The sequence below is a fragment of the uncultured Roseobacter sp. genome (assembly GCF_947496515.1).
GTDB lineage: Bacteria > Pseudomonadota > Alphaproteobacteria > Rhodobacterales > Rhodobacteraceae > Roseobacter.
Map to the genome: position 1 here is coordinate 169942 of NZ_CANMDB010000010.1, position 50052 is coordinate 219993.

The window sequence follows — 50052 nt, forward strand, 5'->3', positions numbered from 1 at the left end:
AGCTCGGACCAGTCCATCCGGTCCGGCTCACTGTCGGAGTTGAGCGGCGCAAGATCCTGTGCCTGTGCGGCGCCAACCGTCAGTGCCAGCGCGCTCACCGTCAGAAACGTCTTGATAGAGTTAGTCATGGTTTCCTCCCTTAGAATTCTTGATTTGGATCGCTACGTGCCTTCGAGGGCCGCATTGACGATCTGCTGTGCCGTCACCGCGTCCTGCCGGCTCGTTGCCTCGCTCAGCCGGTTATCCGCGGACAACCGCCCCGCTGCGCGCAGCAACCGCTCCACGGTCTCGATATTCGCTTCGCACTCCGCGACCGGGTCGAGCCCGCTGGCATCGGGGAAGGTGTCGAAATAGATCGCCCCGTCATAGCCGTCGCGCTGGATCTGGACGAGCAGTTCCAGCGTTGCCTTGGTATTGACGGACCCCACCATCAGACCGTCATCGCGCTTGCCGTAGCCATCGTTGAGATGGACGCCCAGCAGCCTGGAATGGCGGTGAATCATCGCGGCGGCAAAGGCGGGCACCTCATCCGCATAGAGCACATGGGCGAAATCGAGCGTGACACCCAGATTGGGCGATCCCGCCTCCTTGATGGCCAGCAGCGTCGTGGCCATGTCCGGCAGCAGGCTGAAGGCGCGGGGCTCATTGGGTTTGTATTCAATGCTGATCTGGCAGTCGGGATCGTGCTCCGCCACCTCGCGGATCGCCGCCACCTCATCTGCCCACATGCGGTTGTAGTCAGCCTGAAAGCTGTAGTCGAACCCATCCTGCCCGAGCCATATGGTCATCAGATCAGACCCGGTCTCGCGCGCGGCATCGATCCCTTTCTTGGTCAGGTCAATGGCCTCCTGCCGCACCGCGGGATCGGGATGCGTAAACGCGCCCAGCTTGAAGTTGGGGTTGGTATAGTACCGCATGGCAAGACCGTTCACCCCCAGCCCCAGATCCGCCAGACGCCGGGTCTGTGCTGCCATGTCATCGCCTGCGTGATCGGGATAGTTGAGATCAAGGTCCGTGAGACCCCGAACCGTGGCCGCCCGCTCCGCCATCTGCATGGGCGTCGGTTTGCCCGTCAGATCGGGCCAGTAGGACTGCGCATTAGACGCAAAAGAGTTCAACCGGGTCGCATATCTGTATGATGTCATCAGATTCTCCGCTTAATTCACAGCTTCATGTTTTTTTGTAAAGTTTGCAATAGTCACTTTCGCCACCACAAATAGTGTACTGTTTCCAGACCGTTGATGAGCCCAATATGGCCATCAGAAGCGCGGTGAGCACCGACAGTGGCATTGCGCACCCGAGCCGCGCCACGCCGCCCATGCGCCGCGACCGAACGGACGCCGCCCATCGTCACGGGCAGCGGTCCAGTTCTCCCGAATACAAAAAAGCCGCCCCACCGGGACGGCCTTTCAATCGGTTCAGGGTGCGCTTACGCGAGATGCGAGCGCAGGAACCAGGCGAATTTCTCGTGGGTCTGGCCACGTGCGATGCACAGATCCTCGGTGAGCGTATCGCCGTGCTCCGCCGCCAGCGCGCCGCACCCGGCCAATGTCGCGGCCAGTGTTTCCTGCGCCGTCTGCATCACCTTGATCATCTCCTGATCACTGGCGTGACCGTCGTGTTCCTTGACCTTCGAGCGGGCGAGCATACCGGCCAGTGTACCTTCCGCATGCGCATCGAGCGACTTGACCCGCTCGGCCAGATCATCCTGCGCCACGAAGTGATCCTCGTAAATCTTTTGAAACAGGTCGTGCAGCGGCCCAAAGGCCATTCCTGTCACGTTCCAATGAAAATTCTGTGCCAACATGGTGGCAACCGCGGTTTCGGCGACCGATTGATTCAACGCATCCGCAATCGCGGTCCGCGCGTCCGTTGACAGTGCTACAGCTGTTTGGGTCATACCAAGCTCCCTCTAATTCAGTTCGCTGGCTCGCATCAGGCTGGCTGGCTTACGAAGCAATATCTAGGAAGCCAACCCATCCGAGGCAAGAAGTTTTTTAGAATTATTCTAAACCAGAGAGAAAGACTCGACTACGCGCGTCAACAGGAACCGGATCAGACGGCGATGTTCGGCCCGGACCCGCGACCTCAGAAGGAAGGAAATGCTGGCATCATCGCCACGCGACATGGCCCGGCCCAGTTGCACCAGCCAGCTTTCATCGAACGTCATCTCGGCCGTGCCGGGGGCATGCAGACGCGCCGCCTTGCCCAGAGCCTCGTCCAGGCACCGCATCAACGCCTCCATATGCGCCGCCTGCGACGCCGATCGGCTGACATGCAGCAGCGCGCAGGCCTCGAAAAGATCCGCGCGCGGTTTGGCCCGGCAGGACATGGACATGACCCGCAGGCTGTCGATAAACGAATAGCCGCTCGCAGGCAGGGGCCGCGCGGGGCGGTGCTCTTTACCGAAATCCAGTTGCAGGGGCCGCATGTCGCAGGTCTCTCCGATCATAAGAGGCAGGAATCGCCTCGCCTTTCTATAATCCTGAGTATATTTATAAGTTATGAGACAGATCGCAAGAATAATGCCGACACTACTTGTCGGAATACTGTCAATTCCAGTTGACGCTGTGGCGGAATTGCCAGATTTACACCTGTCGGTGGTCCCCAGAACCGCCGCAGAGGCCGCGCGCATCGCGGAGGCGACCCGACCCACCACCGATTTCTCCGAACCGGAAAGGTTTGAGGGCAACCCCGCGGGGGCGGCGACGGTCCGGCCCAGCAGCACCACAAACGCCTTCAGCCAACCCTCCGGCAACATCAGCTTTGAGAAGGAGCTGGACTTCAAGGTCGGCAACGGGCTCTTCAAAAAACTCTGGGTCTCCTCTCCCTCCTCCACACTGGCATCAGACGGCCTTGGCCCGCTTTACAACGCCCGTTCCTGCCAACGCTGCCACCTGAAAGACGGGCGCGGCCACCCGCCGGAGGATCCCGGCGACAGTGCCACATCGTTGCTGATGCGCGTCTCCATCCCCGGTGGCACCGGACCTGCGGAGATCGAAGGCTACCTCGCGACGCTGCCCGATCCGATATACGGCAGACAGATCCAGGATTTTTCGGTCGCCGGGATTGCAGCCGAAGCCAGGGTCGAGATCACCTATACCGAGGAGGTGATCGCTCTCTCCGGTGGCGAGACAGCCTCCCTGCGCAGCCCCCGGTACAGCCTCGCAAACCTGGGCTACGGCCCTTTGCACCCGGATATCATGATCAGCCCCCGCGTCGCGCCACAGATGATCGGGCTTGGCCTGCTAGACGCGATTCCGGCGGCTGACATCCTCGCGAGGGTAGATCCGGATGATGCGGACGGAGACGGGATCTCCGGCCGTGCGCAGATCGTGATGTCCAGCGAACACGGTGTTCCGATGCTCGGGCGCTTCGGGCTCAAGGCCGGTCAGCCATCGGTCAAGGAGCAATCGGCTTCGGCTTTCGCGGGGGACATTGGCATCTCGTCGACACTGCACCCCGATGGTTTCGGCGAATGCACCGCAGCGCAGACCGCCTGCCGCAGTGCCGCCCACGGCAATACCGATGCGCATGACGGTGCGGAGATCGGCACCGAAGGCCTTGATCTGGTCACGTTCTATTCGTCGAACCTCGGCGTGCCCGCGCGCCGCGATGTGGACGATACGCAGGTGCTGCACGGCAAGCGGGTGTTTTATGAAACCGGCTGCATCGCCTGCCACACGCCCAAGCATGTCACCCACCGCCTGACCGACCAGCCGGAACAAAGCTTTCAGCTGATCTGGCCCTATACGGACATGCTGCTGCACGACATGGGCCCCGGTCTCGCCGACAATCGGCCCGAAGCCCGCGCAACCGGGCGCGAATGGCGCACGCCGCCGCTCTGGGGCATCGGGCTGACCGAACAGGTCTCGGGGCATACGTATTTTCTGCACGATGGCCGCGCCCGCAGCCTGCTTGAGGCGGTGCTTTGGCACGGTGGCGAGGCCGAGGCGCAACGGCAATCGGTCATCGACATGCCCCCACCCGACCGCGCCGCCCTGATCCGCTTTCTGGAAAGTCTCTGACATGCGCCTTGCCCTGATCTTCTGCGTCCTCGCCCTGCCAGCCCTGGCGGATGTCGAAACCGTGCTGGAGGATCACATCCTGCCCGGCCACCAAAGACTGGTGGAGGAAACGGCGACACTGGCGGAAACCGCCCGCGCCGATTGCACCGCAGAGACCCTGCGCCCCGCTTTCCACGAGGCCTATGACGCCTGGATTTCCGTCAGTCATATCCAGTTCGGCCCGATCGAAGACCGCGCCCTGACCATCGCCATGACCTTCTGGCCGGATCCCAAGGACAGCACGGGCAAAGCGCTCACGCGCCTTGTCGCAGCCGCTGATCCCATCGTGGATCAACCCGAGGCCTTTCGCGATGTCTCCGCGGCGGCACAGGGATTTACCGCGCTGGAGCGGCTGCTCTACGACCCGCAGCCCGACGCGGACTACGGGTGTCGCCTGACCCGGGCCATCACCACAGAGCTGGCGCGAAAATCCACGATCCTGGCTGAGGACTGGCCTGATTTCGCCGCGCAGATGCGGACCGCCGGTCAGCCCAACAACACCCGCTTTCAAAGCGACCGGGAGGTGCAACGGGCGCTATACACGGCCCTCTCCACGGGTCTGGAATTCCTGCACGACCAGCGCCTTGGCCGACCGTTGGGCACCTTTGACCGCCCCCGCCCCCGCCGTGCAGAGGCCCGGCGCTCCGAAAGATCGCTGCGCCATGTGGCACTGTCTCTTGCGGCCCTCGAAGAGCTTGCGCTCATGATGTCCGATGCCGCGCTGCCGGACACCCGCAACACCTTCACCATCGCCCGCAGCCGCGCGGCTGATCTTGATGATCCGTCCCTTCAAGGTGTCGCCGACCCCGGCGGGCGTTTCCGTGTGGAGCTGATCCAGCAAGCGGTCAGGGATGTGCAAGTTGCCGTGATCCGTGAGATCGGCACACCGCTCGGCATCACGGCGGGCTTCAATTCGCTCGACGGTGACTGATGTCAGCCCCACGCTGCCGGACAGATCACCCGCGCCGAAAACCATGTCTCATCCAAGGTCATGACACCCGCTCTCACCGCCATCTACCCCACCACGAAAGGACACCCCATGTTCATCGCGATGAACCGTTTCACCGTCGCCAAAGAGAATGAAGACGCTTTCGAGGCCTTGTGGCTCGGGCGGGACAGCCATCTGAAAACCATGGACGGGTTCGTCGAATTTCACATGCTGAAGGGCCCCGAGGCCGGGGATGGCACGCGGCTCTACGCCTCTCACACCATCTGGTCGTCCGAAGAGACCTTTCGCGCCTGGACCCGGTCCGGCGCATTCCGCGCGGCGCACAAGGACGCGGGCAGCACCGCCAAACTGCATGTGGGCAGCCCCACCTTTGAAGGGTTCTCCGTGATCCAGGAAATCGCCGCGGACTGACGCATAGGCCCGCGGGGATCGCGGAGCGGACGACCCGTGTCCGAGGCTGGATGACAGTTGCGGGGTGTCGTTTCGGGACCGGATCACGGCACGAACAAGGGCGACCAAAACGCCCTTATCTCACCCGTCGCGCGGATCCTTGGGCTTACCCGGACCAAAGCGCCGCAGAAAGGTGACATAGGAAAAGCCCAGATCCGCCGTGTTGCACAGTTTGTGACCGCTGGTCTCCGTATGCAGCGACAACCCGCCCCAGGCGATTCTCAGAAAATACCCGTGCCGACGCAGGCGCACATCCAGATCGTCCCAGCCGGTAGCCTCCGCCATGTCGCGAAACAGCAGCTTTTGCAGGGCAAAGACCAGCCGCGGATCGACCGCCTCCTTTTTCTTCTTGGCGCTCTTGTGTGCCGCGAGATGGGCAACCAGCAAATCCTCAACGATCTTTGCGACAGTGCCTTCCTGCTCCGTCGCCAGATCATGGACCGCCAGCGCCAGATCTGCTGGCAGTTGAATCGAAACAGTACGACTATTCATGCCGCCGACATTTCCTTAATTCTGGTTTATAAAGAGTTAAAAACGCTCGGCCCGTAACACATCACAGTCAACAATTGTCACCACACCGATGTGTCGCTCCACAACGGCAAAGGCCGCATCCAGCAAACGGTCGAGCTTCTCGGGGCGCACGATGCAGATCACCTGGACCATGCCGCTGGCACGCCCGATCTCACCAGCGCGGGTCCAGGCACCGGACCGCCCCGAGCCGCCCAGCACCGGCAGGATCGTAAACCCCGTCACCTCCGCCTCTTCCAACGCTGCGGTCAGTCGGGATTGCATGATGGCCTCAATGGTGATCTCGACCCGTTTGGCGCTGTGCGTCTTCATAGGATCAGGCTCCTGTCATGGCTGTGGCCACCGCCACATAAAGCGGAATGCCCAGCGTGAGGTTGAATGGAAAGGTCACCCCCAGCGACAGGGTGAGGTAGATCGCCGGGTTGGCTTCGGGCAGGGCCACGCGCATGGCGGCGGGCACCGCGATGTAGGAGGCCGAGGCCGACAGCACCATGAAGAGCGCAACCCCGCCGGTGGACAGCCCCAGCAGCAGCCCCGCGACCAGCCCAAAGCCACTGCCGATCACCGGCATCAGCAGGCCAAAAGCCAGCGCACCGGGTCGCAACGCACCGCTGCGCCCGCGCAGCCCCCGGCCCGCCACCAGCCCCATATCCAGCAGAAAGAGGCACAGCACACCTTTGAAAGGCGCGACCACAAAGCTGGAGATTTCGGCCAGCCCTTCCTCGCCGGTGGCCCAGCCAATGAAGAAGGCGCCCACGAGCAGCACGATGGACCCGTTCAGCAGGATCTCCCGCCACAAATCGCTGTCCATCCGCTGCCCGTCGCCACTGCGCGAAATCAGCCAGAGGGCGGAGAGGATCGCGGGCGCTTCCATGGCGGCGGCGACCGCGACCATATAGCCTTCGGCGGCGATCCCGCTGCTCTCCAGCACGGAGGTCGCGGCCACGAAGGTCACGATGGAGATCGACCCGTAGTGCGCCGCCACCGCCGCCGCATCGAGCCGGCTCAGCCCGGTCATCACATTCAACAGCGCAAAGGCCACCAGCGGCAAGGCTGCCGAAAGGATCACGCCTGCCAGAAGCGACAACCCAAGCGTTGCGTCGATCCCGTGCGAGGACACGCTGACCCCGCCTTTGAACCCGATGGCAAAGAGCAGATAGATCGACAGCGCCTTGGCCGCCGCCTCCGGAACACTCAGATCAGACCGCGCGAGCGCCGCCGCCACCCCAAGGGCAAAGGACAGGATGATGGGTGACACCAGGTTCGCCGCTGCAAGAGAAAGGATCTGCTCCAAAGTATACGCTCCTGCTGTGCCTCAAGGATCTGACCGGGGTCAGACCGGCTGGAATGCCTGTTTTGCGGGGTTGAAATATTCCAGCCCACCGGCCCCGATGTCCGTCCAGAGCCCGTGCAGTGTCAAGGTGCCCTCCGCAAGCCGCGTCGCGATAAAGGGAAAGCTGGCCAGATTTTCGAGGCTGACGAGAACGGCGTGCTTTTCCAGTTGCTGGGCCTGTTTGACCGGATCGTTTTCCTCTGCAACGCGCTCATACCGCGGCTTGAGAATATCCATCCAGCGCCCGATGAAGCTTTCCTTTTCCTCCAGCTCCGGCGCCTGGCCGCGGCACATGTCGATGCACCCCTGCACACCGCCACAGCCCGAATGCCCCATCACGATCAGATGCGTCACGCGCAGCATGTTCACCGCGTATTCCACCGCTGCCGAGGTCCCGTGATGATCGCCATCGGGCTGATAGGGCGGCACCAGATTGGCGATATTGCGGTGAATGAAGAATTCGCCCTGATCGGCGCCAAAAAGCGTTGTCGCGTTCACCCGGCTGTCACAACAGCAGATGACCATCGCCCGCGGGTGCTGACCTTCGCTTGCCAGATGCCGGTACCATGCTTCGTTGTCCGCGTAGCCGGTGGCCTTCCAGCCATGATAGCGTTGCGCCAGGTATCCCGGCAACGGTTTCGCCTGATCCATATACCGCCCGTTCTCTTTCGTGTTGCGCAGTTAAACCCATTTTGAAACGAATTCGAGCGGAAAGATGACGTCGCCTAAACTCTTTGGAGAGGTTTTTTCTTCATAAGATGACGTCTGCGGGGGCAGATGAGGGTGAGTGTAATGGACCAGGTCCTGAAAAGCGGGCTGAAGGAAACGGTGCGCGTCGATCAAGACCGCCTCGCGGCGCTCTACGCCGAGATGGGTGATCTCGGTGCAGAAGACGTGGTATGCCGCGCGATGGAAGAGCTGGCGCACCGCCTGTCCCTGTGCAGCCGTCTTTATGCCGCCGGGGAACTCACTGAACTGAGAAAATGCGCCCGCTCCCTGATCGCGATCGGTGACCAGATTGGCATGCACATGCTGATCCGGGTCGCGGGCCACGTGACAGACGCCATCGACGCCGGTGACGGGCCGGCCATCGCGGCGACGCTGGCGCGGCTCATCCGCATCGGGGAGCAATCGCTCAGCGCAATCTGGGACCTGCAGGACATCACCATCTGATCCCTTGCACCGCGACCGCAAGAGACTACGCTACCCCGCAGCAGTCTCCTGAAAGGTCCAGCCATGCCCCTGCCCCTCTTTGCCGATGCCTCCGAGCCTGCACGTGATCTGCATGTCATCGATCAGGACGGTTTTGACACATGGCTGGCGGAGCAATCCGCTGACGTGAAAACATGGGTCACCGCCGCCGGGTTCGACGGCGGTCAGGGACAGGCCCTGTTGTTACCCATGGGTAACGAAACGCCTTCCGTGGCCCTGGCGGGCTACGGCACGGAGAAAAGCCGCGCGCGGACCCGTTTCGCGCTGGCTGCCGCCGCCGCCAAGCTGCCCAAAGGGACCTACCGCATCGCCTCCGGCCTCACGGGCCGCGCGTTGGAGGTGGAGACGCTGGGCTGGCTTCTGTCAGGCTACCGCTTTGACCGCTACAAGAGCCAGCCCGGGATGGGCGCCCGGCTGATCGCACCCGACGGGCTTAACGCCGGCGCGATCAGCGCCGTTGTCACCGGCGAGGCGCTGACCCGCGATCTGATCAACACGCCTGCCTCCGACATGGGTCCCGACGATCTGGAGGAGGCAGCCCGCGATCTTGCTGCCGCACAGAATGCGCAGATCTCGGTCATCCTTGGCGATGCGCTGCTGGCGGAGAACTTCCCGATGATCCACACTGTCGGCCGCGCGGCTCACCGGGCACCGCGGCTCATTGACATGCGGTGGGGGGATACCGGGCCACAGATCACGCTGGTGGGCAAGGGCGTGTGTTTTGACACGGGCGGGCTCAATCTGAAACCGGGTGCCTCAATGGGGTTGATGAAAAAGGACATGGGCGGGGCCGCCGCGGTGCTGGGGCTGGCGCAGATGATCATGGCCAGCGGTCTGGCCGTCCGACTGCGCGTGCTGATCCCGGCGGTGGAAAACGCCGTCTCCGGCAACGCCTTCCGCCCCGGTGACATCCTCACGGCGCGCAACGGCCTGACGGTGGAAATCAACAACACCGACGCAGAAGGCCGCCTGGTGCTGGCCGATGCGCTGAGCCTCGCGCAAGAGGAAGATCCCGATCTTGTCGTGTCCATGGCAACGCTGACCGGTGCCGCGCGGGTGGCCGTGGGCCCGGATCTCGCGCCCTACTATTGTGACGATGACACCTTTGCGTCCCTGCTCGAAGACGCGGCCCGCAACCAGGCCGACCCGGTCTGGCGCATGCCCTTCCACACGCCCTACGAGGCGATGATCGAACCGGGCATCGCCGATCTCGACAACGCGCCCAAAGGCGGGTTCGCAGGCTCCATCACCGCAGCACTGTTCCTGCGCCGTTTCGTGGGCAAGGCCAGATACGCGCATTTCGACATCTACGGCTGGCAGCCCACCGATGCCCCCGCCCGACCCAAGGGCGGCATCGGTCAAGCCACCCGTGCGTTGCTGGATGCTCTCGGGCGCTTCCCCCAATGAGCCGCGACCGTCGCGAAACACCCGATCCCGCGGAAATCACCGAGGAGACGCCAGCACAGATCTGCCAGCCGGTGGCCGATCTGTGCCGGAGCCCGGGCGGCCCCCGCGACCGTCAGGTGCTGCTGGGCGATGCCGTCACCCTCCTCGGGCAGACGTCGGGCGTATCGCTCATCCGCGCGGTCAAGGACGGCTATTGCGGCTACGTGAAATCCGACGCGCTCTGCCCGCCCAGCGCAGCCACCCACAGCATCATCGCGCGCGCAACCCACGCCTACAGCGCGCCAGACATCAAATCACCCGAGCGCTGCAGCCTCACCTTCGGCAGCCGGGTCACCGCGCTGTCCGAAACGCCCGGGTTCATCGAGACAGCGCAGGGGTTTCTGCCACGTCAACATCTGGCCCCAGTGGATCAGGTCGAGACGGATCCTGCAGGCATCGCGTTGCGCTTTCTCGGCACCCCCTACCTGTGGGGCGGCAATACGGGCTGGGGGATCGACTGCTCGGGGCTTGTGCAGGCCGCCTGCCACGCCTGCCACATTCCCTGTCCAGGTGACAGCGACCAGCAATGCGCGCGGCTGGGCAGGACGCTCCCTCCAGGCACGCCCTACCAGCGCAACGATCTGCTCTTCTGGAAGGGCCACGTGGCCTGGGTCACTGATCCGGCGACCCTGCTCCACGCCAACGCGTGCCATATGGCCGTGGCGCAGGAGCCCATCGACAGCGCCATCGCCCGCATCACCGCGCAGGGCGACGGCCCGGTAACCGCGCACAAAAGGCTGGCATGACGCAGACCGACTGACCCGGTCGCCAGGACGCAAGCGCCGGAGGCGGTTGCAAACATCACGTGGCCCGGAACGGGCCGCCGGTTAGCAAAGGCTCAGTCGCCCACGGCCCGGATCAGCTTGCGCTCCAGTACGCGCAGCACGGTCTTGAGGTCATGCCCCCGGCGCAGGATCTGGCCGTCCAGCCCCACCACCGCGTACATCCCTTGCTTGTCGCGCAGCTTGGGCCGCTTCTCGATCCGGTAGAGCGGGGTCTCCGCGGTCCGCCGGAACACCGAGAAAATCGCCACCTCGCGCAGGCAGGAAATGCCGTAATCGCGCCACTCCCCGGCCGCCACGAAACGACCGTAAAGCGACAGGATCAGGGAGAGTTCCTTGCGGTGAAACGCGACCTGGGCGGGCGGCAACTGATGCAGGTTCGCGGGCTGCGACACGGGGCTATTCATGGGAGCAGAGTTGCGCCCTTGGCCGCACAAATCAAGCCCCGAGGTTTGGATATACAGGCGCGCCGCTTTCGTGTTACGGATTTTCACAAGAGGGGGGATTTTGGAAACATGACATTGTGACCGGTGAAAGCCCGCAATCGCGCGCGGAGAAATGCGCGGCCATCCTGATGGAACGGGACGCCGCCAGCCGCGCTCTCGGTATCGAGATCGCGCAGATCGCGCCGGGACAGGCCACGCTGACCCTTCAGGTGCGCGACGACATGCTGAACGGCCACGGCATCTGCCACGGCGGCATGATCTTCACCCTGGCAGACAGCGCCTTTGCCTTTGCCTGCAACAGCTACAATGAGCGCACGGTCGCCCAGCAAAACCAGATCACCTACCTCGCCCCCGCCCGCTACGGCGACAGGCTGACGGCCACCGCCACGGAGGTGGCAAGGGCCGGGCGCTCGGGCACCTATGACGTCACCGTCACGGATCAGGCAGGGATCACCATCGCGCTGATGCGGGGTCTCGCGCGCTCTGTCAAAGGCCAGCATTTTGAGGAAAGCAGCGACCCGTCATGAAGGATCTGACCCCCGCCCCCGCCACGTTGGAGCCCATCGAGACCGCCAGCCGCGACGAAATCGCAGCACTTCAGACCGACCGTTTGCGCTGGTCGCTGAGGCATGCCTACGACAACGTGCCTTTCTACTGCCAGAGCTTCGATGCCGCTGGCGTGCATCCGGATGATCTGACCGGGCTGGAGGATCTCGCCCGTTTTCCCTTCACGCTCAAGACCGACCTGCGCGCCAGCTACCCCTTTGGCATGTTCGCCGTCCCGCGTAACCAAGTGGCGCGGATCCATGCCTCCTCCGGCACCACGGGTCAGCCCACCGTCGTGGGATATACCGAAAACGACCTCGCGACCTGGGGCCATGTGGTCGCGCGCTCCCTGCGGGCGGCGGGGCTGAGGCAGGGGGATCTTTTGCACAACGCCTATGGCTACGGGCTCTTTACCGGCGGGCTGGGGATCCAGCTGGGCGCGGATGCCCTGGGGCTCAGCACCGTGCCGGTCTCGGGCGGGATGACACCGCGGCAGGTGCGGCTGATCACGGATTTCCAGCCCAAGGGGATCACTGTCACCCCGTCCTACGCGCTCTCGATCCTCGATGAATGTGCGGCTCAGGGGATCGACCCGCGCGGCACGTCGCTCCAGGTTGGCATCTTTGGCGCCGAACCCTGGACCAACGCCATGCGGTCAGAGATCGAGGCTGCCTTCGACATGCACGCGCTCGACATCTACGGCCTGTCGGAAGTCATGGGCCCCGGCGTCTCCATGGAATGTGTCGAGGCCAAGGATGGGCTGCACATCTGGGAGGATCATTTCTACCCGGAGGTCATCGACCCTGAGACAGGCATCCCCGTGGCCGATGGGGAACGGGGCGAGCTGGTCTTTACTTCCCTGACAAAGGAAGCCTTTCCCATCATCCGCTACCGCACCCGCGATCTGACCCGGCTGCTGCCCGGGACCGCGCGCAGCATGCGCCGGATGGAAAAGGTCACGGGCCGGTCGGACGATATGATCATCCTGCGCGGCGTGAACGTCTTTCCCACCCAGATCGAGGAAGCGTTGATGGCCACTCCCGGCCTCGCCCCGCATTTCCAGATCGAACTGACGCGCCCCGACCGGATGGACCGGATGCGGGTGCTGTGCGAGATGGCCGCGGGCGCGACCGATACCGACACCGGCGCGGCGCTGGCAGCGAAGATCAAGCAGACGGTCGGGGTCACCGTTGACGTGACAGTGGGCGCGCCGGGATCGGTCGCCCGGTCCGAGGGCAAGGCCCTGCGCATCCTCGACCGGCGCACCGGCTGAGCCGCCGTGCCCCGCCTCGCACAGCCGCCAAAATAGGCGCGGCATGGGTTACACCAGCAACTTCTTGCCAAACCTCTTAGGGCACGGCGGGCCTGCCCCTCGGGGCACCCGTTCAGATCGCTTGGCCCCCGCGGCACCGCTCATATCCCGAAAAACACCCTCGTTTCATAATCCAAACGGACACCAGCGCCGCTCCCGCCACAGGGCCAGCGGAGGGAGCCTGCCGATCTCCGCGCCGCGCGGCCAAATGCCGCCGCTCACTTTCCCGTTTATACCGATTTTCCACTTCTCAGCGGAGAGGCCGCGTGGTTTTCTTAACCAAACCAAACAATTCGGGTGGATCCATTCATGACGTCTCTTTTCTCCAACACGACTTCCCGCCGCCGGTTTCTTCAGGTCGGCGGGGCAGCCCTGGCCGCCGGAACCCTGCCCGCCTGGCGGGCCGGTGCGGCAGATCCGGTGACCTTTCAGCTGTCCTGGCTGCATTCGGTGCAATTCGGCGGCAGCTATATCGCGGCGGAGCGCGGCTACTGGCAGGAGGAGGGCATCGACGTGAGCCTCGCGCCCGGCGGACCCAACGCACCCGTGGAGCCGCCCGTCGTCACCGGCACAGCGCTCATGGGCATCTCCGCCGCGGACTACACGGCAGCCGCGGTCGAGAATGGCGCGCCTTTCAAGATCCTCGCCGTCGCGATGCAGCGCAACCCCTTCGCCATCTCCTCTCTGCCGGACAATCCGGTGAACACACCCGCGGATCTCGAAGGCAAATCCATCGGTATGGCGACGGCGAATACGCCCGTGCTCAAGGCGCTCTGCGATATGAACGGCGTGGATATGAACGCCATCGAGGTCGTGCCCACGCAGTATGACGGGGCGCCACTTCTGTCGGGTCAGGTGGATTGCCTGCTCTCCTGGTCCACCGATCTGCCCGTTGCGATGGTGATGCAGGGGGCCGAGCCTGCGGTCATGCTGCTGGCGGATCATGGCTACTCCGTCCACTCGCAGACCTACATCGCGACAGAGGACGCCATCGCCAACCGCCGCGCCGATCTTGTGGCCCTGCTCAAGGGTGAGGTGCGCGGCTGGAACGACTACCTTGCCGACACCGATGCCGCAGCCGAGCTGACCGTCGCGCGCTATCCCGATGCGGGACTGGATCTGGCCACGCAGAAGCTGCAGGCCGAACGGCAGGTGCCCTTGATGTTCTCCGATCTGACGGAGGAGAGCGGCTTTGGCTGGTTCACGGACGAGACCGTCGCCGCCAATGTGGAGACGCTGGGCTTGCTGGGCCGCAACGTGACGCCGGATCTCTGGGATCGCTCCATTCTGGAAGAGGTGCATGGGGCCTGAGCCAAGCGCACCCGTGCCAGTAGAGATCCGCCTGACGGGCGTTTCCAAGACCTTCACCGGCGCGCGCGGCCATGTGCCCGTGTTGTCGCCCATGGACCTGACCGTCGCGGGTGGCAGCACCCTCGCGCTGGTCGGTCCCTCGGGTTGCGGGAAATCCACCCTGCTGCGCATCGCCGCCGGGTTGGAGAGCAGCGACACCGGCACCGTGGCCTTGGGCGGGGACAGCCCCGACATCTTGCGCGCACGCGGGGCGCTGGCCGTCGCCTTTCAGGAGGACGCGCTGCTGCCCTGGCGGACGCTGCAGGGCAATGTGGCACTCGGGCGGCGTCTTGCGCGGTTGCCGGGAGATACGGGGCTGGTCCGGGATCTGATCGCCCGCGTGGGGCTCGCCGGGTTCGAAGGGCACCGGCCCGGCGCGCTCTCGGGGGGGATGCGCCAGCGCGCCGCCATCGCGCGCTGTCTTGCAACGGGCCCGCAGGTGCTGCTGCTGGATGAGCCTTTCGGTGCGGTGGACGAGTTGACGCGGCGACGGCTCAACCTAGATCTGCCGCCACTCTGGCAGCAGACCAACGCCACGGTGCTGATGGTCACGCACTCGGTCTCGGAGGCCGTGCTGCTCTCCGATAGGGTGGTGGTGCTGTCCAACCGCCCTGCTTCCGTCGTTGCGGACATTAGCGTGGCGCTCGACCGTCCCCGAACGGCGAAGATGCTCAGCACAGCCGACTTCCGCAGTACGATTGCCCGGGTCGAACAGGCGCTGGCACAGGCGGAGACAAGCGCGCTGGCCGCGCAATGATCGCCCTGCGCGCAGGCTTGGTCCTTGCGGGATTTCTGCTCGTCTGGGAAGGGGCCGCAGCAGCACTCGATGGTCGGTTCCTGCTGGCAGGCCCGCGCGATATCCTCGCCTACGGCCAGACCCACGCCGCCTTGCTGGGGCGCGCGCTGGCAGAGACATCGCGCGCGGCGGCCCTCGGTTATCTCTGGGGCAATCTCGCGGCCCTCGCACTCGCCGCCATCGCGTTGCTGATGCCGATGTCAGAGCGGCTCGTCCGCACGCTGGCGCTGGTGGTGTTCTGCCTGCCCCTGGTCGCGACCGGACCCATCCTTCGCGTACTCTACGGCCCGGGCGCCGGGCCGCAAATCACCCTCTCCGCGCTGAGCGTTTTCTACACGACCCTCATTCCGTTGTTGGCGGGGCTGCGGGCGACGCCACGGGTCTGGCTCGATCTGGTGGCGAGCTACGGCCGCGGACGGTGGAGCGCGCTGACCAACGTCAGAGCCATGGCCGCCACGCCCTACCTCGTCGCGGGTCTGCAGATCGCGGCCCCTGCGGCCTTTCTGGGGGCCATGATCGGCGAGTTCACCGGGGCGGAGCGCGGCATGGGTGTGCTCACCCTGCGTGCCATGCGCAGCATTGATGTGGACGCGACCTGGACCCTCGCCACCCTGGCAGCCGCCGTCTCGATGTTGGCCTATGCGGCGGCAGGACAACTCGGGCGGCTCTTGTGGCCCGGCGCGCCGCCGGTGCTGCTCGTGGCGCCCGCGGCACCGAGATCCGCGCCGCTCTGGCAGCGCGCGCTGCAGCCGCTGGCGATGGCGGGGATCACACTGGCGCTCTGGCACGGGGTGATGGCCGCGTTTGACCTCAACCGGTTCTTTGCCAAACGCCCCGCGGATGTATGGCAGTTCCTGACCACCCGCGAGGACGCGCGCGACACCCTGCTGAGCGCGCTGGCGGAGACCGCATCAACCGTCGGCCCCGGTTACCTCGCCGGGCTGGCCGCGGGCGCGGGGCTCGCCGGGCTCTGCGTGCTGCTGCCGCGCGCCGCGGCTGTCGTGCTGCCCGTCGCCGTCACCTTGCGCGCGGTCCCCATCGTGACAACCGCACCGCTGATCGTGCTGGCGGCAGGGCGGGGCGCAGGCGGGCTGGTGGCGATCGTCGCCGTGATGATCTTCTTCCCGACGCTGATCGCCTGTCTGCACGGGCTGCAACGGGTGCCAGCGGCCATCGTCGGCGTCTTCGACAGCTACGCCGCGGGCCGCTGGCGAATGCTGCTGGATGCGCGGATCCCTTCGGCCCTGCCCGCCTTCTTCGCCTCCGCCCGCATGGCGGTGCCTGCCGCGGTGCTTGCCGTGACGGTGGCGGAGTGGCTGGCCACGGGCACCGGCACCGGCAACCTGATGGCGCTGGCCGCCTCCACATCGGATTACAACATGCTGTGGAGTGCGGTCGCCGCCCTCACGCTGCTGGCGGTTGCGGGTCACGCGCTGGTCGCCTGGGCGGAGGTTGCGGTCTTTGCCCGCTATGCGCCGGAGCAACTGGTGCGCTGATCACAGGCGCGACAGTACCGCCGCCACCGTCGCCGCGGTATCGTCCCACAAGGGCTGCGCCCGGCCATGTCGCGCGGCAGCCTTGGCCAGCGCTGCGGCATGACCCGCATCGCTGAGCACCGCCCGCAAGGCGGCGGCGAAGGCATCCGCGTCCCCCGGCGGCACCAGATGGCCCGCGTCTTCCGGGACGGTGTCAGGCACGGCCCCCGCCCGGCAGGTCACGATGGGCAGCCCGTAGGACAGCGCCTCGGCAAAGACCATGCCGTAGCCCTCATAATGCGTCGGCAGCGCAAAGAGGCTGGCCTGTGCGTAGTGCGCTGCCAGTGCCTCGGGCGGGACAGCCCCGGTAAAGCTGACGCGCGCACCGAGGCCGAGAGCCCCGACCTGAGCGCGCAGGCGCTCCGCATAGGCGGTGTCCGCCGTGCCGCCGACGAGCCGCGCGTGCCAGGGCAGATCCACCAGCTGCGCAAGCGCCGCCAGCAGCACATCCTGACCCTTGCGCGGCACCAACTGACCCACGCAGAGGATCTCCGGCGGGTCCGCAGGCGGGCCCTGCCGCGCGACGGGTGGATGAATACCGGGGCGCGCGATGGTGATCCGCTCCGCCGCGATGTCAAAATCAGAGGTCAGCACCGCTGCCGTGTGCGGGCTGGGCACCACCACATGCGCAGCGCGCGCCAGATTGGCCCGCTCGACCGCGACCAGATGGGCGGCCCGCGCGGGTGGCAAGCCGGTCTCATATCCCAGCGGATGATGGGTGATCGCCACAAAAGGCGCCCGCAGCGCGCGCAACCGCTCAGGCGGCATCGACCCGGGCAGGAACCCGTCGAGCAGCACGGGATCGTCAGGCGGCAAAGCGGCCAGCGCTGCCTCCGTCACGCTGAGATCAGCCTCTGTCGGGTCGGGGAAACTGCCGGGCAAGGCCAGATGATCCACCTCCCATCCGGCGCGGCGCAAGCCCATCAACACCTGCTTTTCGTAGATGTAGCCGCCCGTCAGCGCGTTCAGATCGCCCGGCACCGCAAAGGTTGCCCGCATCCTCACCACCGGCACCCCATCCATCGGAGGGTTTCCGCCGAAACAGCGACTGTAATGATTAAAAACGGAAAAGTCATTGGACCTCAAAAGTTAACGCGCCAATTTTGTCCGGCAGTAAACGCAGGATAGTCCAAGTGTCTCAACAAGTATCTGACCGCAGCGCGGCCGACCCCACCACATCTCCCCCCGCACAACTGCACCCCGACCGCCACCGGCGCACCGCGGAACGCGCCCGCCTTGTGGTAAGGCGACGGCTGGTGCTGGCCCTGAACCTTCTGACAATCGCAGCCTTGACTGCGGGCATGGTCGCGATCTTGTCGACGGGTGGATGGGTCTGGACGGAAACGGTGATGCTGGTGGCCTACATGGTCACGCTGCCATGGCTGTCCATCGGGCTCTGGAACAGCCTGATCGGCTTCGCGCTGGACCGAAGATACGGCGAAGCCGCTGCCAGCTATGTCACGCCCGCGCTGGACCGTGTGAGGCCGGACGCGCCGGTCACCACACGCACGGCCATCGTGATGCCCTTGCGCAATGAAGACCCGCAAGCCTCGCTGACCCGGTTGCGCGCAGTGCAACAGGAGCTGGCGCGCACGCCCTGGTCCGCGTTCTTCGAGTTCCACGTGCTCAGCGATACGGACCGCCCCGCGATTGCACTGCGCGAGGAAACCGGCATCGCCGCCTGGCGCAAGCAGGTACCGGGCGTGCAGCTCAGCTACCATCGCCGGGACAAGAACACCGGGTACAAAGCCGGGAACATCGCGGAGTTTCTGGACCGGCACGGGGCGCGGTACGATTTCTTTCTGCCACTGGATGCGGACAGCGTGATGGACGCCGAGACCGTGCTGCGCATGGTCCGCGTGATGCAGGCAGCGCCGGAGATCGGCATCCTGCAAAGCCTTGTCACCGGGCTGCCCGCACGCACGCTTTTCACCCGCGCGTTTCAGTTCGGGATGCGCCACGGGATGCGCGCCTACACGCTGGGCTCGGCCTGGTGGCAGGGCGATTGCGGACCCAACTGGGGCCATAACGTGCTGATCCGCACCGCCCCCTTTCACGAACACTGCATGCTGCCGACCCTGCCCGGGCGCGGCCCGCTGTCAGGCGATATCCTCAGCCACGATCAGGTGGAGGCGACGCTGATGCGCCGCGCGGGCTATGAGGTCCGCGTCATTGCCGAGGAAACCGGCAGCCACGAGGAAAACCCCCCGAGCCTCGCGGATTTCATCCGGCGGGAGCTGCGCTGGTGTAATGGCAATATGCAGTACCTGCATCTGCTGCGCACGCCCGGTCTCAAGCCGGTCAGCCGGATCCAGCTTTACCTCGCCATTCAGATGTATCTGGCCGCCCCCGCCTGGATGCTGTTCATCGGTATGGGCGCGCTGCTGGCGGCGCAGCCTGCGCAGATCGAGGGGGTGCCGCTCTGGGTTGGCCTCGCCTTCTTCGGGCTGCTGATGACCCTCAACCTGATGCCCAAGCTGATGGGGCTCGCGCAGATCCTCGCCTCATCAGAGCGGGCGGAAGCCTACGGGGGTCGCGCCCGCGTCGCGGTCAGCGGTCTGGCGGAAATCCTGCTGTCCATGCTGACGGCCCCGATTGTCGCCTTTGGCCTGACGCTCTTCACCATCGGGCTGCTCATGGGCAAACGGGTGGGATGGGATGCGCAGCAACGCAGCCGCGCGCGGCTGGGTTGGGGCGAGGCGGCACGGGTCTTGTGGCCGCAGACCCTTGTCGGGCTGGGGCTGCTGGTCTGGCTCGGCCTCCATGCCCCCTGGGCGGTGGCCTTCGGCGCGCCGGTTCTGCTGGCGCTCATCGCGGCGATCCCCATTGCGGTGCTGACCACCTTGCCCAGATTGAGCGCCGCCAGCATCAACAACGGCCTTTTCGATGTGCCGGAAGAACGGCATGCTGGCAGTCAGGACCCCAAATTCACCCTGCACGTAGATATCGCCTGACCTGAGAGGATTTTACCCCATGCCATTGATCCGACCGCGCGCTGCCGCCCTCGCCATGACTGCCGCCCTTGCCCTGCCTACCGCCGCACTGGCCGACAGCGCCACCTACACTATTGACCCCGATCACCAGTGGGTCGGCTTTTCGATCATGCACGCAGGCTATGCCAACACCCTCGGCCGCTTTGCCGAGGTGCAGGGCAGCTTTGTCTACGACGAAGAGACCCAGACGTTGTCAGATGTGTCGGTGAGCATCGGTACGGCCAGCGTTCAGACCTTCCATGAGGCGCGCGATACCCACGTCAAATCCGACGATTTCCTCGCAGCCGAGGCCCATCCGCAGATCACCTTCACCGCTGACAGCGGCACGGCCACATCCGAGACCACGGGCACCGTCACGGGTGATCTGACGATCCGCGGCGTGACGCAGCCGGTGACGCTCGACGTGACGATGAACCAGCTGGCCGACTACCCGTGCTGCCACGGCAAGGAGACCATCGGCATCTCTGCCACCACCACCATCCTGCGCAGCGACTTCGGCAGCACCTATGCCCTCCCGGTCTTCGTGGGCGACGAAGTGGACATCGTGCTGGAGTTCGAAGCGATCCGGGAGTGAGGCCAGCCCGGTGAGGCGCCACCCGTGACCATCTGCCACTGACCTGCCCGCAAGGCGCAGCCACCGGTGCGCCAGATCATCCGTGCCGTCACGGCGCGTGCCCGTCCGCCACCCGTCAACCACACACGCGGCACCCTTCCCGGTACAGTCAGTGCCACTCCAAGCGAGGGGAGGCCGGGCCCAGACGCGGTCCAACCGGACACCCTGTCTGCTCTGGTAGAGCGGCGTTCATTCTGCCAAGAGGGATCCGACACAGAACAAGACCAACCGCCGCCCATGATCCGCGACATCTCCCTCCCCGCCATCTACATGGGCGTGCTCGCTGCCTTTGTGGGGTATGCGGCCTCCTTTGCCATCGTCCTGGCAGGGCTGACCGCCGTGGGGGCCTCGGATACCCAGGCCGCCACGGGGTTGTTCTTTGCGACGCTCGGCATGGGTCTCTGCAGCATCTGGTTGCCCGCGGTGACCCGGATCCCCGCGGCGGTGGCATGGTCGACCCCGGGGGCGGCTTTCCTGGCTGCCACTGCCGTCTTGCCCGGTGGTTTCAGCGAAGCCGTGGGCGCGATGATCCTGTGTGCCGCGCTGATCATCCTGACGGGCTTCGTGCCGGTGCTCGGCCGTCTGGTCGCGGCAATCCCGAAACCCATTGCCAATGCCTTGCTGGCGGGGGTGCTGCTGAAACTCTGCCTGGCGCCCGCCATGGCACTCGGGAGCATCCCGCTATTGGTCCTGCCGGTTCTTGGCGCGTGGCTGATCGGGCTCAGCTGGAACAGACTGGCTGCCATGCCCTTTGCGGTCATCGCCTTTCTGGCGGTGCTGGGGGTTGTCATCGAGCCCTCCGCCCAGCCAACCGAAGGTCCTCAGCGCTGGCTACCCGCCTTTGCCGCCATCCTGCCGACCTTCACCGCCCAGTCCTTTGTGTCCGTCTCCCTGCCCCTCTATCTGGTGACCATGGCAGGTCAGAACATCCCGGGGTTCACCGTGCTGGAGCTGAACAACTACACGGTCAACCGCCAGCCAATGCTGCAGAAAACCGGTCTTGTCAGCCTTGCCTTTGCACCTTTCGGATCCATCCCGGTCAACATGTCGGCCATCACCGCCGCGATGATGGCAGGGGAGGACGCAGGGGCGAACCCCGCGACGCGCTACTGGGCCGCGATCACCTCCGGCGTTGTCTACGTGGCGTTGGCCTTTGCCGCGGCACTTGTCACATCGCTGGCCCGGCTGGCGCCCGTGGATCTGATCACGGCGGTGGCCGGGCTGGCGCTGATACCGGCACTGGTCGGCGCCATCTCTGCCGCCTTCAGCGACCCGGTGCAGAAGGAGGCGCCCGCGCTGACATTTCTTGTCGCAGCCAGCGGCATGACGCTTTTGGGTATCAGCGGTGCCTTCTGGGGTGTGGTGCTGGGCGTGATCGTCTGGACGTCCAAATCTCTCAGGACTTAAGCCGCGAAGAGCCGCCCGGAACCACAAGGATACCTGCGTCCAAGGCGAGAGCCCTAGACGCGGGGCTGCAACACCTTTGCCCAGCCATGCAATTCCTGCTGTGACACCGGTCCGACAAGCAGGAACCCGTGCGTCGCGGAGCCCCAGCTGACGGTGTTGAGCCCGGAGAACGCCGCCTGCGTGAACCCTGCCTCCGACCCACCGGCCATGAGGCAGAGTGCTATGGGTCGCCCCTGCGCATCGGCAAACACGATTTGACCCAAGGGCGCCCCCTCAAACCCCAAAAGCTGGGCCCTCAACAGATCCAGCCCCTCGATATCCGAGAGGGCATCAACCCCGAACCCGGTCGATAGGGCCTGATTGAGGGCGGCAAACTGTTCGGCCAGTCCCGCCTCCGTCGGCTCGATCATGGCAATCGTCTGGGGCGTGTAGAGAACCTGATACGCGCTGACCTGACGGTGCCATGCCTCCCCGGGCGGCGGCAGAAAACTCCAGATCATCACAGCCGCGGCGCCGATGCTGGCGGCGACAGCGCAGACCCTCCACAGACCGGTGCGTGCAGGGGGCATAATGCGCGCACTGTCCGGCACCGCGATCCGGGCAAAGGCATCCTGCACGATTGGCGCTGCCGGATCGGCGGCCATCAGACGGCGTGCCAGCGTCTCGTCACGCTCCAAATCGCGCAGAAGCGCCTTGGCCCGTTCCGGGTCAAGCGTTCCTTCGTGAAAGGCCGTCAGCTCCGCGTCATCGTACTTCATGTCTGAGATCCTTCGCATTGCTCCAGGTCAGCAGCTTGCTCCGCGCAGCGGCAAGGCGGCTCATCACGGTCCCGATGGGCACGCCGAGGATTTTTGCAGCCTCCGCATAGGTAAAACCCGAGACATACACCAGCGCGACAGTCTCGCGCTGCGCCTCGGGCAAACTCATTACCTTGGTAAACACCTCCCGGGCGAATAAATTCGTTTCGGCTTGCGAAAAAACCTGCATGATATCGGCGTCATCGGTCAGCGAGATGGCCGCCCGGTCGCGCACCGCCCGCGCGCGGACCTCGTTCAGCCAGATGGACCGGCAAATGGTGATGCACCAGGCCTCCACCGACCCCGTCTTGAATTGTGCTATCCGCTCCAGCGCGCGCAGCATCGTGCTTTGCGCCAGATCCTCTGCGATGTCGCGCCGTCCGGTCATCGCAAGCGCGAACCGCCAGACCGCCGGATGGGCACCGGCGATGGCGATCTGGATTTTTTTTCTGCCGTGCATCGAATAAAATCCGTGGCTGCCGTGTTTGCCTCTCAATGACAGACGCCCGTCTGCCATATCAGAAATCAGGGAGACCTTTCATGAAATTCACGGCACTGGCTACTCTAATCGCCTGCGGGATCGCGGCACACGCCCATGCGGGCAACTGGACACTCGACGGTGATGCCTCGCATCTGGCCTTTGGTTCCATCAAGAACGACTACACCGCAGAGGTCCACAGCTTTGCCGGGTTGAGCGGTCAGGCCACGGACGAGGCCGTGTCGGTCACCATCGACCTGTCTACCGTTCAGACAAACATCGACATCCGCGACGAACGTATGCAGGAACACGTCTTCGCCGGGCTTGTCACGGCAGAGCTGAGCGCGGCGATTGATCTGGCGCAGTTCGACGCGCTGGCCGCGGGCGAGAGTGCCACGACCGAGTTCGATGGCACCCTCTCCTTTCTGGGCGAGGACGTCTCCGTCTACACCAATGTGGTGGTGTTCCGCCTGGGCGACGACAGCGTGATGGTCACCACGAATGACATGGTGTTCCTGGCCACGGATGAGCTGGGCATCGACAGCGGCATCGACACGCTGCAGGAGCTCGCCTCGCTCGACGGGATCACGCGGGCAACACCGGTCACCGCGCGTCTGGTTTTCACGCGCGAGGACTGACACCGCACCCCCTCAGGCGCGAGTGTTGCCGCCGGTGCGAGATCCGGCAGCCCCCAGATGAGACGGGACCCTGCGGCGCCCACAAAAAAGCCCCCGCCGATGGCGAGGGCCGTGGTGCGTGTCGGACAGGCGGGGTTATGCCTCGGCGGCATCCTCTTCGGCCAGGCGCGCCTTGTCGGCGGCGCCCTTGGCATCGCGGTCGCGGTCCACGAATTCGATGATCGCCATGGGCGCCATATCCCCGTAGCGGAAGCCCGCTTTCAGAACGCGTACGTAGCCGCCCTGACGGTCCTTGTAGCGCGGCCCCAGCACGTCAAAGAGCTTGGTGACATACTGGTCCTGCTTCAGCTTGGCAGCCGCCTGACGGCGCGCGTGCAGGTCGCCGCGTTTGGCCAGCGTGATCATCTTTTCGATGATCGGGCGCAGTTCCTTGGCTTTCGGCAGCGTTGTCTTGATCTGCTCATGTTCGATGAGCGAGCCCGCCATGTTGGCCCAGAGCGCCTTGCGGTGCTCATGTGTGCGGTTCAGGCGGCGGTATCCACGTGCGTGACGCATTTTCTATCTCCTAACGGTGCCCTCTACGGGCGGTTTTGCTTTGTCTGACCGGGTGATGCGTGTCACCCGGTTCTCCTTGGGGCACGCTGGCCCGGATCGTCCCCGCACAGAGCGGGCATGCTGAAGACCCCTTAGAAGGAATCTTCAAATTTCTTGGCCAGATCCTCGATGTTGTCCGGCGGCCAGTCCTCGACATCCATCCCAAGATGCAGACCCATGCCCGACAGCACTTCCTTGATCTCGTTCAGGGACTTACGGCCAAAGTTCGGCGTGCGCAGCATCTCTGCCTCGGTCTTCTGAATGAGATCGCCGATATAGACGATGTTGTCGTTCTTCAGACAGTTGGCCGACCGCACCGACAGCTCCAACTCATCCACTTTCTTCAGCAGCAGCGGGTTGAACTCCAGACCATCGTCCTCATCCGCGCGGGAGGCGGATTCAGGCTCGTCAAAGTTGACGAAGATGCCCAGCTGGTCCTGCAGAATACGCGCGGCAAAGGCCACCGCGTCATCCGGCGTGATCGAGCCGTCCGTGTCCACCTTCATGGTCAGCTTGTCATAATCCAGCACCTGGCCCTCGCGGGTGGGCTGCACATCGTAGCTGACCTTTTTGACCGGCGAATAGATCGCGTCGATCGGGATCAGACCGATGGGCGCATCCTCGGGCTTGTTCTTCTCCGCGGAGACGTAGCCTTTGCCCTGGTTGACGGTGAGTTCCATGTAGAGATCCGCACCATCGTCGAGGTGACAGATCACGTGATCGCGGTTCAGCACTTCGATGCCCGCGCTCTCCGAGATGTCACCGGCGGTCACAACACCCGGACCCTTGGCCGAGATCGACAGCCGCTTGGGTCCTTCGACCTCCATGCGGATGCTCACACCCTTGAGGTTCAGGATCACATCCGTGACGTCCTCGCGCACACCGGCGACGGAGGAAAACTCATGTAGTACGTTGTCGATCTGCACCGATGTGATGGCCGCACCCTGCAGCGAGCTCATCAGCACGCGGCGCAGGGCGTTGCCCATGGTCAGACCAAAGCCGCGCTCCAGCGGTTCGGCTGTCACGGTCGCCTGACGCGCCGGATCGTTGCCCGGCTTGACGTCCAGCTGCTGCGGTTTAATCAGTTCTGCCCAATTCTTGTGGATCATGCGTCCCTCCATCCTTGTCTAGGCCTCATGTCCAAATGGCCAAGACTCTCGAGGTTTCAAAAAGCGAACGGGGGCCGCGCAGACACGCGCAACCCCGCAAACTATCCGACCCTTAAACGCGGCGGCGCTTGGGTGGGCGGCAGCCATTGTGCGCCATCGGCGTCACATCCCGGATCGACGTGATGTTGAAGCCTGCCGCCGCCAGAGCGCGCAGCGCGCTTTCACGGCCGGACCCGGGGCCCTGCACTTCAACCTCGAGCGTCTTGACGCCATGTTCCTGCGCTTTGCGCCCTGCATCCTCTGCGGCCATCTGCGCAGCGTAGGGTGTGGATTTGCGCGAGCCCTTGAAGCCCATGGTGCCAGCGGACGACCAGGAGATCGCGTTGCCCTGCACATCGGAAATCAGGATCTTGGTGTTGTTGAAGGAGCTGTTCACATGCGCCACACCGGCGGCGATGTTCTTGGAGACCTTCTTTTTCGTGCGGGTTCTGTCACGTGCCATCTGTCAGACCCTCCCTTATTTCTTCTTGCCGGCAATGGCCTTCGCGGGGCCTTTGCGGGTGCGTGCGTTGGTGTGGGTCCGCTGGCCGCGTACGGGCAGGTTCCGGCGATGGCGCAGGCCACGGTAGCAGCCAAGGTCCATCAGACGCTTGATGTTCATCTGCGTGTCGCGACGCAGGTCACCTTCGACGGTGTAGTTTGCGTCGATGTGCTCGCGGACCGACAGGACCTCGGCGTCGCTGAGTTCGTTGATCCGGCGGGTCGGGTCGATACCAACCGCTTCGCAGATCGCGCGCGCGGAGGAGTTGCCGATACCGGTGATATAAGTGAGGGCGATTGGAACCCGCTTTGCAGTCGGGATGTTTACGCCGGCAATACGTGCCACGTGTCGTCTTCCTTTCGTTGCGGGTCCGTAGTGCCAGACCCTTTTTTCACAACTCACAGAGCGCTATGCGTGCCCGGTGTCTTGCATGGAGAAACCCGAGGCTTTTGACGGCGTCGGGCATATGATGCTCAGGTAATCTCGCGCTGCGGGACAGACCCGCCGTGCGACTTGATTCGACTTAGAGATAGCGCGTGTTATGGGCTTTTTCCCATGGCGTCAACCCGGCGCTCCCCCCGCGCGGAGACAGGTGCCAAAGATGCCGAGACAGCGCGCCGAAACCGCTCTTTCGTGGCTCAGGTATTGGCCGTTGACGAGCCGTCCAGCGCGATGGCGATCTCGTCCTGAACCGCGTCGATGCTGCCCAGACCATCCACCCGGGTCAGCTTGCCCTTGGCATAGTAGTAGCCCACCAGAGGCGAGGTTTGCTTGTAGTAGGCGATGAGCCGGGTCTTGAGACTTTCTGCATTGTCATCTTCCCGCACCGGCTGACCGGCGGCGGCAGCCTCTTGCGCGCGGCCAACGATGCGGTCGATCAGCACGTTTTCGTCCACTTGCAGCTCAATCACCCGGTCGAGCGACTGACCCTCGTAGGCCAGCAGTTCCGCCAAGGCATCAGCCTGAGGCAAGGTCCGGGGGAAGCCATCGAAGATGAACCCACCCTCTGCACCCGCTGCGAGCTTTTCACGAATGAGCCCGATCACGATATCGTCCGTGACCAGCGCGCCGCGCGCCATCACATCGGCCACGACCTTGCCCATCTCGGTGCCGCTGCTCTTGGCCTCGCGGAGCATGTCTCCGGTGCTCAGCTGCACCATGCCGCGCGTCTCGACGAGGTGACGCGCCTGCGTCCCCTTTCCGGCCCCCGGAGGCCCCAGCAGTATGATATTCATCGGCGGACAGGGCTCCGTTTCTTGCGTGGTTTTCCGCCGGACTTGCCGCGCAGCTGCGACTTCTCAAGCAGGCCTTCGTATTGATGCGCCAGCAGATGGCTTTGCACTTGCTGGATCGTGTCCATGGTGACCGAAACAACGATCAGAACGGAAGTACCACCAAAGTAGAAGGGGATGGCGAACTGACCGCGCAGGATCTCGGGCAGCAGACACACCGCCGCGAGGTAGCCGGAGCCCAGCACCAACACACGGTTGACCACATATTCCAGGTATTCCGACGTCTTCTTGCCGGGCCGGATGCCGGGAACAAAGCCGTTCTGGTTCTTGAGATTATCCGCCACGTCATCGGGTTTGAAGCTGACGTTGAACGTATAGAAATAGGCAAAGAACACGATCATCAGCGTGAAGAACGCCAGATAGAGCGGCTGCCCGGGGCCAAAGTTGGCCAGCAGCCAGGACATGATCGGGTTGGTCGAATTGCCCGAGAACGTGCTGATCGTCACCGGCAGCAGCAGCAGCGAAGACGCGAAGATCGCCGGGATCACACCCGCGGGGTTCACCTTGACCGGCAGGTGGCTGGAGCCGCCATCGTAGACCTTCATCCCCACCTGACGGCGCGGGTACTGGATGTGGATCTTGCGCAGCGCCCGCTCCATGAAGACCACGAACATGATGGTGGCGATCACCATCACGATCACACCGATGATCACCGCCGGGCTGATCGCGCCGGAGCGACCGGAGGCAAAGAACTGCGCCATGGCCGCGGGCACTTCGGCGATAATACCCACAAAGATGATCAGCGAGATGCCGTTGCCGATGCCACGTGCGGTGATCTGCTCGCCCAGCCACATCAGGAACATGGTGCCGCCCACCAGCGTGATCACGCAGGACGCGCGGAAGAACATCCCCGGGTCGGTGACGATATCGCCCGCCTCCAGACTGACGGCCAGCCCGTAGGCCTGCACCGTGGCCAGGAACACGGTGCCGTAGCGGGTGTACTGGTTGATCTTCTTGCGCCCCTGCTCGCCCTCTTTCTTGAGCTGTTCGAGCTTGGGCACCATCGAGGTCAGCAGCTGCACGATGATCGAGGCCGAGATATAGGGCATGATCCCGAGCGCAAAGATCCCCATCCGGCCCAGAGCACCCCCGGTGAACATGGAGACCATGCCGCCGATGCCCTGACCCGCCTGCTCCATGAACTCGCGCAGCGCCACACCGTCGATGCCCGGCACCGGGATGAAGGTGCCCAGCCGGTAGACGATCAGCAGGCCCAGCGTGAACAGGATACGGTTGCGAAGATCGGTTGCCTTACCCAGTGCGGACCAGCTGGTGTTGGCAGCCATGTTCTCGACAGCAGATACCATTGATGTGGCTCTCTCTATACAGATGCGCCGCCCAAGCCGGTGGAGGCGGGCGGCGCGTCAAAAAACTCCAAGGGCATATGTAAGCGGCGCGTGGCCTGCCCACAAGCCTGAACTGGGCGCTTACGCCTCTGACGATTCCGCGACCGGTGCGGAGACACTCAGCGAGCCGCCCGCTTTTTCCACCGCTTCCACGGCGGATTTGGACGCGCCTGTCACGGTCAGGTCAAGCTTGGCCGTCACCTCGCCCTTGGCGAGAACACGGATCCCGTCGCGCTTGCGCCGCACCAGACCGCTGGCGATCAGCACGTCTTCGGTGATGGCGGATTTCGCGTCGATCTTGCCTGCGTCGATGAATTTCTGGATCAGGCCGAGGTTGACAACCGCGTATTGCTTGCGGTTTGGCTTGTTGAAGCCACGCTTGGGCAGGCGCTGGTAGAGCGGCATCTGCCCGCCTTCGTAGCCATTGATCGCCACACCGGAGCGGGACTTCTGACCCTTGATCCCGCGGCCACCCATCTTACCGGTGCCGGAGCCGGGACCACGGCCCACGCGCTTGCGCTTCTTGGCGGCACCATCGTTGTCGGAAAGTTCATTCAGTTTCATTGTCGCTTCTCCTTTTGCCGGATGTACCCCCCAGCGACGGGAGCGGGCAACCACGGCGTTTCGATTCTGATCACCGATTTGGTGATCGTGGGCGTATAGACGGGCTTGCAGGATGGATCAAGCGCTTGTTTCGGCGGTTCGAACTCGGGCACCGGCGATCAACCACTGAACGAATAACCGCCTCCATAGCGGGTCTCGACAGGCAGCTCGGTCAACAGCTTGGATGAAGACTTCTTTCTCAACCTAGAAACTATGTTGTCGACTGCACGGTCATTTTTTGAGGGCAGGTCCCTCCCGAAAATTGTTCTGTACAATTGGGCGCGCGTACAAGTCTTTGGCGACTTCGACAAAACCTCCCTCAGCAGTATCGTTTCAGCTTCTGTCAGCCTTATTCTATGACCAGTAGAATTTTCGAGAGTCGCCGCGTCGAGATCTAGACGAAGTTCACCAAAACGAGAAAATTGGGTGCGAAAGGGGAAAAGCCTCCTGACCAGCGACTTAATACTCGAACAAAAGACAGGCTGAGATACACCCTTTCGTAGATAAAGGTCAGCCCCGAGACTGAGACCAGTAACTTCATCTTCCGCCGTCAATCTCTCAGCGGTCAAAACCACGGTGCCAACTTCCGGCGCATTCTGTTGAATCCACGAAACCAGCCTAAACCCCTCCCCTTCCTCATCAACGTTCTGCTCCAGACCGGTTGCCCGCAACTGTTCCTTTAACAACGCGATTTTCGAAGACGGCAAGAAATTTGCGTCAATCACGGCAACATCAAAGTCGCCCGCCTCAATCAGCTTCTTTGCGTCCGCGCTTGACGAACATGCTGAAACACTGGCCCCATCAGCTTCAAGTGCGGTCATGTAGATCTGGATTTCATCCAATATGTCATCAACGAATAGGACTCTGGTGCGCGAACTAAGCTGCATTTGTTAGTCCTTGGAGTGCGGCCAATTCTTCGTGATTGCAGTAATAGCTCCGACTGAAAGAGAGCCAATTGCCATTGCGTAGGGAACAGTAATGCCGAGTGCCGCAGACAGCAGTATGCTAGATGCACCTATAACGACGACGCACAATACTAGAAAGACTATACTGTTCATGGGACTGCTCCTACTCTCAAAAATGTATCACTTGCTGATAAGATTACACGACAAAGGTTAATTACCCATAAACTGCTCGCACGAACGAAAAGCGCCCCGCAGTCTCCTGCAGGGCGTCCAAAAATTCATCTTCAAAGCAGATTAATCGCGCTCTTCCACGATCTCCACCATATGCGGAATGCTGTTGATCATACCTCGCACGGAAGGCGTATCTTCCAGCTCACGGGTTTTGTGCATCTTGTTCAGGCCCAGCCCGATCAGCGTTGCGCGCTGTTTGGCGGGGCGGCGGATCGGGGAGCCGATCTGCTTGATTACAATCGTCTTGGCCATGCTCACGCCTCCTCAGCCACTTGCGCGGAGGACTCGGTGCTGTCTTCGCGCTTGGGCAGGATGTCGGCCACCTTCTTGCCACGACGCTGCGCGACCGACCGGGGGCTTTGTTCCTTGCGCAGACCGTCCATGGTCGCGCGGATCATGTTGTAGGGGTTCTGCGAGCCGATGGATTTGGACACCACGTCCTTGACACCCAGCATCTCGAAGACAGCCCGCATCGGACCACCGGCGATGATCCCGGTCCCTTCAGGAGCCGTGCGCATCACCACTTTGCCCGCGCCGTGACGGCCGTGCATGTCGTGGTGCAGCGTGCGCCCTTCGCGCAGCTGCACGCGGATCATCTGGCGCTTGGCCTGCTCGGTGGCCTTGCGGATCGCCTCGGGCACCTCTTTGGCCTTGCCCTTGCCGAAGCCCACACGGCCCTTCTGGTCGCCCACGACGACGAGGGCTGCAAAGCCGAAACGCTTGCCACCCTTGACGGTCTTGGAAACCCGGTTGATCGCGACCAGACGGTCCGCGAATTCGGGCGCTTCATCGCGATCACGACGGCCGCCCCGTTGATTGTCTCTGGCCATGCAGGCCTCCTTTGATGTGGGCCGCGCGGGCCCGGTACACTCAATCCTGGTGGGCGCGGGGCCCCCGGATCATCGGGAGGGCCAAAAGGCCCCCCACGCTTAGATTTTCAGACCACCCTCGCGGGCGGCATCGGCCACGGCCTTGACCTTCCCGTGAAAGAGGAAACCACCGCGGTCGAAATAGGCTTCTTCGACACCGGCCTTCTTGGCCCGCTCGGCAATCGCCGCGCCCACCTTGGTGGCCGCGTCGATGTTGTTCTTGCCGACCACGCCCAGGTCCTTCTCCAGCGTCGAGGCGGAGGCCAGTGTGCGGCCTGCCACATCGTCGATCAGCTGCACGCTGATGTTCTTGCTGGAGCGGTGGACGGACAGGCGCACGCGGCCCGCGTTCACCTTGCGCAGTTTGTTCCGAACGCGCAGGCGGCGCTTCAAGAACAGGTCTCTTTTGCTGTTTGCCATTTTTGCGTTCCTTACTTCTTCTTGCCTTCTTTGCGGAAGATGAACTCGCCCTTGTAGCGGATCCCTTTGCCCTTGTAGGGCTCGGGCTTGCGCCACTGGCGGATGTTCGCGGCAACCTGACCAACAAGCTGTTCGTCAATGCCTTCCACAATGATTTCGGTCTGCTTGGGCGCGGTGACGGTCACCCCGTCCGGTGCGGTGTAATCCACATCGTGGCTGAGGCCGAGGTTCAGTTTCAGGGTGTTGCCCTGCATCTGCGCCCGGTAGCCCACACCCTGGATCTCCAGCTCTTTCTTGAAGCCTTCGGTGACACCTGTGACGCAGTTCTGCACCTGCGTGCGGGACATGCCCCACTGCTGCCGCGCGCGTTTGGATTTGCCGCGCGGCGTGATGGTGATCACATTGTCCTCGACCGCGATGGTCACATCGTCCGTCGCGCGGAACGAGCGGGTACCCTTGGGACCCTTCACCTCAACGGTCTGGCCGCTGACCGATGCGCTCACACCCGAGGGCAGATCGACCGGTTTTTTACCAATACGAGACATCATGCCCTCCTTAGAATACGGTGCAGAGCACTTCGCCGCCGACATTGGCGCTGCGTGCAGCCTGGTCCGACATCACACCCTTGGGGGTGGAGACAATCGACACGCCCAAGCCCTGACGGACAACGGGGATGTCATTGACGCCCATGTAGACGCGGCGACCGGGTTTGGAGACCCGCTTGAGCTCGCGAATGACAGGTTCGCCCTCGTAGTACTTGAGGCTGATCTCGATGGCGGGGTGGCCGTCGGCGCCCGTCATCTTTTCGTAGCCGCGGATGTAGCCTTCGTCGGCCAGCACATCCAGCACCCAGGCCCGCAACTTGGACGCGGGCGTGACCACGGTGGATTTGCCGCGCAACTGGCTGTTCCGGATACGGGTCAGCATGTCTGCGATAGGATCGTTCATTGCCTAGCCCTCCTTACCAGCTCGACTTGACCATGCCGGGGATCTGGCCTTGTGAGCCCAGGTCCCGCAGCGCGATCCGCGAAATTTTCAGTTTACGATAGTACGCGTGCGGACGACCCGTCAGCTGGCAGCGGTTGTGCAAGCGCACAGCGGAGGAATTCCGCGGCAGCTTCGCCAGCTTCAGGGAGGCGCGGAAACGCTCTTCCATCGGCTTTTCCTGGTCGTTCACGATTGCCTTGAGCTCCGCGCGCTTGGCGGCGTATTTCTTGACCAGACGTTCGCGCTTCTTCTCGCGCTCGATCATTGATTTCTTAGCCATATCAAATCCCTCCCGATCAGCTGTTGAAAGGCATGTTGAAATGCTTCAACAGGCTCTTTGCTTCAGCGTCGGTTGCCGCCGTGGTGGCGATCACAATGTCCATTCCCCAGTTCTCGTCGATCTTGTCGAAGTTGATCTCGGGGAACACCAGATGCTCCTTCAGGCCCATGGCATAGTTGCCACGGCCGTCAAAGCTCTTGCCGGACACGCCGCGGAAGTCGCGGATGCGTGGCATGGCGATGGTGATCAGACGGTCCAGAAATTCATACATGCGGTCCGCGCGCAGGGTCACCTTGGCCCCCAGCGGCATGTCCTCACGTACCCGGAAACCCGCGATGGATTTCTTGGCGGTGGTGGTCAGCGCCTTCTGGCCCGCGATCAGCGTCAGATCTTCGACGGCTGACTTGGCTTTCTTGCTGTCACGCACGGCCTCGGCACCGCAGCCGATGTTCAGGACGATCTTGTCCAGACGCGGGATCTGCATGTCGTTCTTGTAGCCGAACTCTTCCTTCATCGCGGGACGGATCGTCTCGCGGTAGGCGGCTTTCAGACGCGGGGTGTAATTTGCACTATCAAGCATCAATCACGTCTCCCGTGGTCTTGGCAAAACGCACTTTCTTGTCGCCGTCCATCTTGAAGCCGACGCGCGTGGCTTTGCCGTTGGCATCCACGTAGGCCAGATTGCTCAGGTCAATCGGCATCGCCTTGGGGATGCGACCGCCTTGCGTTGTCTGGCTTTGCTTGGTGGCACGGATCGCCATATTGATCCCGTCCACGACGGCCTTGCCGGTCTTGGGGCTGACGAGGGAAATGGTCCCGGTCTTGCCCTTGTCCTTGCCGGCCAGCACGATGACCTTGTCACCTTTTTTGAGCTTAGCAGCCATCACAGCACCTCCGGCGCGAGCGAGATGATCTTCATGAAGTTTTTCGCGCGCAGCTCGCGCACCACCGGCCCAAAGATACGGGTGCCGACAGGTTCGCCTGCGTTGTTGAGGATGACGGCGGCGTTGCGGTCAAAGCGGATCGCGGTGCCGTCTTCGCGACGGACTTCCTTGGCGGTGCGCACGACAACGGCCTTGCGCACGTCGCCTTTCTTCACACGGCCGCGGGGGATGGCTTCCTTGACCGACACGACGATGATGTCGCCGACGGATGCGTATTTACGCTTGGAACCACCCAGGACCTTGATGCACTGAACACGGCGCGCGCCGCTGTTGTCAGCAACATCCAGGTTGGTCTGCATCTGGATCATTGGTTGTCTCCCGACCTTTGGGGGGCCGATGCGTGGCCGTATCCCCAGGGTTTCGAATTAATAGGAGCGCTTTAGGCCTCTGCGGCTTCCAGCACTTCCCAGCGTTTGGTTTTAGACTTGGGCGCACATTCGATGATGCGAACCGAGTCCCCTACCTTGAAGGTATTCTTCTCATCGTGTGCCCGGTATTTCTTGGACTTACGAATGGTCTTTTTCAGAACCGGGTGCGTAAAGCGGCGCTCCACGCTGACGGTGACGGTCTGGGCATTGGCATCGGAGGTCACGACGCCGGACAGAATACGCTTTGGCATGGGTGCTCTCCTTTACTCGGATGCGGCAGCGGCGGCTGCCTTCTGGTTCAACACGGTCTTGACGCGGGCCGCATTGCGGCGCGCTGTGCGCAGCTGCGAGGCATTCTCCAGCTGGCCTGTGGCCTGCTGAAAGCGCAGGTTGAACTGTTCTTTCTTGAGATTGGCCAGCTCCTCGCGCAGCTGATCCGGGGTCTTGTCGTGCAATTCCTTGGCGTTCATCGCCCTTTTCCTTTCAACATCACGGGCGGGCCCGTCGCGCACCATATCGGCACACTGGGTCACCCTGATTCCCGTGGAGTTCATGATGAAAGGGCCGTATAGGCTCAACCCGCGCCCATCGCAACCCCTTTTCCCGGCGCCACACAGCAGGGGTGTGCCCACCCGCATGTCGCGCAACACAATGGCTTGGGGGATTCCGCGCAAGCAGCACTGCCCCGCGCTTCGAACGCTGTGTTGGAACCCTTTGACCGCGGCGGCAATGCGCCTTGATGCCAGCTTGGCCCTGTGCGGCCAAGGGCCCGCCCAAACCCTCCAGATGACGAGGTCATGTCCCCGAATGTACCGAGCTTACACTATATAAACACTCATTGGTTAAAGCCTGTGTGATGAGGTTGATTAGGGCTCGGGGACGGTTGCAGCAACTCTGCCACTACCAGCCATTTTTCAGGAGAAGGGCTGCCGCGCGTGCCAACAGCATCTTCAACGTTCATTTATATCGGTAACTTTGTCGATCTCGATCCTGACGAGACAAATTTTACCAACGAAAACCCGAACGCCATTTTCAAGACCTTCGATCGTGACGACATGTCCGTTGTCACGGTCGTTCAGAATGATGCCAACGGGGATGGGCTCGTTCAGGAAAACGACCGCGGCCAGACGCCGGACACATTTACCTATGATATCGGCGGTGGCTCTGTCACGAGCGGGCTGGACAATGCTGCACGGTATTCGGTCGACTACGTGGATGAGACCGGAAATACGCAGTCAACCACGGTGAGCGCGTATCAGACCGAAACCGGGGATGTTTTTCTGCGGTTTCCCAATGATCTGAAAGTCAGCAGCGTTACCATCAAAGAGGTTTCGTCCGATGGCTATGCAAACATCACCCATGCGGCAAGCTCGACGACCGAAGTGGTCTGTTTTGCGCCGGGAACACTGATTAGCTGTCCGGACACGCCCCGTCCAGTTGAAACACTTGGCGTGGGCGATCTGGTGAACACACTTCAACACGGCCCGCAGCCTATCCGGTGGATACACCACGGCACCCATCCCCTTGAAGGGGTAGCGCGACAGGCAATGCCGGTTATGATCAGGACAGGCGCCCTTGGGCCCGGATTTCCCTCAAAAGATCTCGTTGTCTCTCCACATCACAGGATTTTCGTGGGCGGCAACGGCCAGCTCGAAAATTACTTCCCGACCGAAGCCCTCGCGCCTGCCAAATCGCTGACCGCATTGCGGGGCATTCGGTACATGATGGGAAAGAAGGAAATCACGTGGAGGCATATCGCATTCGACAAGCACGAAGTGATTTCCGCCAATGGTTGCTGGGCTGAATCCCTCTTACTTGGCCCGATGGTTCTGCAGGGCCTGACACTGACGAAACGACGCATCCTGAACGACATGTACGGGCCTGTCAAAAGCGGGGGTGACGCGCTCAATGGGCCGACATCCTACGCCTGTCTGAGCGTTGGACAGGCGCAGCAGCACATCGCGCAGATGTCACTGGTCGAGGGTCAAGGATCCGCAGCTTAAACCTGATGCTGGAAAGAGCTAAGCGTCGCCACAGTTGAAACGGCACTGATTGGGGCAACAGCCATCACGAGCTGCCGCGCACGGATATGCAGCCACCGGGTGCCGTTGAGCTGACGGCGACAAAGCCCCGCATCGCCGCCCTTAATCCCTCGTCAACCTTTCGCCTCCGCGCGCTTCCTTAACCCCGGGAATTCGCCAAAACACCGACGCGCGCACCGACGTGATACCGACGCAACACCGACGTAATACCGCACCCGGTTTTGCCTTGTTTCCCTGGGACGCAAGCCAATGTCCCGCTCCGGGGACTTGCGCCTTCCGCCCCGTTGCGCGTGCGGTTTGTTAACGCCGCTTCGCAGCTGTCCGAACGGGGGTCACCGGTATCGCCACCGGATCCTCGGGTGCCAGATGACGGGCACTATCGCGCGCCGTTTGTGAACCTCTTGCGGCGTTCGCGGATCATGGCGTCGGATGCAGCGGTGCCATCGTGAAATGAGCCGAACCACTTGTCCCACGGCAACTCGAGCGAGCCGTAGTTACACTCAAAATAGCGGTGGTGCATCTGGTGATGAAACGTGCCCAGCTTCAGCCGGTTTTCGTCCTTGATCACCATGCCTTCGAACCCGGTGTGCGTCGTGGCCGCGGTCAAGGCGTAGTATTGCAGATGGAACAGAATATGCACGGGATGGGCCGCAACGACAAAGTGGATCAGCACCGACCCGAGGAAAATGAGGTGTTCGACCGGGTGCATCGCCATGCCCGACCACGGACCCACGTTGATGTTGCGGTGGTGCAGCGCGTGCACATGCTTGTAAAGAAAAGGAATATGCAGGAAACGGTGGATCCAGTAGAAATAGAAACTCTCCCAGATCGGGATCAGCAAGAACAACGCCACGAACCATACAGGATGAGCGGCCCAGGTCAGCATCGGCGCATAGCCATTGGCCAGGGCCCAGAACATCAGGACCTCATAGGCGGTCCAGACGGTGACACCGCTGGCGATGGTCCAGAACATGTTGTCCCTGACCTGCCCGCCCAGCGTGAACTGCCGGCCGTTCTTCATCAGCGGGCGCGGGTCGTACTTCAGCTTTTGCCCCTGTCTGGTGAAGGTATAGAAATAGAGGTGCAGCCCGCCCGCGACGAGGCTCATCAGGATGACGTTGCGCAGCCACATCTCTGCGATCCAGCCAACGGCGAGCGTCCGGGTTTCCTCCAGCGGGGGCTGAAACCAGTAAAATGAGACGAGGGCGATGCCCACGATGATCAGCCGCTCCGTGATGAAAAACCACGATGTCCAGACCCAGGCCAGCATCCGACCGAGGCGCGGCGGCCATTGAAAGAAGGGCGAGACTGCCAATGGCACATCGGGTGTGTGGTTCCAGCCTTTGAGTGGTGCTTCAGACATGGTTGGTCCCCTGTAACGATCTGCGTCCTATCCGTGACATACTTCGCTTCACCGGGAAAACGGTATTAATAGAACAAAAAAGGCTGGAAATCAGAGATTAAGGTGCCGAGGCAACGATCAACAGCCCCCGCACATAGGCTGAACGATCTCACCCATCCGTCCGCATTCATACCGGCTATTGTCATGTATCACGTGCATGCCGGTGCCGCCGCCAGCGATGACAGCTGCTCTGAACCGTTGCTGGGGACGTCGCCGATCCACCCGCAGCCCGGCAGGTGAGACGGCACGGCCAGTTGCGCGACTTTAAGGCAACTCCGTCTAGCGTGCATAGACTGGGACGCATTAAATAGCCGACCCCGGCGCGGCAACGACGTTCGCTGCCCGTTGTCTCTGCCAAAGCGTGCCCTCAGGTGGCCAAAATCCGTCCGGTCGCAAGGCAACCTGTCACCATGGCACTTGCGCCGTCCTCAAAACTCCACTTTCGGATCCGGCACCACATCGTTTTCAACGAAACGCGGAAAGCGGTATCAACCGGCACTTCCAGCCCACACACTGAGAACATGATCGCGATCTCGTTTGCTGCGGCATCGCCACTTCGGGATATGCTTCGTCCCCTCAAAGATCTCGCCAATGTACGAATGGAACCTCGCTCTGTTCCTGAGGCTGCGAAGGGCGAAGTGATACTGCTGCAGCGGCCAATCAACGTTTCCGCTGGGGAGTTCGGGGCGCGTTCTTCCCAGATACTTCCACGGCCGCAATGCAAGCTGCCATACTCTCACATGCTCCGGCGGGTCCAGCCAGATCAGCGCCTGGGCCCTCTCCACTGCGCGAGGCAGGAGGCTGGGGCCGCCTTCGAGGATCCACCGGGGTTTTTCGATCTCCATCGCGAGAGCCGCATCTATCTCCGCCCTTGGCTTTTGCGCCCAGCCCTTTTTGAGCTTGATGACATCAAAGGAAACAACGGGGATATCTGGCCGCACCAGGGCCAATCTTGCGGCGAAATGACTTTTGCCAACACCGTTTGCGCCTGTCACGATGATCCTGTCCAACCTGTGCCCACCGGTTTTGGTCCTGTGGACCAGACTGACAGAATTCCTGTCTGACACCAATGTCCAACGCGCGCCCTAAAGTGGTTCGCCCTTTATCAACCCGGCCGTGGTACGCGCATCGGCAAGATGCCGAAGCTCGCCTTCCCAAAGAGCAGCGGAAAATGCACCAACATCCAACGCCCGCTGTGCCCTCGCGCGCGGGCCTTAACACCGGGCGCACCCTCGGATACACCGAGCCCATGTCGAACATCGAATCCCTTTTTGTCACCCGTCTCTACCGCGCGCATCTGTCGGAAAAGAAGCCCGCCGTCGACGCCGCTGAGCTGGAGGCCTCTTGCTGGTCCATCGCGGAGGATGACGAGGCAGGGCAAGATTGGTGTGAGGAGAACGGCTATCCCGGCTATACCAGCTACGCCTCGCTGACCGACCTGCCCTACCGCTTTCCGGTGTTCAAGGATCTGGTCAAATGCCTGGACAAACACGTCAAAGCCTTTGCCAAGGATCTGGCCTTTGACCTCGGCGATAAGCCTCTGAAACTGGAGGACATCTGGATCAACATCCTGCCTCCGGGTGGGATCCACACCGGGCATATCCATCCCCATTCGGTTATTTCAGGGACCACATATGTCGCCGTCCCACCGGGTGCCAGCGCCATCAAATTCGAGGACCCGCGACTGGCCATGATGATGGCCGCCCCACCAAGGATGAAGGATGCGCGCGCCGATTTGCAGACCTTTCACTATGTTGCCCCTGAAATCGGCGACGTGCTCATGTGGGAAAGCTGGCTACGGCATGAAGTCCCGCTGAACATGGCGGAGGAGGAGCGTATCTCCGTCTCATTCAACTATAGCTGGGCGTAGCCCGGAAAACCGGTATGAGCACAGGCACGTAACCCGTCTTGCCCGGCGACCACGCCAGCGCTGTTGATGAAATCCGGCAACCGTGGTTTGTTGAAAGCCGTATCTTAGGATTTCGGAATGAACAGACGCGCATTTACCAAATACATTGCATCGGGTGCATTTGTCGGCTTGGCGGGAGGCTATTACTGGCTCAACACGCTGCGCGATCACAGCCAACTGAGCGTGGATCTCATGTTGGACAAGCTGGACGTTCTGTCGAAAACGCCACTTGAGACGATGGGGCAATGGGATGCTCCGCGAACCTTCCATCACCTGGCTCAATCGGTGGAATTCTCCATGGCGGGCTTTCCCGAACAAAAGTCGGCGATGTTCCAAAACACGGTTGGTCAGCTGGCCTACAAGGTCTTTCGGGCTCGCGGGACCATGTCCCATGGGCTGGATGAGGCGATCCCAGGCGAAGTCATCATAGATAACGGTGAGACACCGCAAGCGATTGATCGGTTGAAGACGGCGCTTTTGGATTTCAGATCATATGACGCTGACCTGAAACCACATTTCGCATACGGCCATCTGAGCAAGACAGATTACGCCATCGCGCACGCCCTGCATATCAACAACCATCTCGAAGAGTTTCAACTGGCATAGGTGCATGGTCAGTCACCGGGGTGAGAGGCGTGCGAAATAAAGCTGTGTCGAAAGCCACGAAAAACCCCCGCTGATGTCTCAGCGGGGGCTCTATAACTCAACGGGGTGCCGGCCCGCAGGTTTTCGATGAAAACCCGCTATGCCGCACGCGTGAGGATTTACCAATCCTCCCGGACGACAACCCGTGTCTTGATGGGCAGCTTCATCGCTGCAAGACGCAGGGCCTCGCGGGCGATGTCATCGTTCACGCCGTCGATCTCGAACATGACGCGGCCGGGTTTGACCTTCGCCGCCCAACGGTCGACGGAGCCTTTGCCCTTACCCATCCGAACTTCGATGGGTTTCGCCGTCACTGGCACATCGGGGAAGATCCGGATCCAGACCCGGCCCTGACGTTTCATGTGACGTGTCATCGCGCGGCGGGCCGCTTCGATCTGGCGCGCTGTTACCCGCTCGGGCTCGATCGCTTTCAGTCCGTAGGTGCCAAAGTTCAGGTCAGACCCGCCCTTTGCCAGACCCTTGATGGAGCCCTTGAACTGCTTGCGGAATTTCGTGCGTTTTGGTTGTAGCATCTGTCATTCCCCCTTAGCGACGACCGCCAGCACCGCGCGGTGCAGGGCCATCCTGGAGTTCCTGTGCCTTGCGGTCGCGCGCGGAAGGATCATGCTCCATGATCTCGCCTTTGAAGATCCAGGTCTTGATCCCGATGATCCCGTAGGCAGTCGCGGCTTCCACGTGGGCATAGTCGATGTCGGCCCGCAAAGTGTGCAGTGGCACGCGGCCTTCGCGGTACCATTCGGTCCGCGCGATCTCGGCACCGCCGAGACGGCCCGCGACATTCACCCGGATGCCCAGGGCGCCCATACGCATGGCGTTCTGCACGGCGCGCTTCATGGCACGGCGGAAAGACACCCGACGTTCCAGCTGTTGCGCGATGCTCTCACCGACGAGGGCGGCATCCAGCTCGGGCTTGCGCACTTCGACGATGTTGAGGTGCAGCTCGCTGTCAGTCATATTGGCGATCTTCTTGCGCAGACCTTCGATGTCCGCACCTTTCTTGCCGATGATGACACCGGGGCGGGCTGTGTGGATCGTCACGCGGCACTTCTTGTGCGGACGCTCGATGATCACACGGGCCACACCGGCCTGCTTGCATTCTTCCTTGATGAACTCACGGATCTTGAGGTCTTCCAGCAGAAGATCCCCGTAATCCTTGGTGTCGGCATACCAGCGGCTGTCCCAGGTGCGGTTCACCTGCAGGCGCATGCCAATCGGATTGACTTTGTTACCCATTAGGCTTGCTCCTCTACCTGACGCACCAGGATCGTGATTTCCGAAAACGGCTTGATGATCTTACCGAAGCGGCCACGTGCCCGCGGACGTCCGCGTTTCATGGTCAGGTTTTTGCCCACGTAGGCCTCAGCGACGACCAGTTCATCGACGTCGAGGTTGTGGTTGTTCTCAGCGTTGGCGATGGCGGACTGAAGACATTTCTTCACATCCAGGGCGATCCGCTTTTTGGAAAAGGTGAGGTCCGTCAGGGCCTTGTCCACCTTTTTGCCACGGATCATCGCGGCGACCAGGTTGAGTTTCTGAGGCGAGGTCCGCAGCATGCGCAGCTTGGCGCGTGCTTCATTGTCCGCCACGCGGCGAGGGTTCTTATCCTTGCTCATTTGCGTTTCGCCTTCTTGTCAGCGGCGTGACCGTAGTAGGTACGCGTTGGCGAATATTCCCCGAACTTCTGGCCGATCATTTCTTCGGAGATGTTCACTGGGATGTGCTTGTGACCATTGTAGACACCGAACGTCAGGCCAACAAATTGCGGCAGGATCGTCGAGCGGCGCGACCAGATCTTGATCACTTCGTTGCGGCCGCTTTCGCGGGACGCTTCGGCCTTTTTCAACACATACGCGTCGACAAAAGGACCTTTCCATACAGAGCGAGCCATTGATTAGCGCCCCTTTTTCTTGGCGTGCCGCGAGCGCAGGATGAGCTTGCTGGACGCTTTGTTCTTGTTGCGGGTCTTGGCACCCTTTGTCGGTTTGCCCCAGGGCGTAACCGGGTGACGACCACCGGAGGTCCGGCCTTCACCACCACCGTGCGGGTGGTCGATCGGGTTCATCACGACACCACGCACAGAGGGGCGGATGCCCTTGTGGCGCATGCGGCCCGCTTTACCGTAGTTCTGGTTGGAGTTGTCAGGGTTGCTCACGGCACCCACGGTCGCCATGCACTCCTGACGCACCAGCCGCAGCTCGCCCGAGCTCAACCGGATCTGCGCGTAGCCACCGTCGCGGCCCACGAACTGCGCATAAGTCCCTGCAGCGCGGGCGATCTGACCGCCTTTGCCGGGCTTCATCTCGATGTTGTGGACGATTGTGCCGATGGGCATGCCGGAGAACGGCATTGCGTTGCCGGGCTTGATGTCCGCCTTTTGGGAGGAGACGACCTTGTCCGCCACCGCCAGACGCTGGGGCGCGAGGATATAGGCCTGTTCGCCGTCCTCATACTGCACCAGCGCGATAAAGGCTGTCCGGTTGGGGTCATATTCGATCCGCACCACGGTGGCGGTGACATCGAATTTGTTCCGTTTGAAGTCGACGATCCGGTAGAGGCGCTTGGCCCCGCCGCCTTTGCGGCGCATCGTGATCCGTCCGGTATTGTTCCGTCCGCCGTGTTTGGTCAACCCTTCGGTGAGGGACTTGACCGGGCGGCCTTTCCAGAGCTCCGAACGGTCGATCAATACCAGCCCACGCTGGCCCGGCGTCGTCGGTTTATACGACTTGAGTGCCATGTTGTCTGTCTTCCGTTTAGCAAGCGGCGGCGATCAGGTGATCCCGCCTATGTGGTTATAGGCCCCCGTAGGTGCCCGGATGGGTGTTCTTGATCGTCAGGATGACCTGACGGAGAACAACAGCAAAGCCCCGGACGAATCCGGGGCTATTGCGGATGGGGTCGTGTAAGGGAGCGGCGGGCCCGGGTCAAGGCCAGCGCGCCGTTAATCGCCCGCCCGGCGCGTTTTCCGGGGCTCAGGCCGAAGCGGGGGGTTAAGCTCCGTGTTTCATGGAAATCCCAGGTGGTCAGCGCATCGCTGCAAGGATCGCCTCCAAAGTGATTAAACGGAACCCGAAGTAGGCGCCACAACTCCTCGCGACCGCAAGCCGGGCGCGCGCCTGACCGGGGGCTGGCGCCCAAACGGTGGAGCGACGCGCTTTATGGTAGCCACACACATCCCCAACCTTCCGCGGGCAGCGCGCGGATGGCAAAAGCGCCAGACCGCCGGACCGGTCAGGCGCCCGCCCGGCGCCTTCGGCTTGATTCCGGGCGGTCACTTGAGACCAACATGGATCGCAATTAGGATAACGTATAGCCTATTTGAATCCCCCATCCGGCAAGTCTGCGGTCCGACGCGCAGGTCAAGCAATATCCTCTAACACAGCAACCGACGCCGATTTCGAGTTGGTCGATCAGTGGCGGGCTTCACATGGCTATGTGATCAACAATTTCCAGGTATGGTTAAAAGGCCACTTCAAAAAGCAGGATTTTCCAATTGAATTTGCGCAACGGCTGAAGCGGAGGAATACAGTTATCGGGAAGCTGAAGCGAAAGAATACAAATGGCAGACATCTGATCAGCGATGTTTCCTCTATGCAAGACTTTGCCGGATGTCGGATGTCGGATGTCGGATGTCGGATGTCGGATGATATTCGAGAACCTAGATGATCTCAAGGCATTCAGAAAGCACCTTCATTCAAACAGCGTTATGCGAAACGTTGAGCATGAGCTTCGGCATGACCTTGACAAATACGACTATATAAAATGCCCGAAATTCACGGGGTACAGGGACGTTCATGACGTTTACAAGCACTACCCAAGGGGCTCCACACGCGGTCAGGACAAAAAACCTTGGGATGGGCTGCTTGTCGAAGTCCAATATCGGACCCGTGCTCAGCACGCCTGGGCAACTGCGGTAGAAATATCAGATATTCTAGATGGTGAGCAGACCAAGTTCGAACTTGATCAGTCTAAGCGGGGAAGGTTTTTCGCACTTGCAAGTGAAATAATTGCGCGAAGGCATGAAAAGATGACGAGAGCATTTTCGGAACTGACGACAGACGACTTGAAGTCACAGCTACAGGATTTAGAGCATGAACTTGGTGTTCTGGGAAGGTTGGCCGTGCTGAAAAAGTTCGAAAGTTCTGACGAATTGAAAAAGCACAATGTGCTTAATATCTACTATGACGAAAAGGGGCGCCCTGCGCTTGAAGTAATTCCTTTGTCAACGGCACAAAAGGCAATTGAGAAAGCATCCAAACTTGAAAGAAACCAAGATAGTATAAACGCTGTATACGTACGTTCGGACAATCCCAACCAATTGCGATCTGCATATAGGAACTACTTCACCGACCCAGTGGACTTCGTAAAGATCATTCAAGAAGAGGGTGAAATCGACGCAGTATGAAAAATCCCGGCCTGTTACCAGACCGGGATTTCTCAAGTCAACATGTGACGCGGCTCAGAGGCCGGTGGTCACATCGATCGTATTGCCGGCTTCCAGCGTCACGTAGGCTTTTTTGACGTCCTTCCGCTTGCCCATCTGGCCGCGGAAGCGTTTCGCCTTGCCTTTGGTGATCGTGGTGTTCACCGCCTTGACCTTGACACCAAAGAGCGCCTCGACGGCCTCTTTGATCTGGGGTTTATTGCTGCCGATGGCGACCTCAAAGACCACGGCGCCGTTCTCGGACGTCATCGTGGCCTTTTCAGTGATGATCGGCTTGCGGATCACGTCGTAATGTTCTGCCTTGGCGTTCATTTCAACCGAGCCTCCAGTGCTTCGACACCCGCCTTCGTGATCACCAGCGTATCCCGCTTGAGGATGTCATATACGTTTGCGCCCATCGTCGGCAGGATATCGAGGCCTTCGATGTTGCGCGCGGCCTGGGCGAAGTCCTCGTTCACGGACGCGCCGTCGATGATCAGCGCACGCTTCCAGCCGAGGTTCTTGACCTGCTTGGCCAGAGCGCCGGTTTTGCCATCGCTGGACACATCGTCGAGGATGACCAGTTCGCCCGCTTTGAGCTTGGCGCTGAGCGCGTGGCACAGACCCAGCTTGCGGAACTTCTTGGTCAGCTCGTGGCCGTGGCTGCGGACCTTCGGCCCTTTGTAAACGCCGCCACCGCGGAAGATCGGGGCAGACCGTGCGCCATGGCGTGCGCCACCGGTGCCTTTCTGGCGGTAGATCTTCTTGGTGGAGTAATCCACTTCGGAGCGGGTCTTGACCTTGTGGGTACCGGCTTGCGCGTTGTTGCGCTGCCAGCGGACGACGCGGTGCAGGATATCGGCGCGTGGCTCGAGGCCGAACAGGGCCTCGTCCAGGGTCACCTCACCGGCCTTGCCGCCGTCGAGTTTGATGACATCGAGTTTCATGCGTCACCTTCTTTCTTGTCTTCGTCTGATGCGGGCGCATCGTCAGATTTCTCCGCGGCGATTTCCGCTTCGGCGGCTTTCAGCGCTTCGGCTTCCTGGGCGGCCTGCTCTTCTGCGAGACGCTTGGCTTCGGCTTCGGCCTCTGCTGCAGCGGCGGCGGCGGCCTCTTCGGCGGCCTTCGCGGCTTCCTCAGCGGCGGACTTCAGCGCGGCGGGCAGGATGGCGTTTTCCGGGAACGGTTTCTTGACCGCGTCCTTGACCGTTACCCAGCCACCTTTGGAGCCGGGAACAGCGCCCTTGACCATGATCAGACCACGGTCGGTGTCGGTTTTCACGACCTGTAGGTTCTGCGTGGTCACGCGGGCGGCGCCCATGTGACCGGCCATCTTCTTGCCTTTGAAGACCTTGCCCGGATCCTGACACTGGCCGGTGGAGCCGTGCGAACGGTGGGAAATCGACACACCGTGGCTGGCCCGCAGACCGCCAAAGTTGTGCCGCTTCATCGCACCGGCAAAGCCCTTACCAATAGAGGTGCCCGCGACGTCGACGAACTGACCCTCGAAGTAGTGATCGGCAATGATCTCTTCGCCCACGCTGATCAGGTTTTCCGCGTCCACGCGGAACTCGGCCACCTTGCGCTTGGGTTCCACCTTGGCGGAGGCGAAATGACCACGCATGGCCTGCGACGTACGCTTGGCCTTGGCCACGCCCGCGCCGAGCTGAACGGCGGTGTAGCCGTCCTTCTCCACGGTGCGCTGAGCCACGACCTGAAGTTTATCGAGTTGAAGCACGGTCACAGGGATCTGCTTGCCGTCTTCCATGAAGAGCCGGGTCATCCCGACCTTTTTCGCAATAACGCCTGAGCGCAACATATCTGGTACCCTCCCTGACGCTTACGATTGCAGTTTGATTTCGACGTCCACACCCGCGGCGAGGTCGAGCTTCATCAGCGCGTCCACGGTCTGGGGGGTCGGATCAACGATATCCAGCAGACGCTTGTGCGTGCGGATCTCGAACTGGTCGCGGGATTTCTTGTCCACGTGCGGGCCGCGCAGAACGGTGAATTTTTCGATCTTGTTCGGCAGCGGAATGGGACCGCGGACCGACGCGCCTGTGCGCTTTGCTGTGTTGACGATCTCCTGCGTGGAGCTGTCGAGCACCCGGTAGTCAAACGCCTTGAGGCGGATACGGATGTTTTGGCTTTGAATGGCCATGTCATCACCCTTTAGATTAGGGCCTAGATCGGAGAGGAGGATGGGCGCTCATCGCACACCCTCATCGCGTCTTTTTATCAACCGAAAAAGGGCACGGCTGACCGCACCCCTCATTCGATTTGGGTCGTTTAGGGGGTGTCGGGGGGGAATGCAATGGGGATATCGGCAAAGCGCGCGGTTTTTCGCGAATAGGGCGGCCTGCCTTGGTGCTATGCGCCAAAATAAATGTTGAACGAATCCTGCGACTATTCTAACTGCGGCGACAGGATACAGTCATGCCGGGAGAAGACGGGTCACACCGTCGCCGAAGGAGCAACCGCCCCGGAAACTCTCAGGTCCAAGGACCGGTATTGCTGAAACACTCCGGAAAGCGGCGCGAGAGCGTCCACCGTAGGAGAAAGCCCCTCGGGGTGAAACTCTCAGGTTCCATGCACGGAGGGGGCACGCGGCCGAGGCCGCACGTGCAAGGAGCCATACCATGTCCAAAGTTGCCGTTATCGGGGCCGGGATCACCGGTTTGACCACCGCCTATGAACTGCTGAACCAGGGGTTCGACGTTACCGTTTTCGACCGCAACCGCTATGCGGCAATGGAGACCAGTTTCGCCAACGGCGGGCAGCTCTCCGCCTCCAACGCCGAAGTCTGGACGCAATGGGGCACGGTGCTCAAGGGGCTGAAATGGATGCTACAGGCCGATGCGCCTTTGCTGGTCAACCCCGCGCCCACCTTCCACAAGATGCGCTGGATGATGGAGTTCCTGTCCAACATCCCGAACTACAAAGCCAACACCATCGAGACAGTGCGGCTGGCCATCGCCGCACGCGCGGTGTTGTTCGACATGGCGGACCGAGAGGGGATCGACTTTGATCTGGAGCGCCGCGGGATTTTGCATTTCTATGACCGCCAAAAGGACCTGGCGCATGCGCGCAAGGTCAACCTGCTGCTGCAGGAAGGCGGTCTGGACCGGCGCGAAATCTCCGTCGATGAGATCCGCCAGATCGAGCCTGCATTGCAGGGGGATCTGGTGGGCGGTTTCCTGACGGAGTCCGACAGCTCTGGTGATATTCACAAGTTCACCATGGGTCTGGCCAAAGCCTGCACACGGCGCGGCGCGGAGCTGCGGTTTGGCGCGCGTGTGGACCGGCTGGAAGCCATCGGTGGCAAGGTGCAGATCACCGAGCGTGGCCACGCGGAGATCTTCGATGCGGTCGTTGTCAGCGCGGGCATTCAGAGCCGGGCCTTCGCAGCCCAGCTGGGGGACCGTGTGAACATCTATCCGGTGAAGGGATATTCGATCACCGTCTCTCTGGATGATGCCGAAAGCCAGGCCGCAGCGCCCTGGATCAGCTTGCTGGACGACCGGGCCAAGATCGTGGCAAGCCGGTTCGGCGCCAACCGGTTCCGGGTGGCGGGCACGGCGGAATTCAACGGTGCAAACCGCGACATCCGGGCCGACCGGATCAAGCCGCTGACTGACTGGTGCGAGTTGCACTTTCCGGCCATCTCGACGGAGAATGTGGTGCCATGGGCCGGGCTGCGCCCCATGATGCCCTCGATGCTGCCGCGTGTGGGGGCGGGCAAGGCGCCGGGCGTGTTCTACAACACAGGTCACGGTCACCTTGGCTGGACACTCTCAGCTGCAACGGCGCGGATCATCGCCAGAACGGTTGCCGGAAGCATCGGCCAACCTGCAGGGCGTGGGCCAGGTGCGGAGGTTTCGCAAGCGGCCTGAGGGCGCGCTGCCGTCTCATGACACGGTAATCCCTGAGCGCAGGCTCTTCCAGAACCGCCGCAAGGCGACAACCAGTACCGTCTGGCCGGCCCTGTCCAGCTGTTGTCGCCCTGCGCGCTAGTCGACTCTGTACCCGTGAACCACCTGCGCTTGGCTCATCTTTTCCCAAAAACAGATGTTGAGAGACGGTAGGCCAGAATCGCTGTTTTCAGGACCGCGATACCGCAGATCCGGGATTGCACGCGCCAGATCCCCTTCCATCCGGGCACTCGCCCAATAGACATCGTTCGGGATGATGCTCTGCGCAGGGCTCCGCAGGCCAAAGGGGCCACTGAAGAAAAGCATGCTCGCGCCTACCGCCGCGCAGCTGTCAACGCTGGCGGCGCAATTGTCCTTGCAGAAGCGATACACGGGGGTCCAGGGGGCTACTTTTCCGCTTATCCGGGCAATCTCTTCGAACCGGCCGTCAAAGTCAAAGTATTCGCGGGGGGTTGGCATAATCCATGCTCTATCTGCTAGGGTGATCGTGCCATCTTGACGTACCCGTGGAATGCTCCGCGCCGAACCTGTATGCCCGGTCGCACCCTTGTTCTGCGCAGCATAGAGCGGCCAGGCAAACGCCTGGGCGGCTTCATCGGGCAGCAGATGCTCCAGCCCGGCGATCACGTCGAGCAGGTCGCGCGCGTACTCAGGTTGGCTGATGGAGCTCACCGCGAGCAGCGCCGTTTCCACTTCTCCCAGCTCGATCAGCGTGGCGATGGCGGCGGGCTTTTCGCCTATTCTCGCGACTTGCAATAGAGCGGCGGCAAGTGGTTCGGTCTGAGCAGCAACAGTCAGCCACGACTTGCCGGACAGACCCTGAGGCACCCGCAGCAGATCAATACGCTCTGCACGCGACATCTCGCCTGTAACATGGGCGTGCATGTTGCCACGTGTGGCGATCTGGGCAAGCAGGATTTGCGCCGCCGCATTGCCGTCCTGAGATAACTGGGCGAGCTGTCGCAGTGCCGTGAGGTCCTCGCCGGCCAACCAAGCATTCTGCGCTATCAGGAACGCCGGTGCATCCTCACCGACGATCTGTCTGTCATCGGAGATCGCTGGGCCACTGACAGTGATCGTTAGAGCGAAGCAGAGACTTCGGAGGATATGTCGCATCGAGACTTCTATCATAAAAGATGGCGCCGACGGTCTACTTAGAGCGGTTCAGAAAGGCTACCCGCTTTTCTCGAGGAACCTAAGAGGTCGGAACCTGCCGGATTCTCTGACTTGACGGAGTGACGATTTTTTTGCGGCGGGGAAAGCTGCATGGATCTCTTGGACGTGTCTAGAACAAGAAGGCCGTGGGCGGTATGCCTCGGGGCCGTTGTTTCAGGTCGTGCTGCATTGGTGCCGGCGTTTTGTCTGCAGCCAATGTGCTGCTGGGCTGCGTATCGGGTTGGCTTTGCCGTAGCGGCGCGTCTCAGGATCTCCCTTGTCGTGACAAAGGCCGCCCGGTGGCGGCCTTTGCACTGTCGGTTGCGCGCGGTCCCCTGCGGGGCGGGGGGCTCTCGGTG

The 50052-nt window shown here is 62.1% G+C and carries 63 protein-coding genes and 1 riboswitch (1 of these 64 only partly in view); of the genes, 20 read left to right on the top strand and 43 right to left on the bottom strand.

Going from position 1 to position 50052, the window contains the following annotated elements; genetic code table 11:
- The 4 genes from Q1A53_RS17130 to Q1A53_RS17145 all read right to left on the bottom strand — a co-directional run.
- Positions 1-128, bottom strand: the 5' end (the start) of a protein-coding gene (locus tag Q1A53_RS17130; protein ID WP_299968861.1) for a substrate-binding domain-containing protein. It extends 919 nt beyond the left edge of the window; only the first 128 of its 1047 coding nucleotides appear in the window; the start codon lies at positions 126-128; its stop codon lies off the left edge, out of view.
- A 33-nt stretch (positions 129-161) separates the two neighbouring features.
- Positions 162-1145: a sugar phosphate isomerase/epimerase family protein gene (locus tag Q1A53_RS17135; protein WP_299968862.1), complete on the bottom strand. Its 984-nt coding sequence runs from the start codon at positions 1143-1145 to the stop codon at positions 162-164.
- A 284-nt stretch (positions 1146-1429) separates the two neighbouring features.
- A complete protein-coding gene (locus Q1A53_RS17140; protein ID WP_299968863.1) occupies positions 1430-1900 on the bottom strand; it encodes a DNA starvation/stationary phase protection protein in 471 nt (156 codons plus the stop codon).
- Between the two features lie 108 nt (positions 1901-2008).
- A complete protein-coding gene (locus tag Q1A53_RS17145; protein ID WP_299968864.1) occupies positions 2009-2452 on the bottom strand; it encodes a hypothetical protein in 444 nt (147 codons plus the stop codon).
- Positions 2453-2525: 73 nt separating this feature from the next.
- Between Q1A53_RS17145 and Q1A53_RS17150 the strand changes: the two genes are divergently transcribed.
- From Q1A53_RS17150 to Q1A53_RS17160, 3 genes are all read left to right on the top strand, one after another.
- Positions 2526-4028 (top strand): di-heme oxidoredictase family protein, encoded by a 1503-nt coding sequence (locus Q1A53_RS17150; protein ID WP_299968865.1) that lies wholly within the window; start codon positions 2526-2528, stop codon positions 4026-4028.
- Between the two features lies 1 nt (position 4029).
- Positions 4030-4998, top strand: coding sequence for an imelysin family protein (locus Q1A53_RS17155; protein ID WP_299968866.1), 969 nt, complete (start codon positions 4030-4032; stop codon positions 4996-4998).
- A 108-nt stretch (positions 4999-5106) separates the two neighbouring features.
- A complete protein-coding gene (locus Q1A53_RS17160; protein WP_299968923.1) occupies positions 5107-5427 on the top strand; it encodes an antibiotic biosynthesis monooxygenase in 321 nt (106 codons plus the stop codon).
- Positions 5428-5547: 120 nt separating this feature from the next.
- On the opposite strand, the gene Q1A53_RS17165 is transcribed toward Q1A53_RS17160, so the two are convergent.
- The 4 genes from Q1A53_RS17165 to Q1A53_RS17180 are packed head-to-tail and all read right to left on the bottom strand — an operon-like array spanning position 5548 to position 7978.
- Positions 5548-5958: a hypothetical protein gene (locus tag Q1A53_RS17165; RefSeq protein WP_299968867.1), complete on the bottom strand. Its 411-nt coding sequence runs from the start codon at positions 5956-5958 to the stop codon at positions 5548-5550.
- A gap of 36 nt (positions 5959-5994) precedes the next feature.
- A complete protein-coding gene (locus Q1A53_RS17170; RefSeq protein ID WP_299968868.1) occupies positions 5995-6306 on the bottom strand; it encodes a transcriptional regulator in 312 nt (103 codons plus the stop codon).
- A 4-nt stretch (positions 6307-6310) separates the two neighbouring features.
- Positions 6311-7288: a sodium-dependent bicarbonate transport family permease gene (locus tag Q1A53_RS17175; RefSeq protein WP_299968869.1), complete on the bottom strand. Its 978-nt coding sequence runs from the start codon at positions 7286-7288 to the stop codon at positions 6311-6313.
- Between the two features lie 39 nt (positions 7289-7327).
- On the bottom strand, positions 7328-7978 hold the full coding sequence (locus Q1A53_RS17180; protein WP_299968870.1) for a carbonic anhydrase: 651 nt from the start codon (positions 7976-7978) through the stop codon (positions 7328-7330).
- Between the two features lie 141 nt (positions 7979-8119).
- Here Q1A53_RS17180 and Q1A53_RS17185 point away from each other — a divergent pair, with 141 nt between their 5' ends.
- The 3 genes from Q1A53_RS17185 (at position 8120) to Q1A53_RS17195 (ending at position 10731) form a co-directional block, all read left to right on the top strand.
- Positions 8120-8500: a hypothetical protein gene (locus Q1A53_RS17185; protein WP_299968871.1), complete on the top strand. Its 381-nt coding sequence runs from the start codon at positions 8120-8122 to the stop codon at positions 8498-8500.
- A gap of 63 nt (positions 8501-8563) precedes the next feature.
- Positions 8564-9946, top strand: a complete 1383-nt coding sequence (locus Q1A53_RS17190; protein ID WP_299968872.1) for a M17 family metallopeptidase — start codon at positions 8564-8566, stop codon at positions 9944-9946.
- A complete protein-coding gene (locus Q1A53_RS17195; protein WP_299968873.1) occupies positions 9943-10731 on the top strand; it encodes an NlpC/P60 family protein in 789 nt (262 codons plus the stop codon). The genes Q1A53_RS17190 and Q1A53_RS17195 overlap by 4 nt, the downstream gene beginning before the upstream one ends.
- A 92-nt stretch (positions 10732-10823) precedes the next feature.
- Here Q1A53_RS17195 and Q1A53_RS17200 read toward each other — a convergent pair whose 3' ends face one another.
- Positions 10824-11174 (bottom strand): DUF2794 domain-containing protein, encoded by a 351-nt coding sequence (locus tag Q1A53_RS17200; protein WP_299968874.1) that lies wholly within the window; start codon positions 11172-11174, stop codon positions 10824-10826.
- Between the two features lie 167 nt (positions 11175-11341).
- Between Q1A53_RS17200 and paaI the strand changes: the two genes are divergently transcribed.
- The 5 genes from paaI to Q1A53_RS17225 all read left to right on the top strand — a co-directional run bounded on the left by paaI (position 11342) and on the right by Q1A53_RS17225 (position 16713).
- The gene (gene paaI / locus Q1A53_RS17205) at positions 11342-11740 is read left to right on the top strand and encodes a hydroxyphenylacetyl-CoA thioesterase PaaI (RefSeq protein ID WP_299968924.1); all 399 of its coding nucleotides are present in this window, start codon (positions 11342-11344) and stop codon (positions 11738-11740) included.
- The gene (gene paaK, locus Q1A53_RS17210) at positions 11737-13032 is read left to right on the top strand and encodes a phenylacetate--CoA ligase PaaK (RefSeq protein ID WP_299968875.1); all 1296 of its coding nucleotides are present in this window, start codon (positions 11737-11739) and stop codon (positions 13030-13032) included. Before paaI ends, paaK begins: the two co-directional genes overlap by 4 nt.
- A 348-nt stretch (positions 13033-13380) precedes the next feature.
- Entirely contained in the window at positions 13381-14382 is a 1002-nt protein-coding gene (locus Q1A53_RS17215) for an ABC transporter substrate-binding protein (RefSeq protein WP_299968876.1), read from the top strand.
- Positions 14383-14407: 25 nt separating this feature from the next.
- A complete protein-coding gene (locus tag Q1A53_RS17220; protein WP_299968925.1) occupies positions 14408-15178 on the top strand; it encodes an ABC transporter ATP-binding protein in 771 nt (256 codons plus the stop codon).
- Complete coding sequence (locus Q1A53_RS17225; protein ID WP_299968877.1) at positions 15175-16713, top strand: ABC transporter permease subunit; 1539 nt, start codon at positions 15175-15177, stop codon at positions 16711-16713. The genes Q1A53_RS17220 and Q1A53_RS17225 overlap by 4 nt, the downstream gene beginning before the upstream one ends.
- Here Q1A53_RS17225 and Q1A53_RS17230 read toward each other — a convergent pair whose 3' ends face one another.
- A complete protein-coding gene (locus Q1A53_RS17230) occupies positions 16714-17775 on the bottom strand; it encodes a glycosyltransferase family 4 protein (protein WP_299968878.1) in 1062 nt (353 codons plus the stop codon). It abuts the gene before it with no gap.
- 110 nt (positions 17776-17885) lie between these two features.
- Here Q1A53_RS17230 and mdoH point away from each other — a divergent pair, with 110 nt between their 5' ends.
- The 3 genes from mdoH to Q1A53_RS17245 all read left to right on the top strand — a co-directional run bounded on the left by mdoH (position 17886) and on the right by Q1A53_RS17245 (position 21765).
- Positions 17886-19706 (top strand): glucans biosynthesis glucosyltransferase MdoH, encoded by a 1821-nt coding sequence (gene mdoH / locus Q1A53_RS17235; protein ID WP_299968879.1) that lies wholly within the window; start codon positions 17886-17888, stop codon positions 19704-19706.
- A 19-nt stretch (positions 19707-19725) separates the two neighbouring features.
- On the top strand, positions 19726-20319 hold the full coding sequence (locus tag Q1A53_RS17240) for a YceI family protein (protein WP_299968880.1): 594 nt from the start codon (positions 19726-19728) through the stop codon (positions 20317-20319).
- A gap of 276 nt (positions 20320-20595) precedes the next feature.
- Positions 20596-21765 (top strand): benzoate/H(+) symporter BenE family transporter, encoded by a 1170-nt coding sequence (locus Q1A53_RS17245; protein WP_299968881.1) that lies wholly within the window; start codon positions 20596-20598, stop codon positions 21763-21765.
- Positions 21766-21818: 53 nt separating this feature from the next.
- On the opposite strand, the gene Q1A53_RS17250 is transcribed toward Q1A53_RS17245, so the two are convergent.
- Positions 21819-22523 (bottom strand): hypothetical protein, encoded by a 705-nt coding sequence (locus tag Q1A53_RS17250; protein ID WP_299968882.1) that lies wholly within the window; start codon positions 22521-22523, stop codon positions 21819-21821.
- Positions 22510-23022, bottom strand: a complete 513-nt coding sequence (locus Q1A53_RS17255) for a sigma-70 family RNA polymerase sigma factor (protein WP_299968883.1) — start codon at positions 23020-23022, stop codon at positions 22510-22512. The genes Q1A53_RS17250 and Q1A53_RS17255 overlap by 14 nt, the downstream gene beginning before the upstream one ends.
- A gap of 80 nt (positions 23023-23102) precedes the next feature.
- Between Q1A53_RS17255 and Q1A53_RS17260 the strand changes: the two genes are divergently transcribed.
- Positions 23103-23678 (top strand): YceI family protein, encoded by a 576-nt coding sequence (locus Q1A53_RS17260; protein ID WP_299968884.1) that lies wholly within the window; start codon positions 23103-23105, stop codon positions 23676-23678.
- Positions 23679-23813: 135 nt separating this feature from the next.
- Here Q1A53_RS17260 and rplQ read toward each other — a convergent pair whose 3' ends face one another.
- From rplQ to rpmC, 19 genes are all read right to left on the bottom strand, one after another.
- Entirely contained in the window at positions 23814-24233 is a 420-nt protein-coding gene (rplQ, locus tag Q1A53_RS17265) for a 50S ribosomal protein L17 (RefSeq protein ID WP_299968885.1), read from the bottom strand.
- 131 nt (positions 24234-24364) lie between these two features.
- Positions 24365-25381 carry a DNA-directed RNA polymerase subunit alpha gene (locus Q1A53_RS17270; protein ID WP_299968886.1) on the bottom strand — a complete coding sequence of 339 codons (1017 nt, stop codon included), beginning with the start codon at positions 25379-25381 and terminating at the stop codon, positions 24365-24367.
- 112 nt (positions 25382-25493) lie between these two features.
- A complete protein-coding gene (gene rpsK / locus Q1A53_RS17275; protein ID WP_299968887.1) occupies positions 25494-25883 on the bottom strand; it encodes a 30S ribosomal protein S11 in 390 nt (129 codons plus the stop codon).
- Positions 25884-25898: 15 nt separating this feature from the next.
- On the bottom strand, positions 25899-26267 hold the full coding sequence (rpsM, locus tag Q1A53_RS17280; RefSeq protein WP_299968888.1) for a 30S ribosomal protein S13: 369 nt from the start codon (positions 26265-26267) through the stop codon (positions 25899-25901).
- 293 nt (positions 26268-26560) lie between these two features.
- Positions 26561-27157, bottom strand: a complete 597-nt coding sequence (locus Q1A53_RS17285) for an adenylate kinase (protein WP_299968889.1) — start codon at positions 27155-27157, stop codon at positions 26561-26563.
- Positions 27154-28521 (bottom strand): preprotein translocase subunit SecY, encoded by a 1368-nt coding sequence (gene secY / locus Q1A53_RS17290; protein ID WP_299968890.1) that lies wholly within the window; start codon positions 28519-28521, stop codon positions 27154-27156. The genes Q1A53_RS17285 and secY overlap by 4 nt, the downstream gene beginning before the upstream one ends.
- A gap of 120 nt (positions 28522-28641) precedes the next feature.
- Complete coding sequence (gene rplO / locus Q1A53_RS17295) at positions 28642-29124, bottom strand: 50S ribosomal protein L15 (RefSeq protein WP_299968891.1); 483 nt, start codon at positions 29122-29124, stop codon at positions 28642-28644.
- Positions 29125-29282: 158 nt separating this feature from the next.
- Complete coding sequence (locus Q1A53_RS17300; protein WP_299968892.1) at positions 29283-30050, bottom strand: winged helix-turn-helix domain-containing protein; 768 nt, start codon at positions 30048-30050, stop codon at positions 29283-29285.
- 312 nt (positions 30051-30362) lie between these two features.
- Positions 30363-30551 (bottom strand): 50S ribosomal protein L30, encoded by a 189-nt coding sequence (gene rpmD, locus Q1A53_RS17305; protein ID WP_159974568.1) that lies wholly within the window; start codon positions 30549-30551, stop codon positions 30363-30365.
- Positions 30552-30553: 2 nt separating this feature from the next.
- Positions 30554-31129 (bottom strand): 30S ribosomal protein S5, encoded by a 576-nt coding sequence (gene rpsE / locus Q1A53_RS17310; RefSeq protein WP_299968893.1) that lies wholly within the window; start codon positions 31127-31129, stop codon positions 30554-30556.
- 99 nt (positions 31130-31228) lie between these two features.
- Complete coding sequence (gene rplR / locus Q1A53_RS17315) at positions 31229-31588, bottom strand: 50S ribosomal protein L18 (RefSeq protein ID WP_299968894.1); 360 nt, start codon at positions 31586-31588, stop codon at positions 31229-31231.
- Between the two features lie 11 nt (positions 31589-31599).
- Positions 31600-32133 (bottom strand): 50S ribosomal protein L6, encoded by a 534-nt coding sequence (gene rplF / locus Q1A53_RS17320; protein ID WP_299968895.1) that lies wholly within the window; start codon positions 32131-32133, stop codon positions 31600-31602.
- 10 nt (positions 32134-32143) lie between these two features.
- Complete coding sequence (gene rpsH / locus Q1A53_RS17325) at positions 32144-32536, bottom strand: 30S ribosomal protein S8 (RefSeq protein WP_299968896.1); 393 nt, start codon at positions 32534-32536, stop codon at positions 32144-32146.
- Between the two features lie 13 nt (positions 32537-32549).
- On the bottom strand, positions 32550-32855 hold the full coding sequence (gene rpsN, locus Q1A53_RS17330) for a 30S ribosomal protein S14 (RefSeq protein WP_299968897.1): 306 nt from the start codon (positions 32853-32855) through the stop codon (positions 32550-32552).
- A gap of 16 nt (positions 32856-32871) precedes the next feature.
- On the bottom strand, positions 32872-33435 hold the full coding sequence (rplE, locus tag Q1A53_RS17335) for a 50S ribosomal protein L5 (RefSeq protein ID WP_299968898.1): 564 nt from the start codon (positions 33433-33435) through the stop codon (positions 32872-32874).
- Entirely contained in the window at positions 33428-33739 is a 312-nt protein-coding gene (gene rplX / locus Q1A53_RS17340; RefSeq protein ID WP_299968899.1) for a 50S ribosomal protein L24, read from the bottom strand. The genes rplE and rplX overlap by 8 nt, the downstream gene beginning before the upstream one ends.
- Complete coding sequence (gene rplN / locus Q1A53_RS17345; RefSeq protein ID WP_007427594.1) at positions 33739-34107, bottom strand: 50S ribosomal protein L14; 369 nt, start codon at positions 34105-34107, stop codon at positions 33739-33741. The genes rplX and rplN overlap by 1 nt, the downstream gene beginning before the upstream one ends.
- Before the next feature lie 71 nt (positions 34108-34178).
- On the bottom strand, positions 34179-34418 hold the full coding sequence (gene rpsQ, locus Q1A53_RS17350) for a 30S ribosomal protein S17 (protein WP_195819740.1): 240 nt from the start codon (positions 34416-34418) through the stop codon (positions 34179-34181).
- A gap of 12 nt (positions 34419-34430) precedes the next feature.
- A complete protein-coding gene (gene rpmC / locus Q1A53_RS17355) occupies positions 34431-34637 on the bottom strand; it encodes a 50S ribosomal protein L29 (protein ID WP_299968900.1) in 207 nt (68 codons plus the stop codon).
- Between the two features lie 465 nt (positions 34638-35102).
- Here rpmC and Q1A53_RS17360 point away from each other — a divergent pair, with 465 nt between their 5' ends.
- Positions 35103-36170, top strand: coding sequence for a Hint domain-containing protein (locus Q1A53_RS17360; protein WP_299968901.1), 1068 nt, complete (start codon positions 35103-35105; stop codon positions 36168-36170).
- Positions 36171-36585: 415 nt separating this feature from the next.
- On the opposite strand, the gene Q1A53_RS17365 is transcribed toward Q1A53_RS17360, so the two are convergent.
- Together Q1A53_RS17365 and Q1A53_RS17370 are read right to left on the bottom strand one after the other, a co-directional pair.
- A complete protein-coding gene (locus Q1A53_RS17365; protein ID WP_299968902.1) occupies positions 36586-37572 on the bottom strand; it encodes a sterol desaturase family protein in 987 nt (328 codons plus the stop codon).
- 527 nt (positions 37573-38099) lie between these two features.
- Entirely contained in the window at positions 38100-38621 is a 522-nt protein-coding gene (locus tag Q1A53_RS17370; protein WP_299968903.1) for a DNA topology modulation protein FlaR, read from the bottom strand.
- A gap of 239 nt (positions 38622-38860) precedes the next feature.
- Between Q1A53_RS17370 and Q1A53_RS17375 the strand changes: the two genes are divergently transcribed.
- Together Q1A53_RS17375 and Q1A53_RS17380 are read left to right on the top strand one after the other, a co-directional pair.
- Positions 38861-39481, top strand: coding sequence for a 2OG-Fe(II) oxygenase family protein (locus Q1A53_RS17375; RefSeq protein ID WP_299968926.1), 621 nt, complete (start codon positions 38861-38863; stop codon positions 39479-39481).
- A 117-nt stretch (positions 39482-39598) separates the two neighbouring features.
- Positions 39599-40126 carry a DUF1569 domain-containing protein gene (locus Q1A53_RS17380; RefSeq protein WP_299680345.1) on the top strand — a complete coding sequence of 176 codons (528 nt, stop codon included), beginning with the start codon at positions 39599-39601 and terminating at the stop codon, positions 40124-40126.
- A gap of 158 nt (positions 40127-40284) precedes the next feature.
- Here Q1A53_RS17380 and rplP read toward each other — a convergent pair whose 3' ends face one another.
- The 5 genes from rplP to rplB are packed head-to-tail and all read right to left on the bottom strand — an operon-like array spanning position 40285 to position 42920.
- Positions 40285-40698 (bottom strand): 50S ribosomal protein L16, encoded by a 414-nt coding sequence (gene rplP / locus Q1A53_RS17385; protein WP_298919273.1) that lies wholly within the window; start codon positions 40696-40698, stop codon positions 40285-40287.
- 13 nt (positions 40699-40711) lie between these two features.
- A complete protein-coding gene (rpsC, locus tag Q1A53_RS17390) occupies positions 40712-41419 on the bottom strand; it encodes a 30S ribosomal protein S3 (protein WP_299968904.1) in 708 nt (235 codons plus the stop codon).
- Complete coding sequence (gene rplV / locus Q1A53_RS17395; protein ID WP_299968905.1) at positions 41419-41799, bottom strand: 50S ribosomal protein L22; 381 nt, start codon at positions 41797-41799, stop codon at positions 41419-41421. The genes rpsC and rplV overlap by 1 nt, the downstream gene beginning before the upstream one ends.
- Positions 41796-42074, bottom strand: a complete 279-nt coding sequence (gene rpsS / locus Q1A53_RS17400; RefSeq protein ID WP_299968906.1) for a 30S ribosomal protein S19 — start codon at positions 42072-42074, stop codon at positions 41796-41798. The genes rplV and rpsS overlap by 4 nt, the downstream gene beginning before the upstream one ends.
- 3 nt (positions 42075-42077) lie before the next feature.
- The gene (gene rplB, locus Q1A53_RS17405) at positions 42078-42920 is read right to left on the bottom strand and encodes a 50S ribosomal protein L2 (RefSeq protein ID WP_299968907.1); all 843 of its coding nucleotides are present in this window, start codon (positions 42918-42920) and stop codon (positions 42078-42080) included.
- 906 nt (positions 42921-43826) lie between these two features.
- On the opposite strand from rplB, the gene Q1A53_RS17410 reads away from it, so the two are divergent.
- Positions 43827-44588, top strand: a complete 762-nt coding sequence (locus Q1A53_RS17410; RefSeq protein WP_299968908.1) for a hypothetical protein — start codon at positions 43827-43829, stop codon at positions 44586-44588.
- Between the two features lie 54 nt (positions 44589-44642).
- Here Q1A53_RS17410 and Q1A53_RS17415 read toward each other — a convergent pair whose 3' ends face one another.
- The 4 genes from Q1A53_RS17415 to rpsJ are packed head-to-tail and all read right to left on the bottom strand — an operon-like array spanning position 44643 to position 46761.
- Complete coding sequence (locus Q1A53_RS17415; RefSeq protein WP_299968909.1) at positions 44643-44939, bottom strand: 50S ribosomal protein L23; 297 nt, start codon at positions 44937-44939, stop codon at positions 44643-44645.
- Entirely contained in the window at positions 44936-45553 is a 618-nt protein-coding gene (gene rplD, locus Q1A53_RS17420; protein ID WP_299968910.1) for a 50S ribosomal protein L4, read from the bottom strand. Before rplD ends, Q1A53_RS17415 begins: the two co-directional genes overlap by 4 nt.
- The gene (gene rplC, locus Q1A53_RS17425) at positions 45550-46425 is read right to left on the bottom strand and encodes a 50S ribosomal protein L3 (RefSeq protein ID WP_299968911.1); all 876 of its coding nucleotides are present in this window, start codon (positions 46423-46425) and stop codon (positions 45550-45552) included. The genes rplD and rplC overlap by 4 nt, the downstream gene beginning before the upstream one ends.
- Positions 46426-46446: 21 nt before the next feature.
- Positions 46447-46761, bottom strand: coding sequence for a 30S ribosomal protein S10 (rpsJ, locus tag Q1A53_RS17430; RefSeq protein ID WP_299968927.1), 315 nt, complete (start codon positions 46759-46761; stop codon positions 46447-46449).
- A 275-nt stretch (positions 46762-47036) separates the two neighbouring features.
- A riboswitch (glycine riboswitch) is annotated at positions 47037-47124 on the top strand.
- 121 nt (positions 47125-47245) lie between these two features.
- Between rpsJ and Q1A53_RS17435 the strand changes: the two genes are divergently transcribed.
- Positions 47246-48499, top strand: coding sequence for a D-amino acid dehydrogenase (locus tag Q1A53_RS17435; protein ID WP_299968912.1), 1254 nt, complete (start codon positions 47246-47248; stop codon positions 48497-48499).
- Between the two features lie 117 nt (positions 48500-48616).
- Here Q1A53_RS17435 and Q1A53_RS17440 read toward each other — a convergent pair whose 3' ends face one another.
- On the bottom strand, positions 48617-49654 hold the full coding sequence (locus Q1A53_RS17440; RefSeq protein WP_299968913.1) for a hypothetical protein: 1038 nt from the start codon (positions 49652-49654) through the stop codon (positions 48617-48619).
- Between the last annotated feature and the right edge of the window lie 398 nt (positions 49655-50052).

Bases quoted from the DNA above. Each gene is read 5' to 3' on its own strand.
- Q1A53_RS17250 (WP_299968882.1), bottom strand. From the start codon at position 22,523: ATGAAGTACGATGACGCGGAGCTGACGGCCTTTCACGAAGGAACGCTT.
- rpsE (WP_299968893.1), bottom strand. From the start codon at position 31,129: ATGGCCAGAGACAATCAACGGGGCGGCCGTCGTGATCGCGATGAAGCG.
- rplO (WP_299968891.1), bottom strand. From the start codon at position 29,124: ATGAAACTGAATGAACTTTCCGACAACGATGGTGCCGCCAAGAAGCGC.
- Q1A53_RS17285 (WP_299968889.1), bottom strand. From the start codon at position 27,157: ATGAATATCATACTGCTGGGGCCTCCGGGGGCCGGAAAGGGGACGCAG.
- Q1A53_RS17165 (WP_299968867.1), bottom strand. From the start codon at position 5,958: ATGAATAGTCGTACTGTTTCGATTCAACTGCCAGCAGATCTGGCGCTG.
- rpsH (WP_299968896.1), bottom strand. From the start codon at position 32,536: ATGAACGATCCTATCGCAGACATGCTGACCCGTATCCGGAACAGCCAG.
- Q1A53_RS17260 (WP_299968884.1), top strand. From the start codon at position 23,103: ATGAAATTCACGGCACTGGCTACTCTAATCGCCTGCGGGATCGCGGCA.
- rplF (WP_299968895.1), bottom strand. From the start codon at position 32,133: ATGTCTCGTATTGGTAAAAAACCGGTCGATCTGCCCTCGGGTGTGAGC.
- Q1A53_RS17145 (WP_299968864.1), bottom strand. From the start codon at position 2,452: ATGATCGGAGAGACCTGCGACATGCGGCCCCTGCAACTGGATTTCGGT.
- rplX (WP_299968899.1), bottom strand. From the start codon at position 33,739: ATGGCTGCTAAGCTCAAAAAAGGTGACAAGGTCATCGTGCTGGCCGGC.
- Q1A53_RS17415 (WP_299968909.1), bottom strand. From the start codon at position 44,939: ATGAACGCCAAGGCAGAACATTACGACGTGATCCGCAAGCCGATCATC.
- Q1A53_RS17440 (WP_299968913.1), bottom strand. From the start codon at position 49,654: ATGCGACATATCCTCCGAAGTCTCTGCTTCGCTCTAACGATCACTGTC.
- Q1A53_RS17215 (WP_299968876.1), top strand. From the start codon at position 13,381: ATGACGTCTCTTTTCTCCAACACGACTTCCCGCCGCCGGTTTCTTCAG.
- Q1A53_RS17245 (WP_299968881.1), top strand. From the start codon at position 20,596: ATGATCCGCGACATCTCCCTCCCCGCCATCTACATGGGCGTGCTCGCT.
- rplB (WP_299968907.1), bottom strand. From the start codon at position 42,920: ATGGCACTCAAGTCGTATAAACCGACGACGCCGGGCCAGCGTGGGCTG.
- rpmC (WP_299968900.1), bottom strand. From the start codon at position 34,637: ATGAACGCCAAGGAATTGCACGACAAGACCCCGGATCAGCTGCGCGAG.
- Q1A53_RS17255 (WP_299968883.1), bottom strand. From the start codon at position 23,022: ATGCACGGCAGAAAAAAAATCCAGATCGCCATCGCCGGTGCCCATCCG.
- Q1A53_RS17225 (WP_299968877.1), top strand. From the start codon at position 15,175: ATGATCGCCCTGCGCGCAGGCTTGGTCCTTGCGGGATTTCTGCTCGTC.
- Q1A53_RS17160 (WP_299968923.1), top strand. From the start codon at position 5,107: ATGTTCATCGCGATGAACCGTTTCACCGTCGCCAAAGAGAATGAAGAC.
- secY (WP_299968890.1), bottom strand. From the start codon at position 28,521: ATGGTATCTGCTGTCGAGAACATGGCTGCCAACACCAGCTGGTCCGCA.
- rpsQ (WP_195819740.1), bottom strand. From the start codon at position 34,418: ATGCCAAAGCGTATTCTGTCCGGCGTCGTGACCTCCGATGCCAATGCC.
- rplD (WP_299968910.1), bottom strand. From the start codon at position 45,553: ATGAAACTCGATGTCATCAAACTCGACGGCGGCAAGGCCGGTGAGGTG.
- Q1A53_RS17435 (WP_299968912.1), top strand. From the start codon at position 47,246: ATGTCCAAAGTTGCCGTTATCGGGGCCGGGATCACCGGTTTGACCACC.
- rplR (WP_299968894.1), bottom strand. From the start codon at position 31,588: ATGGCAAACAGCAAAAGAGACCTGTTCTTGAAGCGCCGCCTGCGCGTT.
- Q1A53_RS17185 (WP_299968871.1), top strand. From the start codon at position 8,120: ATGGACCAGGTCCTGAAAAGCGGGCTGAAGGAAACGGTGCGCGTCGAT.
- rplE (WP_299968898.1), bottom strand. From the start codon at position 33,435: ATGCTTGATAGTGCAAATTACACCCCGCGTCTGAAAGCCGCCTACCGC.
- rpmD (WP_159974568.1), bottom strand. From the start codon at position 30,551: ATGGCCAAGACGATTGTAATCAAGCAGATCGGCTCCCCGATCCGCCGC.
- rplC (WP_299968911.1), bottom strand. From the start codon at position 46,425: ATGTTGCGCTCAGGCGTTATTGCGAAAAAGGTCGGGATGACCCGGCTC.
- Q1A53_RS17180 (WP_299968870.1), bottom strand. From the start codon at position 7,978: ATGGATCAGGCGAAACCGTTGCCGGGATACCTGGCGCAACGCTATCAT.
- Q1A53_RS17230 (WP_299968878.1), bottom strand. From the start codon at position 17,775: ATGGATGGGGTGCCGGTGGTGAGGATGCGGGCAACCTTTGCGGTGCCG.
- rplQ (WP_299968885.1), bottom strand. From the start codon at position 24,233: ATGCGTCACGCACGTGGATACCGCCGCCTGAACCGCACACATGAGCAC.
- Q1A53_RS17140 (WP_299968863.1), bottom strand. From the start codon at position 1,900: ATGACCCAAACAGCTGTAGCACTGTCAACGGACGCGCGGACCGCGATT.
- rplN (WP_007427594.1), bottom strand. From the start codon at position 34,107: ATGATCCAGATGCAGACCAACCTGGATGTTGCTGACAACAGCGGCGCG.
- Q1A53_RS17240 (WP_299968880.1), top strand. From the start codon at position 19,726: ATGCCATTGATCCGACCGCGCGCTGCCGCCCTCGCCATGACTGCCGCC.
- Q1A53_RS17380 (WP_299680345.1), top strand. From the start codon at position 39,599: ATGAACAGACGCGCATTTACCAAATACATTGCATCGGGTGCATTTGTC.
- rpsS (WP_299968906.1), bottom strand. From the start codon at position 42,074: ATGGCTCGCTCTGTATGGAAAGGTCCTTTTGTCGACGCGTATGTGTTG.
- Q1A53_RS17190 (WP_299968872.1), top strand. From the start codon at position 8,564: ATGCCCCTGCCCCTCTTTGCCGATGCCTCCGAGCCTGCACGTGATCTG.
- Q1A53_RS17200 (WP_299968874.1), bottom strand. From the start codon at position 11,174: ATGAATAGCCCCGTGTCGCAGCCCGCGAACCTGCATCAGTTGCCGCCC.
- rpsN (WP_299968897.1), bottom strand. From the start codon at position 32,855: ATGGCTAAGAAATCAATGATCGAGCGCGAGAAGAAGCGCGAACGTCTG.
- Q1A53_RS17135 (WP_299968862.1), bottom strand. From the start codon at position 1,145: ATGACATCATACAGATATGCGACCCGGTTGAACTCTTTTGCGTCTAAT.
- Q1A53_RS17170 (WP_299968868.1), bottom strand. From the start codon at position 6,306: ATGAAGACGCACAGCGCCAAACGGGTCGAGATCACCATTGAGGCCATC.
- rpsC (WP_299968904.1), bottom strand. From the start codon at position 41,419: ATGGGTAACAAAGTCAATCCGATTGGCATGCGCCTGCAGGTGAACCGC.
- Q1A53_RS17375 (WP_299968926.1), top strand. From the start codon at position 38,861: ATGTCGAACATCGAATCCCTTTTTGTCACCCGTCTCTACCGCGCGCAT.
- Q1A53_RS17155 (WP_299968866.1), top strand. From the start codon at position 4,030: ATGCGCCTTGCCCTGATCTTCTGCGTCCTCGCCCTGCCAGCCCTGGCG.
- paaI (WP_299968924.1), top strand. From the start codon at position 11,342: ATGGAACGGGACGCCGCCAGCCGCGCTCTCGGTATCGAGATCGCGCAG.
- rplP (WP_298919273.1), bottom strand. From the start codon at position 40,698: ATGCTACAACCAAAACGCACGAAATTCCGCAAGCAGTTCAAGGGCTCC.
- paaK (WP_299968875.1), top strand. From the start codon at position 11,737: ATGAAGGATCTGACCCCCGCCCCCGCCACGTTGGAGCCCATCGAGACC.
- Q1A53_RS17270 (WP_299968886.1), bottom strand. From the start codon at position 25,381: ATGATCCACAAGAATTGGGCAGAACTGATTAAACCGCAGCAGCTGGAC.
- Q1A53_RS17300 (WP_299968892.1), bottom strand. From the start codon at position 30,050: ATGCAGCTTAGTTCGCGCACCAGAGTCCTATTCGTTGATGACATATTG.
- rplV (WP_299968905.1), bottom strand. From the start codon at position 41,799: ATGAGCAAGGATAAGAACCCTCGCCGCGTGGCGGACAATGAAGCACGC.
- Q1A53_RS17195 (WP_299968873.1), top strand. From the start codon at position 9,943: ATGAGCCGCGACCGTCGCGAAACACCCGATCCCGCGGAAATCACCGAG.
- Q1A53_RS17365 (WP_299968902.1), bottom strand. From the start codon at position 37,572: ATGTCTGAAGCACCACTCAAAGGCTGGAACCACACACCCGATGTGCCA.
- Q1A53_RS17410 (WP_299968908.1), top strand. From the start codon at position 43,827: ATGATATTCGAGAACCTAGATGATCTCAAGGCATTCAGAAAGCACCTT.
- Q1A53_RS17150 (WP_299968865.1), top strand. From the start codon at position 2,526: ATGCCGACACTACTTGTCGGAATACTGTCAATTCCAGTTGACGCTGTG.
- rpsK (WP_299968887.1), bottom strand. From the start codon at position 25,883: ATGGCACGTGACAGAACCCGCACGAAAAAGAAGGTCTCCAAGAACATC.